Source organism: Collinsella sp. TM09-10AT, from assembly GCF_003436275.1.
Classification (GTDB): Bacteria; Actinomycetota; Coriobacteriia; order Coriobacteriales; family Coriobacteriaceae; genus Collinsella.
Genome location: NZ_QSOP01000002.1, coordinates 115,343 through 155,724, shown reverse-complemented (window position 1 = coordinate 155,724; position 40,382 = coordinate 115,343). Strand labels below are relative to the sequence as shown.

28 protein-coding genes, 1 tRNA gene and 3 rRNA genes (1 of these 32 cut by a window edge) are annotated in these 40,382 nt (G+C 60.8%); 6 read left to right on the top strand and 26 right to left on the bottom strand.

The features are described from left to right. Nucleotides 1–5 precede the first annotated feature (5 nt). From rrf to recJ, 12 genes are all read right to left on the bottom strand, one after another. Nucleotides 6–121 (bottom strand): 5S ribosomal RNA (gene rrf / locus DXD77_RS01615). A 146-nt stretch (nt 122–267) separates the two neighbouring features. Further along, nucleotides 268–3,241 (bottom strand): 23S ribosomal RNA (locus DXD77_RS01610). Between the two features lie 393 nt (nt 3,242–3,634). Beyond that, nucleotides 3,635–5,140 (bottom strand): 16S ribosomal RNA (locus DXD77_RS01605). Together the 16S, 23S and 5S rRNA genes form the textbook arrangement of a ribosomal RNA operon. Nucleotides 5,141–5,673: 533 nt before the next feature. After that, nucleotides 5,674–6,033: a 50S ribosomal protein L20 gene (gene rplT, locus DXD77_RS01600; protein WP_022094123.1), complete on the bottom strand. Its 360-nt coding sequence runs from the start codon at nt 6,031–6,033 to the stop codon at nt 5,674–5,676. A gap of 46 nt (nt 6,034–6,079) precedes the next feature. Next, entirely contained in the window at nt 6,080–6,271 is a 192-nt protein-coding gene (gene rpmI / locus DXD77_RS01595; RefSeq protein WP_006234422.1) for a 50S ribosomal protein L35, read from the bottom strand. A gap of 32 nt (nt 6,272–6,303) precedes the next feature. Further along, complete coding sequence (infC, locus tag DXD77_RS01590; RefSeq protein ID WP_089573296.1) at nt 6,304–6,873, bottom strand: translation initiation factor IF-3; 570 nt, start codon at nt 6,871–6,873, stop codon at nt 6,304–6,306. Between the two features lie 432 nt (nt 6,874–7,305). Beyond that, nucleotides 7,306–7,392, bottom strand: a tRNA-Leu gene (locus DXD77_RS01585). Nucleotides 7,393–7,431: 39 nt separating this feature from the next. After that, on the bottom strand, nt 7,432–8,865 hold the full coding sequence (locus DXD77_RS01580) for a transglutaminase-like domain-containing protein (protein WP_117647489.1): 1,434 nt from the start codon (nt 8,863–8,865) through the stop codon (nt 7,432–7,434). Nucleotides 8,866–9,216: 351 nt separating this feature from the next. Then, nucleotides 9,217–10,083 carry a class II fructose-1,6-bisphosphate aldolase gene (gene fba, locus DXD77_RS01575; protein ID WP_035137086.1) on the bottom strand — a complete coding sequence of 289 codons (867 nt, stop codon included), beginning with the start codon at nt 10,081–10,083 and terminating at the stop codon, nt 9,217–9,219. Nucleotides 10,084–10,277: 194 nt separating this feature from the next. Beyond that, a complete protein-coding gene (locus DXD77_RS01570) occupies nt 10,278–10,961 on the bottom strand; it encodes an MBL fold metallo-hydrolase (protein ID WP_117647487.1) in 684 nt (227 codons plus the stop codon). Nucleotides 10,962–11,045: 84 nt separating this feature from the next. Then, nucleotides 11,046–13,406, bottom strand: coding sequence for a bifunctional (p)ppGpp synthetase/guanosine-3',5'-bis(diphosphate) 3'-pyrophosphohydrolase (locus DXD77_RS01565; protein WP_089573299.1), 2,361 nt, complete (start codon nt 13,404–13,406; stop codon nt 11,046–11,048). A 15-nt stretch (nt 13,407–13,421) separates the two neighbouring features. Next, a complete protein-coding gene (gene recJ / locus DXD77_RS01560; protein ID WP_117563488.1) occupies nt 13,422–16,709 on the bottom strand; it encodes a single-stranded-DNA-specific exonuclease RecJ in 3,288 nt (1,095 codons plus the stop codon). 276 nt (nt 16,710–16,985) lie between these two features. On the opposite strand from recJ, the gene DXD77_RS01555 reads away from it, so the two are divergent. Continuing rightward, on the top strand, nt 16,986–17,984 hold the full coding sequence (locus tag DXD77_RS01555; protein ID WP_089573301.1) for a bile acid:sodium symporter family protein: 999 nt from the start codon (nt 16,986–16,988) through the stop codon (nt 17,982–17,984). 30 nt (nt 17,985–18,014) lie between these two features. Here DXD77_RS01555 and DXD77_RS01550 read toward each other — a convergent pair whose 3' ends face one another. The 8 genes from DXD77_RS01550 to DXD77_RS01515 form a co-directional block, all read right to left on the bottom strand. Beyond that, nucleotides 18,015–18,812, bottom strand: a complete 798-nt coding sequence (locus tag DXD77_RS01550) for a DUF4931 domain-containing protein (RefSeq protein WP_089573302.1) — start codon at nt 18,810–18,812, stop codon at nt 18,015–18,017. A gap of 3 nt (nt 18,813–18,815) precedes the next feature. Then, nucleotides 18,816–19,493 carry a copper homeostasis protein CutC gene (locus tag DXD77_RS01545; protein WP_089573303.1) on the bottom strand — a complete coding sequence of 226 codons (678 nt, stop codon included), beginning with the start codon at nt 19,491–19,493 and terminating at the stop codon, nt 18,816–18,818. Between the two features lie 326 nt (nt 19,494–19,819). Continuing rightward, on the bottom strand, nt 19,820–20,521 hold the full coding sequence (locus DXD77_RS01540; protein WP_117563737.1) for an ABC transporter ATP-binding protein: 702 nt from the start codon (nt 20,519–20,521) through the stop codon (nt 19,820–19,822). A 12-nt stretch (nt 20,522–20,533) separates the two neighbouring features. Continuing rightward, the gene (locus tag DXD77_RS01535) at nt 20,534–21,394 is read right to left on the bottom strand and encodes an ABC transporter ATP-binding protein (RefSeq protein ID WP_089573307.1); all 861 of its coding nucleotides are present in this window, start codon (nt 21,392–21,394) and stop codon (nt 20,534–20,536) included. Further along, the gene (locus tag DXD77_RS01530) at nt 21,384–22,463 is read right to left on the bottom strand and encodes a branched-chain amino acid ABC transporter permease (protein ID WP_089573308.1); all 1,080 of its coding nucleotides are present in this window, start codon (nt 22,461–22,463) and stop codon (nt 21,384–21,386) included. Before DXD77_RS01530 ends, DXD77_RS01535 begins: the two co-directional genes overlap by 11 nt. A 9-nt stretch (nt 22,464–22,472) precedes the next feature. Next, on the bottom strand, nt 22,473–23,354 hold the full coding sequence (locus tag DXD77_RS01525) for a branched-chain amino acid ABC transporter permease (protein WP_089573309.1): 882 nt from the start codon (nt 23,352–23,354) through the stop codon (nt 22,473–22,475). A gap of 139 nt (nt 23,355–23,493) precedes the next feature. Continuing rightward, the gene (locus tag DXD77_RS01520; protein WP_117563490.1) at nt 23,494–24,681 is read right to left on the bottom strand and encodes an ABC transporter substrate-binding protein; all 1,188 of its coding nucleotides are present in this window, start codon (nt 24,679–24,681) and stop codon (nt 23,494–23,496) included. A gap of 271 nt (nt 24,682–24,952) precedes the next feature. Then, a complete protein-coding gene (locus DXD77_RS01515) occupies nt 24,953–26,119 on the bottom strand; it encodes an ABC transporter substrate-binding protein (protein ID WP_117563491.1) in 1,167 nt (388 codons plus the stop codon). Between the two features lie 251 nt (nt 26,120–26,370). Between DXD77_RS01515 and DXD77_RS01510 the strand changes: the two genes are divergently transcribed. Beyond that, the gene (locus tag DXD77_RS01510; RefSeq protein WP_089573312.1) at nt 26,371–27,714 is read left to right on the top strand and encodes a homoserine dehydrogenase; all 1,344 of its coding nucleotides are present in this window, start codon (nt 26,371–26,373) and stop codon (nt 27,712–27,714) included. A gap of 214 nt (nt 27,715–27,928) precedes the next feature. Continuing rightward, nucleotides 27,929–28,678 (top strand): SDR family NAD(P)-dependent oxidoreductase, encoded by a 750-nt coding sequence (locus DXD77_RS01505; RefSeq protein WP_089573313.1) that lies wholly within the window; start codon nt 27,929–27,931, stop codon nt 28,676–28,678. A gap of 222 nt (nt 28,679–28,900) precedes the next feature. On the opposite strand, the gene DXD77_RS01500 is transcribed toward DXD77_RS01505, so the two are convergent. After that, on the bottom strand, nt 28,901–30,463 hold the full coding sequence (locus tag DXD77_RS01500) for a cation:proton antiporter (protein ID WP_006234446.1): 1,563 nt from the start codon (nt 30,461–30,463) through the stop codon (nt 28,901–28,903). Between the two features lie 184 nt (nt 30,464–30,647). Between DXD77_RS01500 and DXD77_RS01495 the strand changes: the two genes are divergently transcribed. Together DXD77_RS01495 and DXD77_RS01490 are read left to right on the top strand one after the other, a co-directional pair. After that, a complete protein-coding gene (locus tag DXD77_RS01495) occupies nt 30,648–34,394 on the top strand; it encodes a phosphoribosylformylglycinamidine synthase (protein WP_117563492.1) in 3,747 nt (1,248 codons plus the stop codon). A 99-nt stretch (nt 34,395–34,493) separates the two neighbouring features. Beyond that, a complete protein-coding gene (locus DXD77_RS01490; RefSeq protein ID WP_117563493.1) occupies nt 34,494–35,429 on the top strand; it encodes a DMT family transporter in 936 nt (311 codons plus the stop codon). 101 nt (nt 35,430–35,530) lie between these two features. On the opposite strand, the gene DXD77_RS01485 is transcribed toward DXD77_RS01490, so the two are convergent. The 4 genes from DXD77_RS01485 to DXD77_RS01470 form a co-directional block, all read right to left on the bottom strand. Beyond that, nucleotides 35,531–36,673, bottom strand: a complete 1,143-nt coding sequence (locus tag DXD77_RS01485; RefSeq protein ID WP_117647485.1) for a diguanylate cyclase — start codon at nt 36,671–36,673, stop codon at nt 35,531–35,533. Nucleotides 36,674–36,863: 190 nt separating this feature from the next. Next, nucleotides 36,864–37,886, bottom strand: coding sequence for a 2-keto-3-deoxygluconate permease (locus DXD77_RS01480; RefSeq protein WP_117647483.1), 1,023 nt, complete (start codon nt 37,884–37,886; stop codon nt 36,864–36,866). Between the two features lie 142 nt (nt 37,887–38,028). Then, complete coding sequence (locus tag DXD77_RS01475) at nt 38,029–38,352, bottom strand: AzlD domain-containing protein (protein ID WP_117629654.1); 324 nt, start codon at nt 38,350–38,352, stop codon at nt 38,029–38,031. Next, a complete protein-coding gene (locus DXD77_RS01470; RefSeq protein ID WP_158549069.1) occupies nt 38,342–38,998 on the bottom strand; it encodes an AzlC family ABC transporter permease in 657 nt (218 codons plus the stop codon). Before DXD77_RS01470 ends, DXD77_RS01475 begins: the two co-directional genes overlap by 11 nt. Nucleotides 38,999–39,160: 162 nt before the next feature. Here DXD77_RS01470 and DXD77_RS01465 point away from each other — a divergent pair, with 162 nt between their 5' ends. Continuing rightward, entirely contained in the window at nt 39,161–39,973 is an 813-nt protein-coding gene (locus tag DXD77_RS01465) for an HD domain-containing protein (protein WP_117563498.1), read from the top strand. Here the strand turns inward: DXD77_RS01465 and DXD77_RS01460 are convergent. After that, nucleotides 39,970–40,382, bottom strand: the 3' end of a protein-coding gene (locus DXD77_RS01460; protein WP_117647481.1) for an electron transfer flavoprotein subunit alpha. Its footprint extends 793 nt past the window's final position; the window shows 413 of its 1,206 coding nt (coding positions 794–1,206); the start codon falls outside the window, past its right edge; its stop codon occupies nt 39,970–39,972. The two genes, DXD77_RS01465 and DXD77_RS01460, sit on opposite strands and share 4 nt — an antisense overlap.

Sequence of the window (40,382 nt, the reverse complement as noted above, 5' to 3'; positions counted from 1 at the left end):
CCACCGGTCAGCGGCGCCCTGGCCTCCCACGGGCTGGCCCCGCAGTACTCTCGGCGCGATGGGGCTTAGCTTCCGGGTTCGGAACGGGACCGGGCGTGCCCCCCATGCTCTGGCCGCTGACCGGTGGGCGGCGCCCACCGTTACGGTGTCCGGTATCGCATACACGTGCCCTGGGGGCCGCATGGCGCATAGGGGAGGTGACTCGGGGGCATCCTCGTGCCCGGACCGCGCGCATGAGCGCTGGGTCCCGCGGGCCGCGAGGTGCGGTTCCGGAAGAGCTCGGGCGATTAGTGCGGCTCGGCTGAGGACGTCGCCGTCCTTGCACCTGCCGTCTATCGACCAGGTAGTCTACCTGGGCCCTTACCGGAAGGAGAACTAATCCCTGGAACGGCTTCCCGCTTAGATGCCTTCAGCGGTTATCCGCGCCGCACGCGGCTACCCGGCCGTGCCGTTGGTCGACAACCGGTTCACCGGAGGTGCGTCCACCCCGGTCCTCTCGTACTGGGGGCAGCCTCCATCGATTCTCCTGCGCCCACGGAGGATAGGGACCGAACTGTCTCACGACGTTCTGAACCCAGCTCGCGTACCGCTTTAAACGGCGAACAGCCGTACCCTTGGGACCTGCTCCAGCCCCAGGATGCGATGAGCCGACATCGAGGTGCCAAACCTTGCCGTCGATGTGGACTCTTGGGCAAGATCAGCCTGTTATCCCCGGAGTACCTTTTATCCGTTGAGCGACGGCCCACCCACTCGGGGCCGCCGGATCACTAGAGCCTGCTTTCGCACCTGCTCGGCTTGTGGGCCTCGCAGTCAAGCCCGCTTGTACTCTTGCATTCAAAAGGACGGTTGCCGACCGTCCCGAGCGGACCTTCGCGCGCCTCCGTTACCCTTTAGGAGGCGACCGCCCCAGTCAAACTGCCCGCCTGGCACGGTCCCCGAGCCGGTTGACGGCCTCGGGTTAGGACGCCGGTCGCGCGAGGGCAGTATTCCAAGGGCGGCTCCCCGGGGGCTGGCGCCTCCGGATCTGTGCCTCCTGCCTATCCTCTACACGCGGGACCAGCGGCCAATGCCAAGCTGCAGTGAAGGTTCACGGGGTCTTTCCGTCCTTCCGCGGGTAAGTCGCATCTTCACGACCAGTGCAATTTCACCGGGTCCATGGTCGAGACAGCGCCCAAGTCGTTGCGCCTTTCGTGCAGGTCGGAACTTACCCGACAAGGAATTTCGCTACCTTAGGACCGTTATAGTTACGGCCGCCGTTTACCGGGGCTTGGCTTCGGGGCTTCGCCTTGCGGCTAACTCCTCCGCGTGACCTTCCGGCACCGGGCAGGCGTCAGACCCTATACGTCGCCTTGCGGCTTCTGCAGAGTCCTGTGTTTTTGGTAAACAGTCGCTTGGGCCTCTCCACTGCGGCCCGCCTCCGCTCCCGGAGCAAGTCCGTTCACGTACGCGCGGGCACCCCTTCTCCCGAAGTTACGGGGCCATTGTGCCGAGTTCCTTGACCATGGTTGACCCGATCGCCTCGGTATGTTCTACCCACCCACCTGTGTCGGTTTGCGGTACGGGCGCGCACGCGCCTGCCTAGGGGTTTTTCTAGGGACCTCGGGCTCACTCGCTTCGCTTGATCGCTTCGTCCGGAGCCTCGCCCTCGTGCGGACCGGATTTCCCTGGTCCGCGGGCCGCGCTCCATCACGGGGACGTCCAGAACCCCGCCGAGCCACCCCCATCCGTCGCCCCGTCGGTCGTAGCGCCGCGTGCGCGGTGCAGGAATGTCTGCCTGCTGCGCGTCGGCTACGCCTTCCGGCCTCGCCTTAGCCCCCGACTGACCCTGGGAGGATTAGCCTTGCCCAGGAAACCTCGGGTTCACGGCGGACGAGTTACTCTCTCGTCTCTCGCTACTCATGCCAGCATTCTCACTCCCATGCGCTCCACCGCCGGTCGCCCGGCGGCTTCACCGCCCATGGGAAGCTCCCCTACCGATTCTATATAGATAAAATCCCGCCGCTTCGGTGTCCAGCTTAGCCCCGTGTATTGTCGGCGCATGTCCACTCGACCAGTGAGCTGTTACGCACTCTTTGAATGCATGGCTGCTTCTAAGCCAACATCCTGGTTGTCTGGGCGGACGCACATCCTTTGCCACTCGGCTGGAACTTGGGGACCTTAGCGGGCGGTCCGGGCTGTTTCCCTCTCGAGCACACAGCTTAGCCCACATGCTCTGACTGCCGCGCTCTGGGCCGCCGGCATTCGGAGTTCGGTTGGATTCGGTAGGCGGCGAAGCCCCCTCGTCCATCCGGTGCTCTACCTCCGGCGGTGAACGCGCGACGCTAGCCCTAAAGCTATTTCGGGGAGAACGAGATATCTCCGGGTTTGATTGGCCTTTCACCCCTATCCGCAGGTCATCGCCGCCGTTTTCAACCGACGTGCGTTCGGCCCTCCACGGGGTCTTACCCCCGCTTCAGCCTGCCCACGGATAGCTCACCCGGCTTCGCGTCCGCGGCGCGGGACTCAAGTCGCCCTGTTAAGGCTCGCTTTCGCTCCGGCTCCCTTTCGGTTAACCTCGCCCCGCGCCAGCGACTCGCTGGCTCATTCTACAAAAGGCACGCCGTCACACCACAAGGGTGCTCCGACTGCTCGTGGGCGCACGGTTTCAGGTACTGTTTCACTCCCCTCCCGGGGTGCTTTTCACCTTTCCCTCACGGTACTGGTGCGCTATCGGTCACAGGGTAGTACTCAGGCTTGGATGGTGGTCCACCCAGGTTCGGACCGGGTTTCACGTGCCCGGCCCTACTCAGGGACCGCGTCGCGCCGTCCGGTCTGGGTTCGCGTACGGGGCTGTCACCCGCTGCGGCCGGCCCTCCCATGCCGTTCCGCTCCCCAGCCGGACCTGCGCCCGGGGGCGGCAGCCCCCGGATGCGCGGCCCTGCAACCCCGTCGGCGGAACCCCTGCCGGGTATGCCCGCTCGACGGTTTGGCCATCGGTCCCCTTTCGCTCGCCGCTACTCGGGGAGTCTCGAGATTGATTTCCTCTCCTCCGGGTACTTAGATGTTTCAGTTCCCCGGGTTGTCCTCCCCGGCCGTATGTGTTCAGGCCGGGGATATGCACACTGCTGTGCATGGGTTCGCCCATTCGGAGACCCCCGGGTCGAAGGATGTGTGCTCCTCGCCGGGGATTATCGCAGCTTGCCGCGTCCTTCATCGGCTCCCTGTGCCAAGGCATCCGCCGTGCGCCCGTGGTATCTTGCGGGACCGCTCTCGGGCCCGCGGGATATCCACGTGTCGCTAAAATTAATTAATCGATATCATGAATAGCGCTCGTATGTCGCAATTCGGGTATCTCATACCGCGGCACAGTAGTTGACTGTGCTCGCGATCAGATGCTCCTCACTCATATATAAGTGAATTCTTCTTGTTTGGATCGGATGAATGATTGCTATCATTCTTTGATTTAATCGCAGAAAAGAATCGAGTCTGGAAGAATGATCTTCCATCTCTCTCCTATCGCTATGCGGCTCTCAAGGTACGCGGGTGCGACCCCGGGGACCGGGTGCTGCGGGGAATCATCCTGGCGACATCCACCGGACGGGCTCCTGCCCTCTATTCGAGTTAAGTTGATCTCTCTAAGAATGTATCTCCCTAGAAAGGAGGTGATCCAGCCGCACCTTCCGGTACGGCTACCTTGTTACGACTTCACCCCCCTCACCCTCCACACCTTCGGCGCCTCCCCCCTTGCGGTTGGGCCGGCGACTTCGGGTGCAGACGACTCGGGTGGTGTGACGGGCGGTGTGTACAAGGCCCGGGAACGCATTCACCGCGGCATGCTGATCCGCGATTACTAGCAACTCCGACTTCATGGGGGCGGGTTGCAGCCCCCAATCCGAACTGGGGCCGGCTTTCCGGGATCCGCTCCCCCTCGCGGGGTGGCATCCCTCTGTACCGGCCATTGTAGCACGTGTGCAGCCCAGGGCATAAGGGGCATGATGACTTGACGTCGTCCCCGCCCTCCTCCGCCTTGACGGCGGCGGTCCCGCGTGGGTTCCCGGCATCACCCGATGGCAACACGCGGCGGGGGTTGCGCTCGTTGCGGGACTTAACCCAACATCTCACGACACGAGCTGACGACAGCCATGCACCACCTGTATGGGCTCCTCTCGGCCACGGGGTCTCCCCCGCTTCACCCATATGTCAAGCCCTGGTAAGGTTCTTCGCGTTGCTTCGAATTAAGCCACATGCTCCGCTGCTTGTGCGGGCCCCCGTCAATTCCTTTGAGTTTTAGCCTTGCGGCCGTACTCCCCAGGCGGGACGCTTAATGCGTTGGCTGCGGCACGGGGGGATCGTCCCCCCACACCTAGCGTCCATCGTTTACGGCTGGGACTACCAGGGTATCTAATCCTGTTCGCTCCCCCAGCTTTCGCGCCTCAGCGTCGGTCTCGGCCCAGAGGGCCGCCTTCGCCACCGGTGTTCCACCCGATATCTGCGCATTCCACCGCTACACCGGGTGTTCCACCCTCCCCTACCGGACCCAAGCCGCGGAGGTTCCGGGGGCTTCGGGGGGTTGAGCCCCCCGCTTCGACCCCCGGCCTGCCGGGCCGCCTACGCGCGCTTTACGCCCAATGAATCCGGATAACGCTCGCCCCCTACGTATTACCGCGGCTGCTGGCACGTAGTTAGCCGGGGCTTCTTCTGCAGGTACAGTCTTGACTCTTCCCTGCTGAAAGCGGTTTACGACCCGAAGGCCTCCGTCCCGCACGCGGCGTCGCTGCGTCAGGGTTCCCCCCATTGCGCAAGATTCCCCACTGCTGCCTCCCGTAGGAGTCTGGGCCGTGTCTCAGTCCCAATCTGGCCGGTCGGTCTCTCAACCCGGCTACCCGTTGTCGGCACGGTGGGCCGTCACCCCGCCGTCTACCTGATGGGCCGCGGAGCCATCCCCTCCCGTCGGGGCTTTAGCCGGGGTGCCATGCGGCACCCCGGGGTATCCGGTATTACCCGTCCTTTCGGGCGGCTATCCCGGGGGAGGGGGCAGGTTCTCCACGTGTTACTCAGCCGTTCGCCACTCGCTTCCACCCGGAGGTGGGTGCCGTTCGACTTGCATGTGTTAGGCGCGCCGCCAGCGTTCATCCTGAGCCAGGATCGAACTCTCCGTCCAAAATGTATGGGCTTCGAGCCCGTCCGGTCCTCTCAGTCCATCGCTGATCGGTTCCGTTCGATTCATATGGTTTTAGTATAGGAAAAGGAATTTCTCGGGGCCGCCTCTCGGCGGCCTTGCGAAAAACAAATCCAAGTTAGACCATTTCAAATGGTTCGATGTCTGCCCGGATGCGACACTGAATGTGTCCATCCTCGCAGTATCCGGTTCTCAAGGTGCACGCCTGGCGGCTGATCCGGTCCGACCGGGCCGCGCGGCAAGGAGATATATTGCCAGACCGCGAAGCCCTGTGGGTCGTCAATTCCACTCTTCACAAGTCCTACACAACATATCGCTTTCTATAGCTAATAGAAAGACTGGTGCGGATCTTCCGCACGTATCAGATGATGACCCTTTGGTTTAGAAATATATAGAGATCGGTCACCTGTAAGTGTCTATCTACCCGCGCTTTTAGCAATGTAAACCGCGCTTCAGATAAAAAGAGGGAGCGCCGCGCACAACGCGACACTCCCCTAGCGATTCAAGAGAATCTATTAGGCCTCGAGAGCCTTCTTGGCAATGGCAGCCAGCTCGTTGAAGGACTCGATGTCCTCGTAAGCCATCTGAGCCAGGACCTTGCGGTCGAGCTCGATGCCGGCAACCTTCAGGCCGTGCATGAACTGAGAGTAAGAGATGTCGTTCAGGCGAGCAGCAGCGTTGATACGGGTGATCCAGAGAGAACGGATCTCGCGCTTCTTGTTGCGGCGATCACGATACTGATACTGCAGGGAGTGCTGGACCTGCTCTTTAGCATGCTTGTAAGTACGCGAAGCGGCACCGTAGTAACCCTTCGCACGGTGCATAACGGTACGGCGCTTCTTCTTGGCGGCAACAGCGCGCTTAATACGTGCCATGTTCTATCAACTCCTAGACGGTAAAACGAAAAACGGGAACGCGAACTTAGGCGAGACGCGACTTGATGACCTTGCGGTCGGCAGCGGCGATCTCGGTCTCCTGACGGAAGCCACGCTTACGCTTGGTGGACTTCTTGCTCAGGATGTGGCTCTTGAAAGCCTTGGCGCGCATAAGCTTGCCGGTACCAGTCTTGCGGAAACGCTTCTTGGTGCCGCTGTGGGACTTCATCTTAGGCATGAAATACTCCTTAATCGGTTACAGAACACTAGTTACTTGCTATCGCTTGCCGCTTTATCCTCATCGAAGGCGCCCTTAATCGGGGCGAGCAGCATAAGCATGTTACGGCCTTCCATCTTAGGCTTGGACTCGACCGTAGCGTAAGGCTTGAGATCCTCGGCGAGACGCTCGAGAACGTTAAGGCCCTGCTCCGGGTGAGCCATCTCACGGCCGCGGAACATGATGGTGATCTTAACGCGTGCGCCCTTCTTGAGGAAACGCAGAACGTGGCCCTTCTTGGTCTCGTAGTCGCCAACGTCGATCTTGGGTCGGAACTTCATTTCCTTGACCTCGACCTTGGACTGGTTCTTACGAGCAGCCTTGGCCTTCATGGCCTGCTGGTACTTGAACTTACCGTAGTCCATGACCTTGCAGACCGGCGGCTCCGCGTTGGGAGCGATCTCGACCAGGTCGAGACCCTGATCGTCGGCGACGCGCTGGGCATCGCGGATGGCGAACAGGCCGAGCTGAGAGCCATCGACGCCAATCAAACGACACGAAGATGCAGTGATCTCGTCGTTGATGCGGGTGTCATCAGACTTAGCTATTTTCCCTACCTCCATTCATAAAAAAATAACCCGGCGCTTCTCAGCAACCAGGTCGTACACATAGACTTCCTCGATTTGAGGAAGGGAATCTAAGTTGTATGACCAGTCAGCTGCTCATTGGCGCCAAAAGGTGGGAACCCTCGGGTTCCTCTTTAAGGCATTGCGGGGACAACGCCTTGGCGATAATAACACGTACCGCGCGTTATCACATTACGTACACGAAAAAGGGAGCCTTGACCCCCTTGAACGTCCACTTGCATGTATGGTGCTCGAGGCGAGACTCGAAGGGCCTTCGCTTCGCGAAGCCCCGGGCTTCGGGCGCGTGGCGCCCTCGCCACGCTCCGCTACAAACAGGCCACAGGCCTGTTTGCTTAACGCTTCGCGCGCTCACGCGAGTTCGGCACGAAAAAGGGGGCCGCAACCCCCTTGAACGCTCACTTGCATGTATGGTGCCCGAGGCGAGACTCGAACTCGCACGTTGTTGCCAACGGTGGATTTTGAGTCCACTGCGTCTGCCAATTCCGCCACTCGGGCACGCAATGCGTGAGTTAGTTTATCACAGCTTTCTACCGATTAGTCCGAAAATGGAACTTCGAGCATTTCGATGAGTTCGACCGTGCGGAGCATCTCGCGCCGACGGCATCCGCGACCGTCGACCGAAGCCTCACCCATCTGGTTATCGTAAGGGTCCTCGCGCATGCCGTCGAAAGAGGGCTCAAACTCTGCCTGGAATCGATTGTTGGCCACCATACGCCACGGGTCGAGATTGCCAAAGTAGTGACGGCGGCGCCACTCCTCCCCCATCCTGCGAGCAGAAGATCCAAATGACACGTCGGCGTTGAGCCATCCGGTCTGCGGCGTATAGAACTCTGCCCAGTCGTGCGACCCCACCGAATCGGGCGCAACATACAGGCCGCTCTGCCAACGGGCAGGCACGCCCGCGATACGGCACATGGTGATAAACGTGAGCGCCATAACGCCGCAATCGCCGCGGAGCGAATGCGCGCAGTCATCGGCAATAGATCCCAAAAGCAAGTACGGCGGCTGATAGCGATAGTCGATGTACTGCGTCAGGTAATCATAGATAGCACGGGCGCGATCGAGCGGATCCTCGAGCCCGTCAATGACACGGGCTGTCAGCTGCTGTAGATACGGCGTGAATGCAATGTGCGGACGGTCCTCGGAGGTGTCCACGGGCAGTGGCGTGTCCATGCAAGGATGCACCGGAAGCGCACCCCCATAGACATCACGATAAGCGGCATCAATTTGATAGCGATAGGTCACCGAGAATGAGCGCTCACTCGAAGAAGACCACGAGGCGGTACGCGCCGAAGCATTCGCGGGGGCAACAGCACCCTCCGGCGTCATATCGAGAACCTCGATATGAGACTGTTGACGACAGGCGACGGCAACGGGTAGCCACGCGCGAACGGTCTCCCTTTCCAGAGCGCCGGGGACAGACACGGACGCTTTAAGCGTAATGACGCGAGCCAATCCGTTTTGTGACTCCATCTCCTTGAGCATCTCGTTGCGCAGTGCTATTCCGTCCGTAGAATCGGGCCGCATGCCGGGAACCTCTTTGGGATATACGCGAAGCGAATCGAGGAAGTTGTCGAGAACGAACAGTTCGCCATCGATAAAGCGCCAGTCAATACGCTTACGATTAATCAGGTCATCAAACTGCTCTTCGGTAAACTCTGGCCACTCCTCGCGAATCATCGCAATAGCCTGGTCGCGCGACACCGAAAAATGAAGCGGCGTCTCGAGCATGCGATACCGCTCGGCACGAACACAAGCAGCCAGCGAAGGCTCGGAGTTCTGCTCCAAAAGGCGATCGCAGGCAGCAACAGCCTGCGTCAAATACCCGGCATCCATAAGACGAAGAATCTCGGGCGGCAGTCCAACATCGAGATGACGAAAGTCATCACAGCAAACATCAGCAGAGCAACCAACTGGACCCTCGTCAATAACCTTCCCATCCGAAGGCAGCACATTAATAACAGCCATACCAAAACTCCAAGTCACTAGAACGCTTGAAGCCCATTGTAGCGAGATAAAAAGAAAGCCCCAACAAGGGAGCCATCAACACCGCTGAACGGTAACCATATAACTAAAATCAGACCAGTAACCCTGTAGCAAGTTAACAAAGGAGGCCCCGTTTCCCCGGAGCTGATTCCGTCGCGCGACTTCTGGCAAAGCCAGTAGCCATCTTAATTCAGACTCGTAACCCTGCGGCGTTAAACGAAGGAAGCCCCGTCCCCCGGAGCTGTTTTCTTGGCGCGACTTCTGGCAAAGCCAGGTGAGCGCAAAGGAAACAGTGTAGGGGGACGGGGCTTCCGGCGGGAAGTTTAGCGACGCTTACGCCTTGTTGACGGAGCCAAACTCCTCCATGAGCTCCTTGGTGCGGGCAACGATGTTGTCGCGACCAGGCTTGAGGAGCTTGCGGGGGTCAAAGCCCTTGCCCTGCTGATCCTTGCCAGCCTCGATGTACTCGCGGACGCCCTTGGCGAAGACGAGCTGCAGGTCGGTGTTGACGTTGATCTTGGAGATGCCCAGGGAGATGGCCTTCTTGATCTGATCCTCGGGGATGCCGGTGCCACCGTGCAGAACGAGGGGCAGGTCACCGGTCTGGGCCTTAATCTCGCCCAGACGCTCGAAGGAAAGACCAGCCCAGTCGGCGGGGTACACGCCGTGGATGTTGCCGATGCCGCAGGCGAGGAAGTCGACACCCAGGTCAGCGATCTGCTTGCACTCAGCAGGATCAGCGAGCTCGCCGCTGGAGGTCACGCCGTCCTCGGTGCCGCCGATGCCGCCGACCTCGGCCTCGATGGACATGCCCTTGGAGTGAGCAAGCTCAACGAGCTCCTTGGTGCGGTCGAGGTTAAGCTGGAAGGTCTCCTCGTGAGAGCCGTCATACATGATGGACGTGAAGCCGGCCTCGATGCACTTGAAGCAGTCCTCGTAAGAACCGTGATCGAGGTGAAGGGCGACGGGAACGGTAACGCCCGTGGCCTCGACGGCAGCCTTGACCATGTCGGCGCAGACCTTGAAACCGCCCATCCACTTAGCGGCACCAGCGGTGCACTGAAGGATCAGCGGAGACTTGGCCTCCTCGGCGGCCTGGAGAATAGCCAGGGTCCACTCGAGGTTGTTGGTGTTGAAGGCACCAAGACCGTACTTGCCGGCCTCGGCCTTCTTGAGCATGTCTGCTGCGTTGACGAGCATAAAAGAAACCTCCTGTAAGGTTGCTCCGATAACGTCTGAGATTTTACCACGGCGCACCCGAGCATAAACGTTCGTTTGTTCACGAATATCGTCCAAACAGACTTTTTTGACCGTTTGCCCTACGAAATCGACCCGTTGGGGAAAAATAGCTTGACGTTTGGACGCTTCTCGTGCTTCAAAAGCCGACTATTAAGCTAAATCTGCATGAAAGGGTTCTGCATGAGCTCGCGTGCCATGGTGGTCGAATCGCCATGACCGGTTAGGCAAACGGTATCGGGCGGGAGAAGCCGGGCGAGCTTGGAGAGCGAGCGCAGAATCGCCGCCTCGTCTCCTCCAGAAAGATCGGTGCGGCCGTGCCCACCCGGAAACAGGGTGTCGCCCACAAAGGCAATGTTCCCCTGCTCGGTGGCAGCAAACAAGACGATCCCGCCCGGCGTATGCCCTGGCGTCTCGATCACCTGCAGGTAGATATCGCCCACCTTGATAGCATCTCCCTCGGCGAGCAGGTGCGTCGGCTCCCCGGGGTCAGGCGTCTCAATGCCCCACATAGCTCGCTGTTCCTCGATGTTCGCATGCGGCACCGCCACATCCTTAGCACACAGCTCATACTGGCAGCCCTCGCCAACGGCGGTTCGCACGCCTGCAACACCACCAACATGATCGGCATGGCCATGAGTGCATACGGCGCCAAACACGCGTACGCCGGGATGCTCGGCTCGAATATGCTCCACCAGGCGTTCGCCTTCCCATGCGGGATCGATAATCACGCACTCATTGTCCGAAATAACAGCATAGCTATTGGTCTGAATGGGACCGTTTACGAGCGTCTCGATCTCGACCGATCCCTTGGGAGTTAAATCCAAGGACACAGCACTCATGTCCCTCTCCTCTCTATAGAACTCGAGGCATCAAACGATGCCTCGAGTGTAGCGAATATCGATAATGTGACACGTTCGTCGCGACTAAACGCGGCGCTTAAGCTGGGCTCCACCCTCACCGGGCATCAGGCGGCGCGCGTCGTAGACCGAGTCAACGCTGCTGATGGAGGCCAGCAGCGGATCCAGACCACTCGCGTCCGAGATCTCGACCATAAAGCGCAGGGTTGCAATACCCTCGCGGTTGGTCGACGTGGCGGCAGAAAGGATATTGCCGCCCGCATCGCCAATGGCAATGGTGACATCCTTGAGCAGGCCCATGCGGTCCAGGCACTCGACCACGATCTCGACCTGGAAGAGGGTGTCGGCAGCGCCGTCCCACTCCACTTCGATCATGCGCTCGGGATGCTCCATAAGACCCTTGACGTTGGGACAGTTGGCGCGATGCACCGAAACGCCACGACCGCGCGTGATGAAGCCGACGATGTCGTCGCCCGTCACGGGGTTGCAGCAATGAGCCAGACGGACCAGTAGGCCGCTGTTGCTCTCGCCCTTGACGATAATGCCGTTACTGGCGCTCTTGCCGCGCTTTTGCGGCTTGCGGTTGGAGCCGCGAGCAGGCTGCTTCACGACCTCGGCGATAGCCTCGGCCTTGGTGAGCTGTTCCTCGGGCTTGGGGTCCAAGATTTGCTCGACCTTATTGCCCACAGCGCGCGGGGCAACCTTGCCGGCGCCGACGGCGGCAAACAGGTCCTCGAGCTGCTTGAAGTTAAACTGCTCCGCCACGGCGTTGAGCGCACGCGTCGAACGCGGCGTAGAAATGCCATAGCCACGCTTACGCAGGTCCTTAGCCAGCATATCGCGACCAGCAGCAGCGTCGTCGTCCTTGGTCGCAGCGGCAAAATAGCGGCGGATCTTTGACTTGGCGGAAGGTGTCTTAACGATCTTGAGCCAATCACGCGACGGCTTGGAACTCTTGTTAGTCAGAATCTCGACACGGTCACCCGTCTTAATCTCGTGCGTGAGCGGAGCCACCGCACCGTTGATTTTGGCGCCGACGCAATGGTTTCCCACCTCGGTGTGAACGGCGTAGGCAAAGTCGAGCGGCGTGGAGCCGGCACGAAGCGCCATGACCTCGCCCTTGGGCGTAAAGACAAAGATCTCCTGATCGAAGAGGTCGACCTTCAGCGAATGCAGGTATTCCTTGGCATCGGTGATCTCGTCGGAAGCCGCCCAATCGAGCGAATGCTTGAGCCAGTTGATCTGGTCGTCCAAACGTTGAGCGTCATTGGTCTTGGAAGCAGACGATCCGCCCGACTTCTTATATAGCCAGTGGGCGGCAATGCCGTACTCGGCCTGCTCATGCATCTCATAGGTTCGAATCTGAATCTCGAGCGGGCGAGCCGTGGGGCCGATGACCGTCGTGTGGAGCGACTGGTAGTTATTGACCTTGGGCATGGCGATATAGTCTTTAAAGCGGCCGGGCATGGGGTGCCACAGCGTGTGCACCGCGCCGAGCGTGGAGTAGCAATCGCGCACCGAATGCGTGATGACGCGCAGTGCCACCAGGTCGTAGATCTCGGAGAATTCCTTGCCCTTGCGCTTCATCTTTTGGTAGATGGACCAATAGTGCTTGGAACGGCCGTTGATCTGGAAGTCTTCCAGGCCAATGCGGTTGAGCTCGTCGGTGAGCGTCTTGATGGTCTCGGCCAGATAGCGCTCACGGACCTCGCGCGACTCCGCCACCATGCGTGCGATGCGCTGGTAGGCATCGGGCTCCAGGTAGAAGAAGGACAGGTCCTCGAGCTCCCATTTAATGGAGCTCATGCCCAGACGGTCGGCCAGGGGCGCATACACGTCCATGGTCTCGCGAGCCTTAAACAGGCGACGGTCCTCACGCAGGGCTGCAAGGGTGCGCATGTTGTGCAGACGGTCGGCAAGCTTAACGATGATGACGCGGATGTCCTTGGACATGGCGAGGAACATCTTTCGCAGCGTGAGCGCCTGTTTCTCGTCCATACTGTCGACTTCGATGTTGGTGAGCTTGGTCACGCCATCGACGAGCTCGGCCACCGTATCGCCAAACAGGCCGGAAACATCGGCAAGCGAGGTCTCGGTATCCTCGACGGTATCGTGCAGCAGCGCGGCGCACACTACATCGCAGTCCATCTTGAGATCGGCCAAAATGATGGCCACCTCGACGGGATGGTTGATGTACATCTCACCCGAGCGGCGCTTTTGGTTGCAGTGCTTCTCGGCAGCAAAGCAATAGGCCTGCTCCACCTTAGAAAAGTCGTCCTCATTCATATATTTGAGGCACAGGCGCTCCAGTTTGTCGTAGCTGTCCGCCATAATCTCGGGCGGCAGCTCATCGGCATGCTTATAGTGCTCCATCTCCGAGAACGGCTGGAGGGTGGAATCATGGGCGGTACGGGCTGCGGCATCCATCGAGGTCCCCTTCCCCTAGGCCCGCGGTACGATCGGGCGGTTAACTTTGGCTAGCATATCAGAAGCGCACGAATCGAGCGCCCAACTCCGGAAAGCCGAGAACTCCATGCGCGAGCGCAAGCCCTCCAAATAGCGAATTGACCTGCTCAATTGCACACGGCCGGGGTTTTCGGCCATCGCGATGCGACGGGTGTCGTCAAACCCCGAAATGCGACAGAAACCAAGCTCTTCGAAGATTCCCAGGCCACTTTCCACCGAGCGCTCGTCGACCGGCGTGCGAGCATCGATGGCAAGGCACATCTGCGCGATGTCGATATCGCTTGCGCAGAATGAATCATCCCCGGTCTTACCGCGGTTGGAGCGCCACATGGTCTGCAACGCACGATAGAGTGTGACGAGTTCGTCGCGCTCGGGTGCGTAGCAGTCGAGCAGGCGCTCGTTGATGCGGGCGTCGCGCGACGAATAGAGCAGGTGGATCACGGCGGGCTGTCCGTCACGACCGGCACGCCCGCTCATCTGGTTGAACTCAATGGCGCCAAACGGCATGTGGTACAGCACGACATGGCGGATATCGGGCAGATTGACACCCTCGCCAAAGGCAGAGGTCGAGACGATGCAGCTGAGGCTTCCGTCTCGGAATGCTTCCTCCACGCGGCGGCGATCGGAGCGCGCAAGCCCCGCGTTATAGAACGCGATATGGGTTGCGCAATCGGGCACACGCTTGCGCAACGTCTTGGCGAGCGCCACGGACTGGTCGCGCGAATTGACGTAAATGACGGTCTTCTCCCCCGTCGCCACGATCGACACCAAACGGTTCTCGCGGCTCGCAAGGTCGCGGTCGTCCTCGAGCTGCAGGTTCTCGCGCACCGTCTCGTCGACCACCGTGCGAGTAATCGGCAGCATGCGGGCAAGCTCGGCCACGACCGGAGCCGTCGCGGTGGCCGTCGCAGCCATAACAACCGGGTCGCCCAGGGCTTTGAGGATATCGGGCATGTCGAGATAGGCGCTGCGGTCGCCGCCCTTGGCAAGGCCGGCGTGGTGCGCCTCATCGATAACGACAAAGCCGATGCGGCCCGAACGCGCGAAGCGGTCACGGTGGATAGATAGGAACTCGGGCGTCGTGAGCACGATACCGGTGCGGCCCGAAGCTAGGCCGGCGAACACATCATCGCGTGCGGCCTCCACGGTCTCGCCGGTCAGCACGCCAACGCCAATGCCAAGCGCTGCCATCGTCGACGAGAGGTGATAGGCCTGGTCGGCAACAAGCGCGCGCAGCGGATAGACAAAGATGCTCGCACGTCCGCGAAGGACAGCCTCGCGCGCAGCATGTACATGGAAGATGAGAGACTTGCCGCGGCCCGTTCCCATAACGGCCAAGACGCTCTGGTGGTCGGCCAAGGCATCGAGCGCCTCAACCTGCGCGCGGTGCGGCTGGTTCGATCCGATAAAGCTATGGATAAGCGAGCGCGTGAGCTCGGTATAGGAAAGCTGGGCGAGCGTCTCGCGTTTACGCGACTCCAGGCGCAGGCCAGAATCCGCCGGCTGCACGCCGCGGCGAAGCTCGCACGCCGGATCATCGACGCTGGGCAGCGTGGTATCGCGAACCAGAACATCCTTGATCATGAGCTTTGGCTTTACGCGACCTTGCCAATGCTCGGCCACGGCCTCGAACACCAAGTCGACGGCGCTATCGCAATTGATGAGCTTATCGATCTGCGGCACGCGGAACATAATGGCCGGCACACTCGCGGCGCCATCGGTCGCCACAAAGCGCATGTGCTCGCCGGTTTTGCCCACCACGGCGCGGTCGCACATCGTCACGCCCTCGGCAGCCAGCAGCGGCACCTTGTTGCCCTGGCCAAACGGCTCAAGACGGGAGATCTGCTCGATGGTCTCGATATTCAGCTCGGAAAGGTCGACGGTGGCGGCGACCTCGTCGGTGTCTTCAAAGTCCTCGGCGGGAAGCTCCGATAGCACGGCGGAAAGGCGGCGGCGGAACTCATCGAGCTTGGATGCCTCGATGGTCACACCCACCGCACCGGCATGTCCGCCGCGACGAATCAGCAGGTCGGAACAGCGCTCGACGGCGTCAAACAGGTTAACTTTGCCCACCGAGCGACCAGAGCCGCGCGCGATACCGTCCTCGATCGAGAACAGTAGCGCCGGCACGTGATAGCGGTTGGTCAGACGGCTTGCCACGATGCCCTTGACGCCCTCGTGCCAGCCCTCGCCACCCACGACGATTGCGCGCCCGCCGTCATAAGTCTCCTCGACCTTCGCCATGGCATCGCGCGTAAGCTCGGCCTCGATCTCGCGGCGTTGGCGATTGATTTCCTCGAGCTCGGCGGCAAGAGTGCTCGCTTCGATGGGGTCGCGGGCAAGCAGCAGGTCGAGCGCCAGCTTGGGATCAGCCATGCGGCCGGCAGCATTCAGACGAGGGATGAGCGAAAACGACAGGCCGTCGGCCGTAATGGTAGAAAGGTCGGCCTTGGCAAGTGCGGCAAGCGCGATATAGCCGGGGCGGGCCGTCACGCGCATCTGCTGGATGCCCTCGGCGACCAGTGCGCGATTCTCGGGCGTGAGCGGCATCATGTCGGACACGGTGCCCAGCGCTGCGACCTCTATCAGCGAACGCCAATACGACGGCTTGCCCAAACGCTCGCCCAGGACCTGCACCAGCTTGAGCGCCACGCCGGCACCGGCAAGCTCGCGCGAGGGACCCTCGTCCTCGAGCTTGGGGTCGGTCAGGGGCACGCCCTGCGGCACCTGGTCGGAGGGCTCGTGATGGTCCGTGACCACCAAATCGATCCCCAGGCTCTCCAGATAGGAAACCTCTTCCTTGGCGGCAATACCGTTATCGACGGTCACAATCAGGTTGGGTTGGGCGAGCTCGTTGACGCGGTCGAGCGCCGCACGCGACAGGCCGTAGCCCTCGTCAAAGCGATGCGGAATAAACGGCGTGACATCGGCGCCAAACGTGCGCAATGCCTCGGTCAACAGGCAGGTCGACGTAATACCGTCAACATCAAAATCGCCAAAGACCGCAATGTGCTCGTGGCTGCGAATAGCGCGCTCAACGCGGTCGGCGACGACCGCCATGCCCGGAATAACGAGCGGGTCGGCCCAGTCGCGATCGAGCGAAGGCGTCAAAAACAGCTGGCCTTCTTCGATGGATGTAATGCCGTGCGCAACCATAATGCGCGCCACCAGCCCGGGTATGCCCAGGCCAGCCGAAAACTCCTTTTCGAGCTCGGGGTTTTGCCGAGCGACTGCCCAGCGATGCGTCGTCTTAAGCGATGACATAGGCGCCCACCCCCGATAGGGGCAGGTCGCCGCGATACCTCTCACGGTTCATAGCGATGAGTCCTCTGTGTATGCCCGCTTCGGCAGGCAGATCTGTTGAACGGATTTATTATACCGTGCAGAGCAGACGCAAATCGCCGCAGCACGCCGCGGTTTCGGTAAACGATGCCGGTAATAGCCTCGAAATATTCGAGCGTTTCTGACGCACGGACGCATGCGAGCGTCTAGCATATCCATTCAAAACGGGTTCACGGGCAAAGGGAGTCACAAGCGCATATGAAGCAATGGGTTGGACTGGGCAAGTTTCTCGCGGGGCACATGCAGGTCATCGTTCCGATTTGCGTGGCACTCGGCGTGCTCTTTCCCCAACAGATTGGCGTACTCAAGCCCATCGTTCCCACCTTGTTTGCCTTTATGACGTTTCAGGGTGCGCTCAGCAACACCTTTCACCAGGTAACCGAGGTGTTCCGCCGTCCGTTGCACCTAGTCTTGGCGCTGCTCGTCTCGGCGGTGCTTATTCCCATCGCGGCGTATGCCATGGGGTCACTCTTCTTTGGCTCCAACCCCAACCTTGTCTGCGGCATTGTGCTCGAATACAGCGTGCCCGTGGCCGTCACCGCTTTTATGTGGATCAGCATGTTCGGCGGCAACGGCCCGCTCGCGCTCACCATCATCCTGACGTCCTCGGTCATCTCACCTGTGACGATTCCGCTTACGCTCAAGCTCCTGCTGGGCGCCACCGTCTCGATCGACGTGCCGAGCATGATGCAGAACATGGCCTTTATGATCGCCATCCCCGCTGTGCTCGGTATTGCCATCAATGAACTCACGCGCGGCTGGGGCCACGAGAAACTCTCTCCCGTGCTCTCGCCCGCCTGCAAGTTCATGATGATGGGCGTCATCGCGTCCAACTCCACCGCTATGAGCGAGTACGTGCTGCACATAAACGCGGTGCGCCTGGAAGTCGCCCTCTTTATTTTGGTCTTCGCCATCAGCGGCTTTGTCGTCGGTTTTCTGGTCGCACGTGCGCTGCATCTGCCATATAGCGAGACGACTACCATGTGCTTTACCTGCGGCATGCGCAACATCTCTTCGGGTGCCGTCATCGCCACGCAGTACTTTCCGGGCGAGGTCGTGTTCCCCGTCATGTGCGGCACGCTGTTTCAGCAGGTGCTGGCCTCGATTATCGGGCATCTCTTTGAGTGCCTAACCTGCGAGGAGCGCACCAAACAGCGCAAGCGGGTCGAAGCCGGCCGCGACGCCATGGCGCGCTAGGCTGTCCGCATTACGCGGGTGTTAGTCTTGCTATACGAGCGTTTCCAGATGCGCACGCAGACGCTCAGCATCGATATCGAGCGTCGTCTCGGCATTGACTTGGGCCAAACGATAGCCGACAAAGTAGGGCGAAACCACCCAACGCGGCAGCGCCTTGGCAATGGTCCGACCGCCCAGGTGATAGAAGAACAAGTTGTACGACTCTGCGCGACCACCGTGGTGCTCGTTTAGGATATAGCGCAGAGCTACCTGGATCGCATCGGCAAAGAGATCCGCCTCGGCTTGGTCTCGTGCGTCATCGCTGGCGGCGATTCCCTGCGGGGCTGAAACGTTGATCTCAAAGAACCCCATGATCGGTTCGGTTGAGATATTGACCGAGATTCTCCCCTGTTGCCAGACATTGATGCCTTCGAAATTGGCGGAAGTCAGCGAAGTGTAGCCGTCTTCCTGCTCCAAACCCACAATCTGCATGTGCGGATGAACGAGACTACCGCCCGAGAGCGGACCCTTGTTCTTGTACATGAGAACGCTGCGATACTGCTGTGAATCGATCATCTGCTGCCAGCAACCCAGGGCAAACCGCATCACATGGTGGAGTTCATCCGGCTCATAGATCACCAGGTCGGCATCGTGATCGGCCGACTCGATCAGCACGGTTTGACGGGTGGCGCGCAGGGTCTTGAACTTATTCTCGAGCCAGATGCAGTCACCATCGCGCCGGATGATATCGGCAAGTTCCTCGGTATCGCAAAAGGGACACGCGGTGCCAGGGCGCCGGTTGTCGTCGGGCTTACCGTTCGCCTGCTGAACGTCAAATACCAGCGCCACGGGTTACGCCTCCAGCGGCACGATCTTGGTGCCATGGAGCTCGGAGACGCTCAATGCCGCCGCCACGGTATCGCGGTTGGCCGTAGAAATGCCGCCGCCGGGAAGGATGGTCAGGCGGTCGCCCGCATACTCGACAAGACGCGACAGGTGCTCCAGGTTGTCCTCGATCGGCGTTCCGGCAGCACCACCATGCGTCAGGATGCGCGTGATGCCGCAGTCGGCGAGTGTGTCAATGGCGTCCAGCTGAGCCTCGGGCGAGAGCTGGTCAAAGGCCATGTGGAAGGTGATATCGATGGCCCCGCGCTTGCACTCCTCGGTCGCGCAGCCCGTAGCCATCACGAGGGCGCCGAGGGTGAGCTCGTCGAGCGCCCAGCCGCCGGCACAGGGCTTGCAGCAGCCAAAGACCAGGCCGTCAACGCCGGCGCTCACGGCAAGACCCAAGTCCATCTCCATCATGCGCAGCTCGTCCTGGTTGTAGTGAAAGTCACCGCCACGCGGGCGAATCATGCACATCACTCGCGCGTCATGCTCGTGAGCATAGCTGACCGTAGTGCTGATAACGCCGGCCGAGGGCGTGGTACCACCGACGGCAAGGTTGTCGCACAACTCGATGCGCTTAGCACCGGCATCGATAGCCGCCGGCACACGCTCAAAGTTCTCGGCACAAAACTCGTACAGCATAGCTAGACCCCCAAAGACAGCAGATGTTTTCCGACGGGCATTGTCACACACCCCCATGAAGTTGCGGTGGAATAAGGACTCTTTTGACCTCTGAGGCTCCCATTTAGTCCCTATTCCACCGCAACTTAAAGGGAATAGTCGTTGGCATCTGCCACAACGTCGATGTTTTGGCAACGACAGCGAAAACCCGCCAGAGCGAGCAAGGTGCCTTGAAACGAGGCGGCATTGACCTTCTGGTCATGCCGCCGAAGTTGAAAGGCAGATTGCCGCTCTGGCGGGCTTGCAGCGTCGAGCCGTTACGCGGTTTGGTAAAACCGCGTAACTAGTTAACCGCCCAGGTAGGCTTTGCGGACGTTATCGTCGTGCAGGAGCTCTTGGCCGGTGCCAGTCATGGTGATCTTGCCGGTCTCGAGCACGTAGCCGCGTGTGGCGATCGAGAGCGCCATCTGCGCATTCTGCTCGACCAGAAGCACCGTGGTGCCGGCCTTGTGCAGGTCCTCGACAATCTGGAAAATCTGCTCAATCAGAATCGGCGCCAGGCCCATGGAAGGCTCGTCGAGCATGAGCAGCTTGGGGTTGCTCATAAGGGCGCGCCCCATAACGAGCATCTGCTGTTCGCCGCCCGAAAGGGTGCCGGCGACCTGGCGACGGCGCTCCTTAAGGCGCGGGAACTGCTCGTAGACGCGCTCAAGGCCCGGAGCCACCGTGGACTTGGGCTGCGTGTAGGCGCCCATCTCCAGGTTCTCCTCGACCGTCATCTGCAAAAAGGCGCGACGGCCCTCGGGAACCTGGGCCAGGCCCTTGCCCACCAGTTTATCGGCAGGCGTATGGGTAATGTCCTCGCCCATAAACTTGATGGAGCCGGTCTTGGAACGCAGCAGGCCCGAGATGGTTTTAAGCGTCGTGGACTTACCGGCGCCGTTCGCGCCGATCAGGGCCACGATCTCGCCCTCGTTGACGTTAAAGGAGATGTCCTTGATGGCGTGGATAGCGCCGTACCAGACGTTGATGTTGTAGACGGAAAGCATCGGCTCTGCCATTTAGTTCTCCCCCTTATCCTGCTTGCCCAGATATGCCTCAATTACGGCATCGTTGTTCTGGATCTCCTCGGCCGTGCCCTTGGCGATGACCTTACCAAAGTTGAGCACGCAGATGCCCTCGCAGATGTTCATGACGAGCGACATATCATGCTCGATAAGCATAATGGCGATGCCAAAGGTGTCGCGGATCTTGACGATGTTCTCCATGAGCTCCGCGGTCTCGGACGGGTTCATGCCGGCGGCAGGCTCGTCGAGCAGCAGCAGTTTGGGGTTGGTGGCAAGCGCGCGGACGATCTCCAGACGACGCTGGGCGCCGTAAGGCAGCGAGCCGGCCTGCTCGTTTGCCAGGTGCTCCATATCAAAGATGGACAGCAGCTCCATGGCGCGCTCGTGGGCGGCCTTCTCGTGCTTCCAGTACGTCGGCAGACGCAGCACGCCCTCAAAACCAGAGTAGCGCTCCTGGTTGTGCAGGCCGACCTTAACGTTGTCCTCCACCGTCATGGTGTTGAACAGGCGAATGTTCTGGAAGGTACGGGCGATACCCATACGGTTGACCTGATAGACCGACTTGCCCGAGGTGTCCTCGCCGTCGAGCAGGATAGTACCGTGCGTGGGCTGGTACACCTTGGTGAGCAGGTTGAAGACCGTGGTCTTACCGGCACCGTTGGGACCGATCAGACCGGCGATCTCGGTCTTACCGATGGTCAGGCTAAAGTCGTCGACTGCCTTAAGGCCGCCAAATTCAATGCCCAAGTGGATGCACTCGAGCGCCGGGCGCTGGCCCAGGTCGCGGTCGGGAACGATGGCGCCAGAAGGATACGGGACCATCTTGCCCTTGTTGAACTCAAACTTACTGGGCATCGGCTGCTACCTCCTTCTTGGAAGCAAAGCGGTCCTTAATGCGTGCGAAGAACGCCTTGAGCTGCGGGTTGTTGGTAAAGATCATGACCAGGATCAGCACGATGGCGTAGATGAGCATGCGGTAGTCCGAGAACTGACGGAGCAGCTCGGGAAGCACCGTGAGCAACGCCGCCGCGATGACGGAGCCGCGCATATTGCCCAGACCGCCCAGGACCACGAATACCAGGATGAGGATGGACGTGTTGAAGTCGAACTTGGTGGCGGAAAGCTGCGAGAAGTTACCGCCGAAGAGGGCTCCGGCAGCGCCGGCGAGAGCGGCGGAAACCACGAAGGCGATCATGCGGTACTCGGTGACGGAGATGCCCACGGACTCGGCAGCGATCTTGTTGTCGCGCACGGCCATAATGGCACGGCCGGTACGGCTGCGAACCAGGTTGAGCACGATCACGAGTGCGACCATGACCAGGACGGCACCGGCGAGGAAGGTCGAGTACGTCGACACGCCCGATGCGCCCTGGGCGCCCTTGATGATGGCGGTGCCGTCCTCGAGCAGGTGCAGGTCGTCGATCGTGGAGTTACCTGTAATGTTAAAGATCACATGCAGGCCGCGGGAGTCGACGCCCACGATAAGGCAGGTGACGATCTCTTTGATGATCTCGCCAAAGGCCAGCGTCACGATAGCCAGGTAATCGCCGCTCAGGCGAAGGACCGGGATGCCGATCAAGAAGCCCAGGATGGCGGCAGCGATGGCGCCGACCACGATGCTGATGATAAGGCGCACCGGATCGGAGGGAACGGCGCTCTCCAGCGCGACGGCGGTGACGATTCCCGTATAGGCACCGACACTCATAAAGCCCGCGTGGCCCAGCGACAAGTCGCCCGCGATGCCGACGACGAGGTTAAGGGAGATGGCCATGACGATATAGGCCGTAATGGGAACCAGCTGACCGGCGATCATGCGCGGAATCATGTGGTTGGACTGCATAAAGAACACGATGGCGAACGCCACAAGGCACATGGCGTACGTAACAAAGTCGTGACGCGTCTGCTTGTCTTTAAGAAACTTCATAACGCTCACCTACACCTTCTCGGGGACGTACTTGCCCAAGAGGCCGGCAGGCTTGACGAGCAGGACGATGATCAGAACACCAAAGACGATGGAGTTGGCAAGGCTCGTGGAAATGTAGGCCTGCGCCATCGCCTCGATGATGCCGATGAGAATGCCACCGACAAAGGCGCCGGGGATGGAGCCGATACCGCCAAAGACGGCGGCGTCGAAGGCCTTGATGCCAGGCATGGCACCCGTCGTGGGCTGCAGCACCGGCGAGTAGGAGCACAGGAGCACGCCGGCGATGGCGGCAAGGGCAGAGCCGATGGCAAACGTCATCGAGATGGTGCGGTTGACGTTGATGCCCATGAGCTGAGCGGCGGCCTTGTCCTCGGACACGGCGCGCATGGCTTTGCCCATCTTGGTCTTACCTGTAAAGAACATCAGGCCGGCCATGATAACCAGGCAGGCGACGATGGTGACGAGCGACACGGCGCTCACGTTGAACTTGGCCAAGAACTCCGGCACCGGGAAGGTGACGAGCGAAGTGAAGTTCTTGGGCGTGGCGCCCCACAGAAGCTGCGCGGCATTCTGCAGGAAGTAGGACACGCCGATGGCCGTGATCAAAACGGCCAGCGGGCCTGCTTGGCGCAGCGGCTTATAGGCCAGACCCTCAATGAGAACACCGAGAACCGTGCAGACCACGCAAGAGAGAATTACAGATGCCCAGCCCGGGAGGCCGAGATACGACGTGGCGCAGAACGAGACATAGGCACCGACCATGATGACGTCGCCGTGAGCGAAGTTCAGCATCTTGGCGATACCGTAGACCATGGTGTAGCCCAACGCGATGATGGCGTAGACGCTGCCCATGGACAGGCCGTTGACCAGGTATTGGATAAAGACCGTCATGTTCCACATCCCCCTTTCGAATAGGTTTCCAGTTGATGTATGAAACAGGGACGTTACACTGTCCCTAGATACCAAGCAAGCAGGGAAGGCCAAAACCTCCCCTGCTTGGGATCAAAACCGCTCTATGTAAGGTGGTCTATTAGGCCTGTACGTACTTGCCATCGGTGATAACGTACGCCGTGGGGTCCTTCTGGACCTGACCCTTATCGTTCCAGGTGAGCTTGCCGGTCAGACCGTCAACGGTAATCTTGAGCATAGCCTTGGGCAGCTTCTCGGCGACCTCGGTCGGATCGGCGTCGACACCAAGACCGGCCTCCTTGAGGGCCTCAGCCACCGCGTGCACGCCATCGTAGGCGTCGGCGGCAAACTGGTCGGGGGTATCGCCGTACTTATCCTTGTAAGCGTTGACGAAGTCGGCATTCTTCTCGTCGTCGGCGGAGAACGGGGTCATAAGCAGCAGGCCCTCGGCAAGAGAAGTGTCGAAGCCCTCAACGCCCAGGATGCCGTCCATGCCGTCGCAGCCCATCATCTTGACGTCGTAGCCCATGTCCTTGGCGTTCTTGAGCAGGACGGACGCCGGCGTGTAGTAGATCGGCGCGAAGATCATGGTGGCGCCGGCCTGCTTGGCCTTGGTCAGCTGGTTGGTAAAGCTCGTGGCAGAGTCGTCCTTAAAGGTCTCCTCGTCAACAATCTCGAGCTTAGACTCAGCGGCCTGGGCCTTAAAGGAATCTGCGATACCCGAAGAATAGGCGTCGCCGGAGTTATAGAACAGTACGAACTTCTCGTCCGCATACTTCTGCGCCAGGAACTTGGCAGCGTTGACGCCCTGGTTGGGGTCGGTAAAGCAAACCTGGAAGACGCAATCCTTGCCGTCGGTGACGTCCTCGGAGGACGCGGACGGGGTGATCATGAACGTCTTGGGGTCGTTACCGCACTCTGCGGCAACGGCAACCGACGCACCCGTGGTGGTCGGGCCGACAAGGGCCTGCATGCCCCAGTCGAGCAGGGTATTAAAGGCGTTGACGGCCTTCTCGCCGTCGGCCTGGTCGTCCTCGGCCTTGCTGGCAAGCGGCAGCTCCTTGGTGGAGAAGTCCTTGCAGCCAAGCTCGACGCCCTGGGTAACGGACTTGCCGTAGGACGCGGCGGCACCGGTCAGCGGGCCGATGGTGCCGATCTTAAACGAAGCGTCGCCCGAAGCGGAACCGCTGTCGCCGCCGTTGGAGGAGCAGCCAGCTAGAATGGACATCGCCCCCAGACCTGCTGCGCTCGCGATAACGCTCCTGCGATTCATAACAGGGTTCAATGACTTACCGGTGAGGCTCGACATGCGGCTCTCCTCTCAAATCTCGTCGGGTTTCGGTTACCCAACAGGCCATCCTTCGCCGTGTTCGGCGTTCGCAAAATAGTAGACGCTTTAGTTGAGAAAAGTGGCGATTATTTCAACTATTCTTTTGTTTTGTCCGTTTATCCATAATTATGCGTATTTCTATTGGTTTATGCAGTTTAGCCACTTTATTGTGTGAAAGTAATGTTTCCATTCTGTTACAAGCTTCCCTGTCCTGATTAAAACGGCCTCACCGGTAGCGCTTTATACGCACTTAGGCGGCGATGTACTTGCCGTCCTGGATCACATAGGCTGTAGCGGGCTTCTCGACTTGGCCCTCGTCGTTCCACGTGAGCTCGCCCGTCAGGCCCTCGATCTTGATCTTGCGCATGGCCTTGGCAAGATCGCCGGCAATGTCGGCGCCGTCGGCCGTAATATCGATGTCTGCCTTATCGATAGCCTCGACAATCGCATGGACGCAGTCATAGGCATCGGCGGCAAACTGGTTGGGCGTCTCGTCGTAGGCGTCCTTATATGCCTTGACAAAGTCGGCGTTCTTCTCATCGTCGGCAGAGAACGGGGTCATGAGCAGCACGCCCTCGGCAAGGGAGGTGTCGAAGCCCTCAACGGAGAGCAGGCCGTCCATGCCGTCGGTACCCATGAGGGTCATGTCGTATCCCATGTCCTTGGCGTTCTTGAGCAAAACGGACGCCGGCGTGTAGTAGATCGGCGCAAAGATGAGCGTGGCGCCGGCCTCCTTGGCCTTGGTGAGCTGGTTGGTAAAGCTCGTGGAGGAGTCGTCCTTAAAGGTCTCGGTATCGACGATATCAAGTTTGGACTCCTTGGCCTGCTCGGCAAAGGCATCGGCAACACCCGAGCTGTACGTATCGCCGGAGTTGTAGAACAGGGCGATCTTGGCGTCTGCATACTTCTCGGCCAAAAACTTGGCAGCACTCGCGCCCATGGTGGGGTCGGTAAAGCAAACCTGGAAAACCGTGGTCTTGTCCTTGGTGACGTCGAGGGACGAAGCAGAGGGCGTGACCATGAGCATATCGTCGGCGATCTCGCCCGAGACAGCGACGGCGGCACCAGTCGTGACGGGGCCGACGAGCGCCTGCATGCCCCAGTCGCACAGGGTATTGAAAGCGTTGATAGCCTTCTCGCCGTCGGCGACGTCATCCTCGGACTTAAGCGAGAGTTTGAGGTCCTTGGTCGAGAAATCCTTGGCGGCAAGCTTGGCACCCTTCTCGGCCGAAACGCCATAGGTTGCCGCGGCGCCGGTCAGAGGGCCGATGACACCGATCTTGAAGGTCTTGCCGTCATCGGCGGTGCCGCCGTCCGAGCCACCCGACGAGCAACCAGCGAGTGCGGCGGTGCTGCCGAGCGCCGCAGCGCCGGCGAGAAAGTTCCTACGGCTGAGCGTGCTGTTGATGCTGAACATGGTGTCCCCCTTTTTCGCTGGCCGCGGTGCGGCCGTCTTGCGGTACAGGGCAAACCTTATGGCGCAAACGTTGACAGTTTGTTACAGAAGTCCGTTTGTAGCGAGCGTGTTTCCAATGTTTCCGCAGCGTTTCGGGGGTGCCGTTTTGTGCGGCTCCTGTTGCCTGGCGAGCACGCGCCCCCGGTTCACGCTAGAATGCACTCAACCTTTAAGCGGTTAATCCATCCATAAGATGCACGAAGGAGCTATCTATGAGCGAATCCCTGCGCACCGTGAACGTCGGTCTGATCGGTCTGGGAACCGTCGGCGGCGGCGTGGCCCGTCTGATCAAGAGCCACCACGATGAGTACCTGGCAGCCTACGGCATCGACCTTAAGCTGACCCGCGCCTGCGCGCTTGCCTGGGAGCAGGCCGAGGCAGCCGGTATTGAGCGCGAGGCCTTTACGAGTGACTGGCATGACGTCGTCACCGACCCAGCCGTCGATATCGTCGTCGAACTCATCGGCGGCGAGCACCCCGCGACCGAGATCTTCACCACCGCCTTTGAGCACGGCAAGCACGTCGTCTCTGCCAACAAGGCCCTGCTGGGCCGTCACGTCGAGACGCTTGCCGAGAAGGCGCGTGCGTGCGGCGTGCAGATTAAGTGCGAGGCCAGCTGCGGTGGCGGCATCCCCATTGTCAGCACACTCGAGCACGACCTGGTGGGTAACAAGATCCTGACCATCGCCGGCATCCTCAACGGCACCACCAACTACATCCTGTCGCGCATGGACGCCGAGGGCGCCGATTACGCTGACGTGCTCGCCGACGCACAGGCTAAGGGCTATGCCGAGGCCGACCCGTCCGCCGACGTCGACGGCTTCGATGCCGCCAGCAAGACGGCCATCCTCGCCTCCATCGGCTTTGGCACCCGCGTTACCACCGATGATGTGTACCAGCAGGGTATCCGCACCATCGGCGCCGAGGACATCGCCCAGGCCCGCGAGCTCGGCTACACCATCAAACTGCTCGGCATCGCCCGCAACACCGACGCTGGCGTCGACGTTCGCGTGCATCCCACGCTGATCCCCGCAGACCATATGCTCGCCAAGGTCAACGGCGCCATGAACGCCGTCTACGTGGTAGGCGACGCCGTGGGCGAGACCATGTTCTACGGCGCGGGCGCAGGCTCCTTCCCCACCGCGAGCGCCGTCGTGGGCGATATCCTGTCGCTCTCCGAGCAGATCAGCCGCGGCGTGGCTCCGCTGCCCGAGATTGAGCCCTATGGCCACAACCTCGCCTTTAAGCCCATGGACGAGCTCCAGACCAAGTACTATGTGCGCCTGAAGGTCGCCGACCGCGTGGGCGCCCTGTCCGAGACGGTCGACATCTTTGCCAAGCATAACATCTCGATCTCGCTCATCAACCAGGTCGAGGACGGCAAGTCGGGCGTCAGCGATGCCTGCTCGGTCATCTTCCTGACGCACCGCGCGCTCGAGAAGGACGTCCAGGCTGCCGCCGCCGAGCTTGCCAGCGTCGGCTGCGTGGCCGAGGTCGCCAACGTCCTGCGCATCGAGGACGTTGAGGCTTGGACCGAAGGCGTCATGGCGAACTAGCCCAACGCTCGCCTAGCAATACGCGCCTTGAGGGCTCCCGTCCGATGTGGGACGGGAGCCCTTTTGTCACCTGCCCTAAGCACAACGGCAAAGCACATTTGCGCGAGCCGCTCATCGGTAACGCGGGCTACCGTTCACCGATATGCAAACGCGGCCGATTCCGACTACCGCTACGCTGTGCTGCGAATGTCCGCCCGCGATGAGAGGAAGCACCATGTTGCTCGAGGGCAAGAAAGCAATCATCACCGGAGGCACACGCGGTATCGGCTATGCCATCGCCTGCCGTTTTATCGAGGAAGGCGCTGCCGTCACCGTCTTTGGCTCGCGCCAGGAGACTGCCGACACGGCCGTTGAGAAGCTGACAGCCGCCTATCCCGACGCCAAGGTCTGGGGTCGCTCCTGCGATCTCACCTCGCTCGAAGCCGTGACCGAGGCCTTTACCCAGGCTGCCGCTGACATGGGCGGCTTGGACACGGTCGTCAACAATGCCGGCATCTCCCAGCGCTCGCCGCTCCTTAACTATACGGCCGAGGAGTTCGCAAAGGTCATGGACCTTAACGTCGTCGCCGTCTTTAATGGCCACCAGGCTGCCGCCAAGATCATGACCGAGGCCGGCCACGGCGGCACCATCACTACCACAAGCTCGATGGTCGCCAAGTACGGCCAGCCCTCCGGCGTCGGTTACCCCACGTCCAAGTTTGCCGTCAACGGTATGGTCCAGTCGCTCTCGCGCGAGCTCGCTCCCATGGGCATCCGCGTCAACGCCGTCGCCCCCGGCGTGACTAAGACCGACATGGTCGCCAACCTGCCCGAAGAGGTCATCAAGCCCATCATCGCCACCATTCCGCTGGGTCGCATGGGCGAGCCCGAGGATGTCGCCAACGCCTTTGTTTTCCTGGCGAGCGACATGTCCTCCTATGTCACGGGCGCCGTGCTCCCCGTCGACGGAGCCGCCCGCTCCTAAGGAGCCACAAGCTTTGGCTTCAAGTTTCAACATAGCTCAACCAAAAAGGCGCGCCGTCTGAATCAACTACAGACAGCGCGCCTTCTCCTGTTATGAAAGGGAAACTATGTCCCAGTATTTCGGATCAGAACGGGGCACGGTTTCCCCCAGGACCTCCTTGCGGAAACCACATCCCGTTCCGAGCCTTCAAAGCGGGACGCGGCTTCCCCGAGAAAGTATCGACTACTTACCGTCGTCGTCTTCGGCTTCTTCGCGCGCATAGAGCTCCAGCATGCGGCGGCGGTATTCGCGCACAGCGAGCTTGGCGCGCTCCAGGCGGCGGCGCTCACGCGGAGTCAGCTCGGACGGGTCGACCTCGTCTCCATAGGTCTTATCGGCAAGCAGGTGCGCCGCGTCCACGATGCGGGCATCGATGTGGCCGCTCGCTGCCTCGGCGGAAAGACGCTCGGCAATCGTATCGAGCGTAGGCAGGCCCTCGAATACGCGACCATGGCCATGCGAGGTCAGCAGCTCGTGCTCGCGCGCAAGCAAGCTCGCTAGGTCGTGGTGGGCGCGCAAGATGTCGAGCGCATCGGATGGATGCTCGGCAACCTCTGCCACGGCGGCGACCGGTGCGGCATCCACCACGCGGTAGAAGAGCTGCGCGAGCAATGGCATCAAGAACACCGTGATGGCACCGGCGGCAACCATGACCGACGCAATATCTTGCGACAGCGCGCCCGCGTTGACGGCAACGCTCGTAACGGCAACGATGATCGGCAGCGCCGTGGTGCAGTACAGGGCCACGGTAATGCGACCATACGCCGACACATCGCGCGTCGCAGGACAAATGCTCATGGAAATAAGAATAGGCACGGCACGAATAATCAACAACGCCACGATAAAGCCCACGAGCAGACCCGGGCGCGACGCCACGGCCGTCAGATCGATCTTTGCGCCCGATACGGTAAAGAACACCGGAATCAAAAAACCGTAGGCCAGACCGTCGAGCTTGGTCTCGAGCGTATGGTTGCCCTCGGGGATGATATAGCGCAGGACAAAGCCGGCGGCAAAAGAACCCAACACGATGTCGAGATCAAAGACGGCCGAGAACGCCACGAGCGTGACCAGGATGAGCACCGTCAGGCGCACGAAGGTCTGCGACGTGGTATCGGCGCGCTCCTCGACAAACGCAAAGAAGCGGCTGCCGACGCGCTTGGAGCGGCTTGGGACCACGGCCAGCAACACGCAAACCACCGCAAACAAGCCAAGGATTACGAGCGTTTGGATGCCAGTGCGGGCAGACAGCAGCACCGACATGGCGAGCACGGGACCGAGCTCGCCCCAAGTGCCATACGCGAGAATCGAGTCGCCCACGCGCGTGCCGGTGAGCGAGCGCTCGCGCATGATGGGCACAAGCGTACCGAGCGCCGTCGAAGTGAGGGCAAGCGTCACGGCGATACCGTCGAAATGACTGACTGAGAACCACGGGGTAAAGCGCACGGCAAGCCAGGCGATACCAAACGTGACGACCCACGTCGCCAAGCCGTAGCGCCCCTCGACGCCCGTGATGCTCTTGGGGTCGATCTCAAAGCCGGCAAGCAGGAACAAAAAGGCCAGGCCCAGCTCGGACACAAGCGAGACCTCAGCATCTACATGGATGACGCCGAGCATATGGGGTCCCAGTACCGCGCCGAGCACGAGCAAAAAGACCGTCTCGGGAACGGGTTTTCCGGGAATCGCCGAGGCGATAAAAGGACTCGCAAAGGCCACGAGTGCGATGATGGCGAGCGAAACGAATGCCATGTGATGCCTTTCTCTTGTTTGCGCTTCACTGTAGCACCCTCGCCGTCCTCAACGCGCCGCGAGCTGTCGTATCATAGTGAGGTTTACAAACATGTGGCTCAAGGCGACCGCAGGGCAGACCCCGCAAACCGACCGCTGCCGCATACCGTACCGTACGCCCAACCGATCAGGAAGGCAGGAACCAATGGTCTCTCGTATCTACGTGGAGAAGAAACCCGGGTTCGACGTCGAGGCTCAGCAGCTCAAGGGCGAGCTGACCGAAATTCTCGGCATCAAGGGCATCGAGGCCCTGAGGATTATCAACCGCTACGACGTCGAGGGCATCGACAAGGAGCTTTTCCGGTCCTGCGTGCCGACCGTCTTTAGCGAGCCCCAGGTCGATGTGACCTACGACGAGCTCCCCGCAAGCGATGGCGCCGTCTTTGCCGTCGAATTCCTGCCTGGCCAGTTTGACCAGCGCGCCGACTCCGCCAGCGAGTGCGTGCAGCTCATCAGCCAGGGCGAGCGCCCCGCCGTGCGCTCCGCCAAGGTCTATATGATCTCGGGCGCTCTGGACGAGGCCGCCATTGATGCCATCAAGCACTACGTGGTGAACCCCGTCGAGGCGCGCATCGCCTCGCTCGACCTGCCCGAGACGCTGTACATGGAGACCCCCGAGCCCCAGCCCGTCGAGGTGCTCGACGGTTTCCGCGAGCTCGACGAAGCCGGCCTTGCCGCCTTTATTTCCGAGCGCGGCCTTGCCATGGACGAGGCGGACATCGCCTTCTGCCAGCAGTACTTCCGCGATGAGGATCGCGACCCCACCATCACCGAGATCCGCGTGATCGACACCTACTGGTCCGATCACTGCCGCCACACCACCTTCGGCACCGTCCTGGACGACGTGACGATCGACGACGCCGTGGTGCAGCAGGCCTTCGACCGCTACATGGAGATGCGCCACGAACTCGGTCGCGACACCAAGCCCGTCTGCCTCATGGACATGGGCACCATCGGCGCCAAGTACCTCAAGAAGACCGGCGTCATGACCGATGTCGACGAGTCCGAGGAGATCAACGCCTGCACCGTCAAGGTGAAGGTCGATGTCGACGGCGAGGACCAGGACTGGCTGTTCCTCTTTAAGAACGAGACCCACAACCACCCGACCGAGATCGAGCCCTTCGGCGGTGCCGCCACCTGCGTGGGCGGTGCCATCCGCGACCCGCTGTCGGGCCGCAGCTACGTGTACCAGGCCATGCGTGTCACCGGCGCCGGCGACCCCACCGTCCCCGTGTCCGAGACGCTCGAGGGCAAGCTGCCGCAGCGCAAGCTCGTAACCACCGCTGCCGCCGGCTACTCCAGCTACGGCAACCAGATCGGCCTTGCCACCGGCCAGGTCAACGAGCTCTATCACCCCGGCTACGTTGCCAAGCGCATGGAGGTCGGCGCCGTCGTGGGCGCTACCCCGGCAAACCACGTGCGTCGCGAGTGCCCCGCCCCCACCGACAAGATCATCCTGCTGGGCGGCCGCACCGGCCGTGACGGCATCGGCGGCGCCACCGGCTCCTCCAAGACCCAGAACACCGAGTCCATCGAGACCTCGGGCGCCGAGGTCCAGAAGGGCAACGCCCCGGTCGAGCGCAAGCTGCAGCGTCTGTTCCGCCGCGGCGACGCCTGCCGCCTGATCAAGCGCTGCAACGACTTTGGCGCCGGCGGCGTCTCAGTCGCCGTGGGCGAGCTTGCCGACGGCCTGTATGTCGACCTGGACACCGTGACCAAGAAGTACGACGGCCTGGACGGCACCGAGCTCGCCATTTCCGAGTCCCAGGAGCGCATGGCCTGCGCCGTCGCCGACGGTGACGTCGAGGAGTTCATGGGCTACGCCGCCGAGGAGAACCTCGAGGCGACCGTTATCGCCGAGGTTACCGCCGAGCCGCGCATGCGCATGGCCTGGAACGGTGTCGCCATCGTCGATCTGTCCCGCGAGTTCCTCAACTCCAACGGCGCGCCCAAGCACCAGGTCGCCCACGTCTGTGCCCGCAGCGTGTGGCAGCCCAGCTGGGCCGGCACCACGCTTGCCGAGCGCATGACCTCGCTTGTCACTGACCTCAACGTCGCCTCCAACAAGGGCCTGTCCGAGCGCTTCGACTCCACCATCGGTGCCGCAACCGTGCTCATGCCCTTTGGCGGCAAGACGCAGCTCACCCCGAGCTCGGCCATGGTTGCCAAGTTCCCCGTGGACGGCGAGACCACCACGGCGAGCGCTATGGCATGGGGCTTCAACCCCTACCTGATGGAGGCCGACCAGTTTGCGGGCGCCTACCTGTCCGTGGTTGAGTCCATCGCCAAGCTCGTGGCTGCCGGCTTTGAGCACAAGCGTGCCTATCTCTCCTTCCAGGAGTACTTCGAGCGTCTGCGCACCGAGGCCGAGCGCTGGGGCAAGCCCATGGCAGCCGTCCTGGGCGCCCTTATGGCCCAGGTCGATCTGGGTGCCGGTGCCATCGGCGGCAAGGACTCTATGAGCGGCTCGTTTGAGGACGAGGCCGGTGAGCTCAACGTTCCGCCCACCCTGATCAGCTTCGCTGTGGCCGTGGGCAAGGCCGCCCGTGCCGTCTCGCCCGAGTTCAAGGGTCTGACGCATCGCGTCGTGCGCATCGCCCCCGCCACCTATGGTGAGGACTACCGCCCCGACGCTCAGCAGCTGCTCGCCGCGTTTGACGCCGTCGAGGCGCTCACCGCCAACGGCGACGCCCTGGCCGTCTCCACGCCCGGCTACGGCTGCGGCGTCGAGAGCCTCTTTAAGATGTGCGTCGGCAACCAGATCGGCATCGAGCTTGCCGAGGACGTGGACGTGGAGAGCCTCTTCACCCCGCTCTACGGCAGCTTTATCGTCGAGCTCGCCGAGGACGCCGAGCTGCCCGAGGTCGCCGACGGCGTTGTCGTCGAGCCCCTGGGTACCACCGTCGAGGGCTATGTCATCGACACCGGCTCCGAAGTCATCGAGCTCGCTGAGCTCCAGGAGGCCTGGGAGAGCGGCATCGAGGGCGTCTTCGCCTACCGCAGCACCGGCGAGACCGCCGAGGTCGAGACCATCGACTTCCGCGCCAAGGATATCCACGTGTACGGCGGCGCCAAGATCGCCCGCCCGCGCGTAATCATCCCCGTGTTCCCCGGCAACAACTGCGAGTACGACAGCGCCCGCGCCTTCCGTGCCGCCGGTGCCGAGGCCGACACCTTCGTGATCAACAACCTCACGCCCGAGGCCGTCGCCGAGAGCACCCACGAGCTCGCCCGCCGCATCCGTGCAAGCCAGATCGTCATGATCCCCGGTGGCTTCTCGGGCGGTGACGAGCCCGATGGCTCCGCCAAGTTCATCACGGCGTTCTTCCGCGCTCCCGAGGTCACCGAGGCAGTCCGCGACCTGCTCAAGGCCCGCGATGGCCTGATGCTGGGCATCTGCAACGGCTTCCAGGCCCTGATCAAGCTCGGCCTGGTGCCCTACGGCGACATCGTCGACGCCACGCCCGATGCGCCCACGTTGACGTTCAACACCATCGGTCGCCACCAGAGCCGTCTGGTGCGCACCCGCATCTCGTCCAACTTGTCCCCGTGGCTGTCGCAGTGCAGCCTGGACGACCCCTACACCGTCGCCATCAGCCACGGCGAGGGCCGCTTTGTCGCCAATGACGAAGTGCTCGCCCAGCTGATCGCCAACGGCCAGGTCGCCACGCAGTACGTGGGCGAGAACGGCAAGCCCAGCATGGATCTCTCCGTCAACCCCAACGGCTCCGCACTCGCCATCGAGGGCATCACGAGCCCCGACGGCCGCGTCCTGGGCAAGATGGGCCATGCCGAGCGTCGCGGCGACAACCTGTACCGCAACGTGCCCGAGCATGTCCCCGGCGATAAGTTCATGCCGATCTTTGAGAGCGGCGTGGCCTACTTCGCTTAAACCTTTCCCATCGGGTACAATCCCCTCGGGTAACAACACCCGCCACCGACGCATCCGGTGGCGGGTTCTTTTTTGCTTCGCGCATGCAGGAAGGACATCATGGAAAGCCGCAAGCCGTATCTCGCCACCCTGCCCGGACTCATCCTGGGTTGTCTTGTTTGCTGTGCACTCTGGGGATCGGCGTTTCCCTGCATCAAGATCGGCTACGCGCTCTTTGGTATCCCGGCGCACGATAGCGCCTCGCAGCTGCTCTTTGCGGGCTTGCGCTTCACGCTTGCCGGCGCCCTGGTTATCGTTGGGATGAGTGCGGCCCAACGCCGCCCCCTCATTCCGCAGGCTCGCGACATCAAGCCCATCTTTGTCTTGTCGCTCTTCCAGACTATCGGGCAGTACTTCTTTTTCTATCTGGGCCTCTCGTGCGCCAGCGCCATGTCGAGCTCCATCATCGAGGCCAGCGCCAACTTCCTCGCAATCCTCTTTGCCGCCCTAGCATTTCACACCGAGAAGCTCAATACGGCCAAGGTGCTTGGCTGTGCGCTGGGCTTTGCCGGCGTCGCGCTCGTCAACCTCTCGGGCGCAGATGGCACCTTTGGCTTCAGGCTCGATGGCGAGGGCTTTATCCTAGCCTCCACTGTCGCGGGTGCTCTTTCGACCTGCCTGATCGGCATCTTCTCGCGCAAGCACGACGGCGTCTTGCTTGCCGGGTGGCAGTTCTTGGTCGGCGGACTGGTCCTCACCGCCATCGGCTTTTTGATGGGCGGCGCGCTCTCCCCCACTGAAATCGCCCCCGCCATCGCGCTCATTATCTATATGGCACTCATTTCCGCCGTCGCGTACTCGCTATGGTCGCGTCTGCTTGCCGTCAACCCCGTCAGCCGTGTGTCGGTCTTTGGCTTTATGAATCCAGTCTTTGGCGTACTGTTAAGCGCGCTGCTGCTCGGCGAGGGCGCTGGCACGAGCCCTGTGACCGTACTTGTTGCCCTGCTGTTGGTCTGCGGCGGCATCATCATCGTCAACAGGCCCAAAAAGGCCTAATGAACTGCCCTTATTTAGCAGAGCGGATTCACATACTTTAGTTTAATGGAGTACATCGGAGAGCCGAGGGCCGCCACGCACGCCAGCGTGTGCCCCTTTTCCTAGCGTATCTGAACGCCGGCTTTCTTCTTCTCGGCCTTGACGCGGTAGAGCTCCGCGTCGGCAGCACGAAGCAAGTCTTGCCAGGTATCGACGCCATCACCAACCCGTGCGTAGCCGATGGACATCCGCAACAGATACGGAACCTCGGCGCGCGCGAGCTCATCGTTGATTGTCGCGCACAGATGCATGATATCCTGTTCCGCCACTGCCTTTTGGAGCACCACGAACTCATCGCCACCATAACGTGCGATAAAGCCGCCAGACGCCGAGCAGACTTCTTTGAGCGCAGCGGATATGACCTGAAGAGCGTGGTCGCCCTCCACATGCCCATAGCGATCGTTAATCTGCTTAAAGCCGTCGGCGTCCATCATAAGCAGATATACATCTTCGGCCTGATCCACATTTGAGAAGAGCGACAGCATATAGGTCTCAAAACGGTTGCGATTGTTAAGTCCAGTCAACGGGTCGGTCGAGATGAGCTGCTCCTGGTAGATGATGTAGAGCAGCAACATGCTAATCATTATGCCGACACAAAGGCCGGGCACCGAGTATACGACCTGAAAGGTACCGCCCACCAGGGCCGGAATGGCGAAAAATGCCAAGGTTCGATAGATGGCCTTCGTCTGCAGGCTCTCGACCCTGCGAGATTGCACAAATGCATGCAGGGACGTATGTATAACGTAACAGTAGCTGACGATGGGCGGGATCATATAGGCAAAGCCGCGACGATACACGCCCTGCGAATCGATATAGAACAGGGCGTGCGTCCAGTAACTGGTAAACGCCAGCACGACCACCAGAGCCGTAGGCAACGCAACAAGCACCACCCTATAGCGCGAGGTCAAAAGGCGAGAACCCTGCACCGTCTCGGAATAGATAAACCAAATGAGACACGCGATAGCAAAGAGCGAAAACGAAACCGCGTTGGAAATCCAGTTGGCCGTGATGCCTACAGGAGTGCTCAAGCCATCCGAGAGCGTCCAGATCATATCGAAGAAAATGTAGGCAGCAGACGTGTAGCCCAGCATGCTAAACAATAGCTGCTGGGTGCTCGAGAACAAGGAGCGACGACTTCGCACGGCAAGCCCGATAAGAACAATCATGCATAGCACGAATATCTCAATCTTGAGTGCCTTAACCACTAGCGCCACCCCTTCAATACCCAAGTGGTCAGAATCGCCCAATTCGAATCAGGGCAATAAACACCCCTTTACTCCGCAGGGGTAAAGGGGATAATAGCAGAGCGCCCGAACATCACTGCAAAACAGTTTCTGTTCGGGCGCCCATACGGCGCGAATTGCACACGCCGGCATCATTGATGGGTATCGATTGCTACTCGCCATCGATGTCAGTCGCGACGGCCTCCTCGATGGCCTCGACACCGACAGGCGACAGATCCTCCTTGCCTTGGCAGAACTTCTTGTCGACCCAGCCAGTCAGAATCGGAGCCATGATCGCCGTGATGATAACGGCGGTGGCGATCTGAGCGTACGCGATGGGCGCAAGCTCGGCGTAGCGCGGTGCGACCTCGGCGAGGGCAACCGGTGTGGTCATAGCCGTGCCGGCAATGGTGGAGCAAGCCACAGCGGCCTTGCCATTGCCGCCGCACAGACGCTCGAACGCAAAGGTGATGGGACCGACGACAAACAGCGTGACAAGGCCCAGCAAGATGCCGGAAATACCGCCGGTGATAAAGCTCGACAGGCTCATGGACGCACCGAGCTGAAATCCGATGACGGCAATCGCGGGATTGGCACCGGGAACCAGCAGGTTCTTGATAAACGGGAACAGGCTGCCCAGAACCATGCCAATAACGAGTGGCAAGATGGAGCCGATAATGGTGCCAATGGGAATGTTGGCGAGGCCGGAAACACCGAGGATGATCATCGTGACGGCGGGGCCAGCCGTAAAGAACAGGATACCGACGGCGCCCTGCTCAGACTCATCACCGAACTCGCCCATGATGCCCGTATAGAGCGCCATGTTGCAAAACGTGATGCCGCCGATGATAGACACGGAGCTCAGACCCAGGAAGTTGTCGTTAAAGAAATATGCCACGCCCAGGCCGAGAGCCGCTGCGACGACCAGCTTGGGGATCAGCACGACGATACCGGTCTTGATGGCACCCGGCGTGGACTTAAAGCTGATGCCGGCGCCCACAAACAGCAGGATCGCGGCGACGATGGCATTGGAGCCACCGCGGCAGGCAGCCGTAAAGAAGCCGCCGATCTCAAAAACCTGCGGGCAGAAGGTGTTGAGCAAAAGACCGACGATCATCGGATAGATCATGATGTCGCCCGGGATGCGCGGGACCTTGAATTTCTTTTGCTCGTTGGCGGTCGCTTCCTGTGCCATGAAACCCCCATTTCCGCTGACGGGGTACAAAAGCCCACGTCACGCTTTGCTACAGTAAAGTTTGACCATGGTACCAGAAGAAATAGACCAGCTCGGTGAGAAATTCGATTCGTTGGACAGGGGCGCTAAACGTGCCCCGCTCTTATATGAGGCTCAAAACGATATAGAACACGATGCCCGAAACACAGCACCACAGCATCGATTTTGTCTTGACCGCCACGGCCACGACGCCGGCAGCCGCAATCCAGGGAACCAAGGCAGGCCAGGGTCCCGCGTCGAACGCGCCGGGGCTCACCAAGTCGTTGGCGACCAGCGCGGCAAAGGCAGCGGGCGGGATATAACCCAGGGCCTCGGTAATGCGGGGCGACAGCGTTCTCCCGCGCAAGGCAAACGCCGGCGCGATGCGAAAGAACGCGATAGCAGCCCACGACGACAGCCACAGAACCAAGAACTCGTTAACGGGCATCGCGGGCACCTCTTCCGTCAAATACAGCATCGCACGCCAACGCAATGGCAATGCCGGCCACGACGCTTGCCGGCACGGCAATATTCGTGAGGCCCAAGAACTTGCATACGGCGACGGACACCGCGCCCGAAACCGCCGCGACAACGTTGCCGCGCGACAGCCGCTGCGAAAAGAGCAGGCAGATAAAGAGCGAGGTGCAGACAAAGGCTGCAATGGCGGTGGGAACATCGACAACGGCGCCGACGATGGCGCCCATCGTACACGAAACGCCCCATGTTGCGATGAGAATCACGTTGAGCACGAAGGACTCGCGCGGGCCCCAATCCTCCCCTTCAACCAACTTGGCAAGCGAGATGCCATATGCCTCCTCGGTAAGTGTCGCGGCAACAGCCAGCGTCTGACGCTTCGAGGCACCCGTCAGATGCGGCGCGATCGATGCCGAGTAAAGCGCAAAGCGCGAGGAGATGGCAGCAACGCTCGCGACGATCGATGCTGCAGGCACGCCCGCCAGCCAAAGATTGCAGATCATAAACTGGCCGCTGCCCGTCACAAACGTGCTGCTCAGAGCAAAGACCATCCAGGGCTCCATTCCCGTCTGCCCCATGATCATTCCGCACGGCGCGCCTATTGCAACATAGGTAAGCATCACTGGCCAGACGATTTTAAAGATCCTAAGGACCATGCCACTCCCATTCTGGTAAGTCGTCTGCAGCGCGCCTTGCAACGCAGCAGAAATATCAACCGGTGGCAATAAAGTTCACCTACAATTGCCACCGGATCGAAAGACACAACTTTTTAGGAAGTCATTATGACAGCTATCGATCGAGACCGGGCGCGCGCGGCCTTCAAAAGCTACACCGATGCCTACGACGCCACCAACCCACGCATCGCGCTCAAAATCGAGCATACGTACCACGTGGCCGAGGCATGCGATGCCGTAGCGCGCGAGCAGGGCTGGTCGTCAGAAGATATTGACCTGGCATGGCTTTGCGGCCTGCTGCACGATATGGGCCGCTTTGAGCAGCTGCGACGCTGGGACACCTTTAAGGACGCCGAGAGCATGAGCCATGCAGTGCTGGGCATCGAGGTCCTCTTTGGCGAGAATCCCGCCGATGCACCCGCCGTAATGAGCATCCGCGACTTTATCGATGACCCGGCAGAAGATGAGCTCATCCGAGCGAGCATCGCCTATCACAGCGATTTCCGTCTACCCGCACAGCTCGACGAGCGCACGCGGAGCTTCTGCGACATCGTGCGCGATGGCGACAAGATCGACATTATGCGCACCATCGCCGACAGCACCGTCGACACCGTCCTCAAGGTGGATGAGGACACGTTTCTCGCCAGCCACTTCTCGACACCGGCGCTTACCGCCTTTGACGAGCACCGCTGCGTCGCGCGCGACGAGCGCGATGAGCCCGCCGACTTCTTGGTGGGGCTTATCTGCTTTATGTTTGAGCTCGTCTATCCGGCAAGCCGCGCGCTGGCGCGCGAGCAAGGCGATATCTACCGCCTGCTCGACGCGCCCTTTGGCATTACGCGGCCCTTTACCGACCCCGCCACGCAGGCAACCTGGAGCCGCCTAAAGGACGAGATGCGCGACTGGCTGGTGCGTGCCTAGCGCTCAAACTGGGCCAGCAGCTCCTCGACGACCTCGACGGCATCACCGACAACCTTGTACTGGGCAGCACCAAAGATGGGGGCATCCGGGTCCTCGTTGATGGCGATAATGCACTCCGCCCCACCGATGCCGGCAAGATGCTGGATGGCGCCCGAAACACCGATACTCACGAGAAGCTTGGGCGAGACCGATACACCCGTCTGGCCAATTTGGTGGCGATACTCCAACCAGCCTGCCTCCACAATGGGACGCGTGCAACCAAGCTCGGCACCCAGGGCATCGGCGAGCTTTCGCATCAGGGGCAGATTCTTCTTGGAGCCGATGCCGCGGCCCACCACGACCAGACGCTCGGCATCGGCAATTGAGGCCTGCTGTCCCCACTCCTCGGCGGGAATCGAGATCTCGACGC

Bases quoted from the DNA above. Each gene is read 5' to 3' on its own strand.
- rplT (WP_022094123.1), bottom strand. From the start codon at position 6,033: ATGGCACGTATTAAGCGCGCTGTTGCCGCCAAGAAGAAGCGCCGTACC.
- rpmI (WP_006234422.1), bottom strand. From the start codon at position 6,271: ATGCCTAAGATGAAGTCCCACAGCGGCACCAAGAAGCGTTTCCGCAAG.
- infC (WP_089573296.1), bottom strand. From the start codon at position 6,873: ATGGAGGTAGGGAAAATAGCTAAGTCTGATGACACCCGCATCAACGAC.
- DXD77_RS01580 (WP_117647489.1), bottom strand. From the start codon at position 8,865: ATGGCTGTTATTAATGTGCTGCCTTCGGATGGGAAGGTTATTGACGAG.
- fba (WP_035137086.1), bottom strand. From the start codon at position 10,083: ATGCTCGTCAACGCAGCAGACATGCTCAAGAAGGCCGAGGCCGGCAAG.
- DXD77_RS01570 (WP_117647487.1), bottom strand. From the start codon at position 10,961: ATGAGTGCTGTGTCCTTGGATTTAACTCCCAAGGGATCGGTCGAGATC.
- DXD77_RS01565 (WP_089573299.1), bottom strand. From the start codon at position 13,406: ATGGATGCCGCAGCCCGTACCGCCCATGATTCCACCCTCCAGCCGTTC.
- recJ (WP_117563488.1), bottom strand. From the start codon at position 16,709: ATGTCATCGCTTAAGACGACGCATCGCTGGGCAGTCGCTCGGCAAAAC.
- DXD77_RS01555 (WP_089573301.1), top strand. From the start codon at position 16,986: ATGAAGCAATGGGTTGGACTGGGCAAGTTTCTCGCGGGGCACATGCAG.
- DXD77_RS01545 (WP_089573303.1), bottom strand. From the start codon at position 19,493: ATGCTGTACGAGTTTTGTGCCGAGAACTTTGAGCGTGTGCCGGCGGCT.
- DXD77_RS01540 (WP_117563737.1), bottom strand. From the start codon at position 20,521: ATGCTTTCCGTCTACAACATCAACGTCTGGTACGGCGCTATCCACGCC.
- DXD77_RS01535 (WP_089573307.1), bottom strand. From the start codon at position 21,394: ATGCCCAGTAAGTTTGAGTTCAACAAGGGCAAGATGGTCCCGTATCCT.
- DXD77_RS01530 (WP_089573308.1), bottom strand. From the start codon at position 22,463: ATGAAGTTTCTTAAAGACAAGCAGACGCGTCACGACTTTGTTACGTAC.
- DXD77_RS01525 (WP_089573309.1), bottom strand. From the start codon at position 23,354: ATGACGGTCTTTATCCAATACCTGGTCAACGGCCTGTCCATGGGCAGC.
- DXD77_RS01520 (WP_117563490.1), bottom strand. From the start codon at position 24,681: ATGTCGAGCCTCACCGGTAAGTCATTGAACCCTGTTATGAATCGCAGG.
- DXD77_RS01515 (WP_117563491.1), bottom strand. From the start codon at position 26,119: ATGTTCAGCATCAACAGCACGCTCAGCCGTAGGAACTTTCTCGCCGGC.
- DXD77_RS01510 (WP_089573312.1), top strand. From the start codon at position 26,371: ATGAGCGAATCCCTGCGCACCGTGAACGTCGGTCTGATCGGTCTGGGA.
- DXD77_RS01505 (WP_089573313.1), top strand. From the start codon at position 27,929: ATGTTGCTCGAGGGCAAGAAAGCAATCATCACCGGAGGCACACGCGGT.
- DXD77_RS01500 (WP_006234446.1), bottom strand. From the start codon at position 30,463: ATGGCATTCGTTTCGCTCGCCATCATCGCACTCGTGGCCTTTGCGAGT.
- DXD77_RS01495 (WP_117563492.1), top strand. From the start codon at position 30,648: ATGGTCTCTCGTATCTACGTGGAGAAGAAACCCGGGTTCGACGTCGAG.
- DXD77_RS01490 (WP_117563493.1), top strand. From the start codon at position 34,494: ATGGAAAGCCGCAAGCCGTATCTCGCCACCCTGCCCGGACTCATCCTG.
- DXD77_RS01480 (WP_117647483.1), bottom strand. From the start codon at position 37,886: ATGGCACAGGAAGCGACCGCCAACGAGCAAAAGAAATTCAAGGTCCCG.
- DXD77_RS01475 (WP_117629654.1), bottom strand. From the start codon at position 38,352: ATGCCCGTTAACGAGTTCTTGGTTCTGTGGCTGTCGTCGTGGGCTGCT.
- DXD77_RS01470 (WP_158549069.1), bottom strand. From the start codon at position 38,998: ATGCTTACCTATGTTGCAATAGGCGCGCCGTGCGGAATGATCATGGGG.
- DXD77_RS01465 (WP_117563498.1), top strand. From the start codon at position 39,161: ATGACAGCTATCGATCGAGACCGGGCGCGCGCGGCCTTCAAAAGCTAC.